The organism is Streptomyces sp. NPDC058239 (assembly GCF_042882185.1).
Lineage (GTDB): Bacteria > Actinomycetota > Actinomycetes > Streptomycetales > Streptomycetaceae > Streptomyces.
The window spans coordinates 44736-100397 of sequence record NZ_JBHVWS010000002.1 but is presented as its reverse complement, the minus strand read 5'-3'; the positions used below and the strand labels follow the sequence as shown (position 1 = coordinate 100397).

47 protein-coding genes and 2 pseudogenes are annotated in these 55662 nt (G+C 69.4%); 10 read left to right on the top strand and 39 right to left on the bottom strand.

Annotated features, from left to right (window positions below):
- Positions 1 to 313: 313 nt before the first annotated feature.
- Positions 314 to 502 (top strand): annotated as a pseudogene (locus ACFVYE_RS03020) (transposase); the annotation flags it as partial.
- Positions 503 to 584: 82 nt separating this feature from the next.
- On the opposite strand, the gene ACFVYE_RS03015 reads toward ACFVYE_RS03020, so the two are convergent.
- The 14 genes and pseudogenes from ACFVYE_RS03015 to ACFVYE_RS02950 form a co-directional block, all read right to left on the bottom strand.
- Positions 585 to 1337, bottom strand: coding sequence for a hypothetical protein (locus tag ACFVYE_RS03015; RefSeq protein WP_383963210.1), 753 nt, complete (start codon positions 1335 to 1337; stop codon positions 585 to 587).
- Positions 1334 to 6082, bottom strand: coding sequence for a putative T7SS-secreted protein (locus tag ACFVYE_RS03010; protein WP_383963207.1), 4749 nt, complete (start codon positions 6080 to 6082; stop codon positions 1334 to 1336). The genes ACFVYE_RS03015 and ACFVYE_RS03010 overlap by 4 nt, the downstream gene beginning before the upstream one ends.
- Positions 6082 to 6684 (bottom strand): hypothetical protein, encoded by a 603-nt coding sequence (locus tag ACFVYE_RS03005; RefSeq protein WP_389603788.1) that lies wholly within the window; start codon positions 6682 to 6684, stop codon positions 6082 to 6084. The genes ACFVYE_RS03010 and ACFVYE_RS03005 overlap by 1 nt, the downstream gene beginning before the upstream one ends.
- A complete protein-coding gene (locus ACFVYE_RS03000) occupies positions 6681 to 7241 on the bottom strand; it encodes an SseB family protein (protein ID WP_389603786.1) in 561 nt (186 codons plus the stop codon). The genes ACFVYE_RS03005 and ACFVYE_RS03000 overlap by 4 nt, the downstream gene beginning before the upstream one ends.
- 398 nt (positions 7242 to 7639) lie before the next feature.
- Positions 7640 to 8464, bottom strand: a complete 825-nt coding sequence (locus ACFVYE_RS02995) for a hypothetical protein (RefSeq protein ID WP_389603784.1) — start codon at positions 8462 to 8464, stop codon at positions 7640 to 7642.
- 262 nt (positions 8465 to 8726) lie between these two features.
- A complete protein-coding gene (locus ACFVYE_RS02990; protein ID WP_389603782.1) occupies positions 8727 to 9200 on the bottom strand; it encodes a DUF5994 family protein in 474 nt (157 codons plus the stop codon).
- 60 nt (positions 9201 to 9260) lie between these two features.
- A complete protein-coding gene (locus ACFVYE_RS02985) occupies positions 9261 to 9854 on the bottom strand; it encodes a DUF5994 family protein (protein WP_383963195.1) in 594 nt (197 codons plus the stop codon).
- A 234-nt stretch (positions 9855 to 10088) separates the two neighbouring features.
- A complete protein-coding gene (mnhG, locus tag ACFVYE_RS02980) occupies positions 10089 to 10442 on the bottom strand; it encodes a monovalent cation/H(+) antiporter subunit G (protein WP_383963191.1) in 354 nt (117 codons plus the stop codon).
- Positions 10439 to 10783 (bottom strand): monovalent cation/H+ antiporter complex subunit F, encoded by a 345-nt coding sequence (locus ACFVYE_RS02975; protein WP_383963189.1) that lies wholly within the window; start codon positions 10781 to 10783, stop codon positions 10439 to 10441. The genes mnhG and ACFVYE_RS02975 overlap by 4 nt, the downstream gene beginning before the upstream one ends.
- The gene (locus ACFVYE_RS02970; protein WP_383963186.1) at positions 10780 to 11403 is read right to left on the bottom strand and encodes a Na+/H+ antiporter subunit E; all 624 of its coding nucleotides are present in this window, start codon (positions 11401 to 11403) and stop codon (positions 10780 to 10782) included. The genes ACFVYE_RS02975 and ACFVYE_RS02970 overlap by 4 nt, the downstream gene beginning before the upstream one ends.
- Positions 11400 to 13055, bottom strand: a complete 1656-nt coding sequence (locus ACFVYE_RS02965) for a Na+/H+ antiporter subunit D (protein ID WP_389603779.1) — start codon at positions 13053 to 13055, stop codon at positions 11400 to 11402. Before ACFVYE_RS02965 ends, ACFVYE_RS02970 begins: the two co-directional genes overlap by 4 nt.
- The gene (locus tag ACFVYE_RS02960) at positions 13052 to 13657 is read right to left on the bottom strand and encodes a Na(+)/H(+) antiporter subunit C (RefSeq protein ID WP_389603777.1); all 606 of its coding nucleotides are present in this window, start codon (positions 13655 to 13657) and stop codon (positions 13052 to 13054) included. Before ACFVYE_RS02960 ends, ACFVYE_RS02965 begins: the two co-directional genes overlap by 4 nt.
- Positions 13654 to 16581, bottom strand: a complete 2928-nt coding sequence (locus ACFVYE_RS02955; protein WP_383963180.1) for a Na+/H+ antiporter subunit A — start codon at positions 16579 to 16581, stop codon at positions 13654 to 13656. Before ACFVYE_RS02955 ends, ACFVYE_RS02960 begins: the two co-directional genes overlap by 4 nt.
- Positions 16582 to 16923: 342 nt before the next feature.
- A pseudogene (locus ACFVYE_RS02950) lies at positions 16924 to 17304 on the bottom strand (LuxR C-terminal-related transcriptional regulator); the annotation flags it as partial.
- A gap of 212 nt (positions 17305 to 17516) precedes the next feature.
- Here ACFVYE_RS02950 and ACFVYE_RS02945 point away from each other — a divergent pair.
- From ACFVYE_RS02945 to ACFVYE_RS02925, 5 genes are read left to right on the top strand one after another with little or no spacing between them, the layout of a single operon-like run.
- A complete protein-coding gene (locus ACFVYE_RS02945) occupies positions 17517 to 20399 on the top strand; it encodes a nitrate- and nitrite sensing domain-containing protein (protein ID WP_389603775.1) in 2883 nt (960 codons plus the stop codon).
- Positions 20396 to 20833: a roadblock/LC7 domain-containing protein gene (locus ACFVYE_RS02940; RefSeq protein ID WP_383963174.1), complete on the top strand. Its 438-nt coding sequence runs from the start codon at positions 20396 to 20398 to the stop codon at positions 20831 to 20833. Before ACFVYE_RS02945 ends, ACFVYE_RS02940 begins: the two co-directional genes overlap by 4 nt.
- Positions 20830 to 21234, top strand: a complete 405-nt coding sequence (locus ACFVYE_RS02935; RefSeq protein WP_383963171.1) for a DUF742 domain-containing protein — start codon at positions 20830 to 20832, stop codon at positions 21232 to 21234. Before ACFVYE_RS02940 ends, ACFVYE_RS02935 begins: the two co-directional genes overlap by 4 nt.
- A gap of 6 nt (positions 21235 to 21240) precedes the next feature.
- Positions 21241 to 21810 carry an ATP/GTP-binding protein gene (locus ACFVYE_RS02930; RefSeq protein ID WP_383963168.1) on the top strand — a complete coding sequence of 190 codons (570 nt, stop codon included), beginning with the start codon at positions 21241 to 21243 and terminating at the stop codon, positions 21808 to 21810.
- Between the two features lie 43 nt (positions 21811 to 21853).
- Positions 21854 to 22987, top strand: coding sequence for an FAD-dependent monooxygenase (locus ACFVYE_RS02925; protein WP_383963165.1), 1134 nt, complete (start codon positions 21854 to 21856; stop codon positions 22985 to 22987).
- 58 nt (positions 22988 to 23045) lie between these two features.
- On the opposite strand, the gene ACFVYE_RS02920 is transcribed toward ACFVYE_RS02925, so the two are convergent.
- Both ACFVYE_RS02920 and ACFVYE_RS02915 read right to left on the bottom strand, forming a co-directional pair.
- A complete protein-coding gene (locus ACFVYE_RS02920) occupies positions 23046 to 23447 on the bottom strand; it encodes a RidA family protein (RefSeq protein ID WP_383963162.1) in 402 nt (133 codons plus the stop codon).
- A complete protein-coding gene (locus tag ACFVYE_RS02915; RefSeq protein ID WP_383963160.1) occupies positions 23444 to 24571 on the bottom strand; it encodes an acyl-CoA dehydrogenase family protein in 1128 nt (375 codons plus the stop codon). The genes ACFVYE_RS02920 and ACFVYE_RS02915 overlap by 4 nt, the downstream gene beginning before the upstream one ends.
- A gap of 104 nt (positions 24572 to 24675) precedes the next feature.
- Between ACFVYE_RS02915 and ACFVYE_RS02910 the strand changes: the two genes are divergently transcribed.
- From ACFVYE_RS02910 to ACFVYE_RS02900, 3 genes are read left to right on the top strand one after another with little or no spacing between them, the layout of a single operon-like run.
- A complete protein-coding gene (locus ACFVYE_RS02910; RefSeq protein ID WP_389603771.1) occupies positions 24676 to 26277 on the top strand; it encodes an AMP-binding protein in 1602 nt (533 codons plus the stop codon).
- A gap of 48 nt (positions 26278 to 26325) precedes the next feature.
- On the top strand, positions 26326 to 27147 hold the full coding sequence (locus ACFVYE_RS02905; protein WP_383963154.1) for a GNAT family N-acetyltransferase: 822 nt from the start codon (positions 26326 to 26328) through the stop codon (positions 27145 to 27147).
- Complete coding sequence (locus ACFVYE_RS02900) at positions 27144 to 27575, top strand: hypothetical protein (protein ID WP_389603769.1); 432 nt, start codon at positions 27144 to 27146, stop codon at positions 27573 to 27575. The genes ACFVYE_RS02905 and ACFVYE_RS02900 overlap by 4 nt, the downstream gene beginning before the upstream one ends.
- Here the strand turns inward: ACFVYE_RS02900 and ACFVYE_RS02895 are convergent.
- Together ACFVYE_RS02895 and ACFVYE_RS02890 are read right to left on the bottom strand one after the other, a co-directional pair.
- Positions 27562 to 29904: a bifunctional salicylyl-CoA 5-hydroxylase/oxidoreductase gene (locus tag ACFVYE_RS02895; RefSeq protein WP_383963149.1), complete on the bottom strand. Its 2343-nt coding sequence runs from the start codon at positions 29902 to 29904 to the stop codon at positions 27562 to 27564. The genes ACFVYE_RS02900 and ACFVYE_RS02895 overlap by 14 nt on opposite strands.
- Positions 29905 to 29908: 4 nt before the next feature.
- Entirely contained in the window at positions 29909 to 30736 is an 828-nt protein-coding gene (locus tag ACFVYE_RS02890; RefSeq protein WP_383963146.1) for an enoyl-CoA hydratase family protein, read from the bottom strand.
- Between the two features lie 227 nt (positions 30737 to 30963).
- Here ACFVYE_RS02890 and ACFVYE_RS02885 point away from each other — a divergent pair, with 227 nt between their 5' ends.
- The gene (locus ACFVYE_RS02885) at positions 30964 to 31395 is read left to right on the top strand and encodes an ATP-binding protein (RefSeq protein ID WP_383963143.1); all 432 of its coding nucleotides are present in this window, start codon (positions 30964 to 30966) and stop codon (positions 31393 to 31395) included.
- Positions 31396 to 31427: 32 nt separating this feature from the next.
- Here the strand turns inward: ACFVYE_RS02885 and ACFVYE_RS02880 are convergent, their stop codons facing one another.
- From ACFVYE_RS02880 to ACFVYE_RS02780, 21 genes are all read right to left on the bottom strand, one after another.
- On the bottom strand, positions 31428 to 32867 hold the full coding sequence (locus tag ACFVYE_RS02880; RefSeq protein ID WP_383963140.1) for an amino acid permease: 1440 nt from the start codon (positions 32865 to 32867) through the stop codon (positions 31428 to 31430).
- A 187-nt stretch (positions 32868 to 33054) separates the two neighbouring features.
- Positions 33055 to 34062 carry an ornithine carbamoyltransferase gene (argF, locus tag ACFVYE_RS02875; protein WP_389603766.1) on the bottom strand — a complete coding sequence of 336 codons (1008 nt, stop codon included), beginning with the start codon at positions 34060 to 34062 and terminating at the stop codon, positions 33055 to 33057.
- A 194-nt stretch (positions 34063 to 34256) separates the two neighbouring features.
- Positions 34257 to 35489 carry an arginine deiminase gene (locus tag ACFVYE_RS02870; RefSeq protein WP_383963134.1) on the bottom strand — a complete coding sequence of 411 codons (1233 nt, stop codon included), beginning with the start codon at positions 35487 to 35489 and terminating at the stop codon, positions 34257 to 34259.
- 92 nt (positions 35490 to 35581) lie between these two features.
- Positions 35582 to 38155: a polynucleotide kinase-phosphatase gene (locus tag ACFVYE_RS02865; protein ID WP_383963131.1), complete on the bottom strand. Its 2574-nt coding sequence runs from the start codon at positions 38153 to 38155 to the stop codon at positions 35582 to 35584.
- Positions 38152 to 39693, bottom strand: coding sequence for a 3' terminal RNA ribose 2'-O-methyltransferase Hen1 (locus ACFVYE_RS02860; protein ID WP_383963129.1), 1542 nt, complete (start codon positions 39691 to 39693; stop codon positions 38152 to 38154). Before ACFVYE_RS02860 ends, ACFVYE_RS02865 begins: the two co-directional genes overlap by 4 nt.
- 52 nt (positions 39694 to 39745) lie before the next feature.
- Positions 39746 to 40711: a homocysteine S-methyltransferase gene (mmuM, locus tag ACFVYE_RS02855; protein ID WP_383963126.1), complete on the bottom strand. Its 966-nt coding sequence runs from the start codon at positions 40709 to 40711 to the stop codon at positions 39746 to 39748.
- 88 nt (positions 40712 to 40799) lie between these two features.
- Positions 40800 to 41723 carry an LLM class F420-dependent oxidoreductase gene (locus ACFVYE_RS02850; RefSeq protein ID WP_383963124.1) on the bottom strand — a complete coding sequence of 308 codons (924 nt, stop codon included), beginning with the start codon at positions 41721 to 41723 and terminating at the stop codon, positions 40800 to 40802.
- Positions 41724 to 41860: 137 nt separating this feature from the next.
- Positions 41861 to 42397 carry a DUF6099 family protein gene (locus tag ACFVYE_RS02845; RefSeq protein WP_383963121.1) on the bottom strand — a complete coding sequence of 179 codons (537 nt, stop codon included), beginning with the start codon at positions 42395 to 42397 and terminating at the stop codon, positions 41861 to 41863.
- Positions 42398 to 42521: 124 nt separating this feature from the next.
- Positions 42522 to 42890 carry a nucleotide pyrophosphohydrolase gene (locus tag ACFVYE_RS02840; RefSeq protein ID WP_383963119.1) on the bottom strand — a complete coding sequence of 123 codons (369 nt, stop codon included), beginning with the start codon at positions 42888 to 42890 and terminating at the stop codon, positions 42522 to 42524.
- Positions 42887 to 44170, bottom strand: coding sequence for an ATP-binding protein (locus ACFVYE_RS02835; protein WP_383963116.1), 1284 nt, complete (start codon positions 44168 to 44170; stop codon positions 42887 to 42889). Before ACFVYE_RS02835 ends, ACFVYE_RS02840 begins: the two co-directional genes overlap by 4 nt.
- A gap of 164 nt (positions 44171 to 44334) precedes the next feature.
- Entirely contained in the window at positions 44335 to 44733 is a 399-nt protein-coding gene (locus ACFVYE_RS02830) for a cell division protein SepF (protein ID WP_383963114.1), read from the bottom strand.
- Between the two features lie 104 nt (positions 44734 to 44837).
- Positions 44838 to 46112 (bottom strand): cytochrome P450, encoded by a 1275-nt coding sequence (locus ACFVYE_RS02825; RefSeq protein ID WP_389603762.1) that lies wholly within the window; start codon positions 46110 to 46112, stop codon positions 44838 to 44840.
- Positions 46109 to 46723 carry an ATP/GTP-binding protein gene (locus tag ACFVYE_RS02820; protein WP_389603760.1) on the bottom strand — a complete coding sequence of 205 codons (615 nt, stop codon included), beginning with the start codon at positions 46721 to 46723 and terminating at the stop codon, positions 46109 to 46111. Before ACFVYE_RS02820 ends, ACFVYE_RS02825 begins: the two co-directional genes overlap by 4 nt.
- The gene (locus ACFVYE_RS02815; RefSeq protein WP_383963107.1) at positions 46701 to 47054 is read right to left on the bottom strand and encodes a DUF742 domain-containing protein; all 354 of its coding nucleotides are present in this window, start codon (positions 47052 to 47054) and stop codon (positions 46701 to 46703) included. Before ACFVYE_RS02815 ends, ACFVYE_RS02820 begins: the two co-directional genes overlap by 23 nt.
- Entirely contained in the window at positions 47051 to 47476 is a 426-nt protein-coding gene (locus tag ACFVYE_RS02810) for a roadblock/LC7 domain-containing protein (RefSeq protein ID WP_114247178.1), read from the bottom strand. Before ACFVYE_RS02810 ends, ACFVYE_RS02815 begins: the two co-directional genes overlap by 4 nt.
- Positions 47473 to 48849, bottom strand: coding sequence for an ATP-binding protein (locus ACFVYE_RS02805; RefSeq protein WP_389603757.1), 1377 nt, complete (start codon positions 48847 to 48849; stop codon positions 47473 to 47475). Before ACFVYE_RS02805 ends, ACFVYE_RS02810 begins: the two co-directional genes overlap by 4 nt.
- Before the next feature lie 83 nt (positions 48850 to 48932).
- Positions 48933 to 49934, bottom strand: coding sequence for an MBL fold metallo-hydrolase (locus tag ACFVYE_RS02800; RefSeq protein ID WP_383963102.1), 1002 nt, complete (start codon positions 49932 to 49934; stop codon positions 48933 to 48935).
- A gap of 335 nt (positions 49935 to 50269) precedes the next feature.
- Positions 50270 to 51442, bottom strand: a complete 1173-nt coding sequence (locus ACFVYE_RS02795) for a Gfo/Idh/MocA family protein (RefSeq protein WP_382906250.1) — start codon at positions 51440 to 51442, stop codon at positions 50270 to 50272.
- A 62-nt stretch (positions 51443 to 51504) separates the two neighbouring features.
- Positions 51505 to 53145: a hypothetical protein gene (locus ACFVYE_RS02790; RefSeq protein ID WP_389603755.1), complete on the bottom strand. Its 1641-nt coding sequence runs from the start codon at positions 53143 to 53145 to the stop codon at positions 51505 to 51507.
- 52 nt (positions 53146 to 53197) lie between these two features.
- Positions 53198 to 54157: a carbohydrate ABC transporter permease gene (locus tag ACFVYE_RS02785; RefSeq protein WP_383963096.1), complete on the bottom strand. Its 960-nt coding sequence runs from the start codon at positions 54155 to 54157 to the stop codon at positions 53198 to 53200.
- The gene (locus ACFVYE_RS02780) at positions 54154 to 55128 is read right to left on the bottom strand and encodes an ABC transporter permease (RefSeq protein WP_389604127.1); all 975 of its coding nucleotides are present in this window, start codon (positions 55126 to 55128) and stop codon (positions 54154 to 54156) included. Before ACFVYE_RS02780 ends, ACFVYE_RS02785 begins: the two co-directional genes overlap by 4 nt.
- Positions 55129 to 55662 lie beyond the last annotated feature (534 nt).

Sequence of the window (55662 nt, the reverse complement as noted above, 5' to 3'; positions counted from 1 at the left end):
TTGGGGGGGCTCGGCAACACCCCGGGGGGCGCCATTTTCTTTTTCGCCCGCTACATCTCCCGGGGGGGTTTTGGGCCCCTTGGGTCCCCGGGCCCACCACACCTCAACATGCCAGCTGACCTGCGGATACCTACCTTCCCGGCCCTCCACTGATCACTGTTGTTTTTCAGCACCTTGTGCAACGCACGTGCAAGATGATCTCGCATGACTGACGCCACATCGGCTATGCCTGAGTATCCGTCAGCCTTCACGGAGGGTTATCGCCGAAGTGGCCTCGCAACGTCCGATGTCGGTCGTGTCACGCCGACCGCGTCTGGTCGACCATCGGCACCCACCGCGCCCCGGGCTTACTCAGCGGCAACGACTGCGACCGTTCCTGCCGACCAACAACGGACGTTGTGGCCGGCGAAGGGATCACCGGCAGGTGATCGACGGGATTTTGCACCGGGTGCTTACCGGAGCGCAGCGGCGTGATCTGCCCGAACGGTTCGGGCCGTGGAAGATGTGTACGCGACCAACAGCCGGCGAAGTCCACGAAACGTGGCCTACAGCCCCAAGTTCGCCTCAGCATCTTCGGCTGTCCGTCACCAGTTTCGATGGTCCTCCACGAGGTTGGCGATGAGCGCGAGCAGCGCGTCGGCCCGGGAACGGTCCTCGTGCTGAGTGCGCAGGGCCTGGTCGGTGGCCCTGAGCCGGGCCAGGGCGGCCGGTTCACCGTCCATCACGTCGTCGATCACCGGCTCAGTGATCAGGTCCAGGCACTCGGTGAGCAGCCGCCGGGTAGCAGGGAACGGTGGATTGGGGTCGGGGGCTGCGAACGCCTGAGCCAGGTAACGCGCCGGATCCGTGAGACTCCAGCCGACGACGGTGCCGTGCTGGACGAGGAGGGCCACATCGGGGGCAATGCCGATGCGGGCCTCCAGTTGCTCGTTGAGGACGTCGCGGTCGCGCAGGCTGGTCAGCACGGTGTCCCCGGGAGTGCGGCACAGCACCTCGCACATCTCCAGCCGGAAGTCCCGGACCTCGTCCGCGCGGAGCCCACCCGGGCGTACTGCGGGCAGGATGGAAACGCGGTTGGCGTCCTCGGCAGAAGCGGACTCCCCCGGCATTTGAAACTCCGCACCGGCCAGTCTCCGGCTGTCCGGGTCGAACCGGAGTACGTCGGGCGTATCCCACAACCGTTCCTGGCTGCCGAAAGTGGCCACGAGGAACCGCTCACGTTCCTTCACGTCCGCGTAGTGTGCAATGTCTACGGAGTTGCCCGAGAAGCGAGGGATGATGGGCAGCGGATCGGCTGTCACCGCCGCGTGCCAGTCGTTGTCAATAGTCAATCTCATGGTTTGCGCTCCCTCAATAGTTCCGCGCGGGGCATGAATCCGCCCCCGCCCGGAATCCTTCCCTCCACGATGTCCCTGTCGGTGATCGGCGCACCGGGGTCCGTGGCCTCGCCGCCCAGCGCCCTCGCGCCGGACTCGCCCTTGATACCCGACGGCCCGTACGCCGTGATGGCCTGGCCGGCTTGGGAACCCGGCCCATGGGTGACGACGACGTCCTCGCCCTTCCGGAAGATGAGCTTTCCGGCGCTGCCCTCCGACTGGTACACCGCGTCCGGGTTCTTCAGGATCTCCAGGACCTTTTCGTCGCTGAAGTTGTGCGTCTCGTCTCCGTGGTACTTGCGGTGCTTGCGGAGCGTGCCGTCCTGTGCCCTTTCACTGACCCCGTCCACAACCTTCAGGGCCCTTTCCCTGACCTTCTTTTGCCTGGCCTGCTCGGCCTTTTCCTCCTCCGTGCACGACTTCAGGCCCAGCGGATCGCACCCCGTGTAAGGGTTGTCCACGTAGCCGACGGGATTCGGCGCAGGAGCCAGCCCCAGGGGGTCCGGGGAAGTGTAGCGGCCGGTTTCGGGGTCATAGTGGCGGAAGCAGTTGTAGTGGAGCCCGGTCTCAGGGTCGAAGTACTGTCCAGGGAAGCGCAGCGGAATATATGCGCTGCTGTCCCGGGCCCAGGCCGTGGTGCCCCACAGGGTGCTCCGGCCGCGCCAGGCGATGGCGCCCGACTCGTCGATCAGCTCGGTCGGAGTGCCGATAAGGTCGGTTGCGATGGCGAAGAACCGACGGTCGATCTCCTCCTGACGGCCGTCGGCCGTGAGGATGCGCTCGGTCTGCGCCAGCGGGACGACGTCCTGGTGGTCCCAGGTGAGAGCGACCGCGTTCGGCGCGTCCGGCCGGTGACTGGTCTGTTCACAGAGGGTGAGGCCGTCCCAGGTGAAACAGACCTCCTCGGTCACAGTGTCGCCGTCGGCAGCCAGGCGCTGCTTCGCAGTGCGGCGCCCCAGTGGGTCGTAGCGGTAGCGCCAACGGGTCCCGTCGGGCGTGGTGACGGAGGTGAGGCGGTTCTCCGTGTCCCACTCGTAACGCCAGGTGTCGGCTTTTCGGGACAAGCGGATCTTCTGCCGCAGGGTGACCCGGCCGAGGGCGTCGTGCTCGAAGCGGACACCGCCGGCGCGGGTGATGCTGGTGCCGCTGTAGGTACGCGGTCCGGTGGCCTCACTGCCCGGGTGCCGGTCCGGCCAGGACGCCGAGGTCTGGTTGCCCGCGTCGTCGTACGAGTACCGCTCCGTCCAGCCCGGGGCGTGGACAGCGGTGGCCCGGCCCATGCGGTCGAGATCGAAGGTGCGGGTGCCCGACAGCCGGTCCGCGACGGAGAGCAGATGCCCGTCGGCACGGTAGCCGTAGGAACGGCTGTTGACGGCCTGGATTCCTGCCGTGATGTGCTGCGCGGTAAGCCGTCCGACCTCGTCCCAGGCTGATGTCATGGTGACCGCCTCCCCAAAGGCGCGGACCAGCTCGCGGCCGACGGCATCGTGGGTGAAGTCGACCCACCGACCACCTGTGGTCAGCCGCGAGAGAAGGCCGTCGGAGTCGTAGGCGTAAGAAGTGACATGTCCGGTGGGCGTGGTCCGGCGGATACGCCGTCCAAGGTCGTCGTAGGCGTGGAGGAGGGGACGGCCGTTCACGAGTTCCACTTTGACCCGTCCGCGACGGTCGTACTGGTACTGCAGTTCGCCCTCCGGACCAACTGCCTCCAGAAGGCGGCCCGCTCTGTCGTACGCGTAGGTCGTCACTCGGCCGTCGACGTTCTTGCTGAGCACTTGGCCGAGCCGGTCTCGCTCGAAGGAGATGGTTCCGCCGAGGGCGTCGACCCGCTCGGTGAGCTGGCCCGCAGCGTCCACGCGGTAGGTCAGGGTGCGCCCGTCGAAGTCGGTCTCGGACACGATGTTGCCAACCGCGTCGTACTCGTAAACCCAGGTCAGACCCTGCGGGTTGGTGACCCGGGTGAGGCGCAGGTCGTTGTCGTGCTCGAACTCGTAGCGGCCGCCGTCGGCACGGGTACTGGCGAGTGGGAGGTCGAAGTGGGTGTATTCGTAGCTTGAGACGCCACCGGAAGCGTCAATGTGGGTCAGGCAGTTGCCCTCGCCGTCGTAGGTCCAGGACTGCGTCGTGCCGTCCGCATCAGTGCGGTGAGAGAGTTTACCTTCGACACTCCATTCAAAGCGGGTGGCGGCGCCAAGGGGATCGGTGAGCGTGGTGGGGCGGCCGAAGGCGTCGCGTGTGATGCGGGTAATGGCACCGAGCGGGTCGGTGATCTCGACAGGCAGGCCAGCGGCATTGCTGCGGATGCGAGTGGTGTTGCCGAGTGCGTCCGTCACGGAGACCAGGTGACCGGTCTCGTTGTAGGCGGTGCGGGTCATGGCGCCGGACGGGTCAGTGGCCGCAGTTCGGTTGCCGCGTTCGTCGTATGCGTACTCGACCACGGTCCGGTCCGGGTTGGTGACGCGGACCGGTAGCTGGAGATCGTTGTACTGCACGGATGATTCCAGGCCGTCGGGGCGGACCTCGGTGGTCAGTCGTCCTGTCTCGTCGCAGGTGAAGCGGGTGATGTGGCCGAGAGGGTCGGTACGGGACAGCAGCCGGTGGTAGCGGTCGTGCTCGAAGCGGATGGCGGCTCCCAGCGCGTCGAATTCAGTTACCACTTGGGAGCGGTCGTTGATCACGTATCGCTTGGTGTGGCCGAGGCTGTCTGTCATGGACGTCATGCGCAGGCCGGTGTCGGGGTCGGTGTCGTCCCAGGTGAAGTGGGCTTCGAGGTGTCCATCGGCGCCGGCCTGGTACACGCAGCGATCGTGCTCGTCGTAGACGTACTCGTACCGGCTGCCGTTGGTGTCCGTCCATGAGGTGATGCGGCCCAGTTCGTCGCAGCCGAAGCGCAAGGGTTTGCCTGATGAGTTGGTGACTTCGGTGAGGTGGCCGTCGGTGTAGCCGTAGCGGAGGATTTCCTGGTCGGTGCCGTCGGGGGCGGCGCCCGCAAGGTGAAGGGCGGTGATCCTGCCGTCGTTCGTGGTGAGTTTCAGGTGGTATCCGCCGTGGTGCACGATCGACGTCGGCGCGCCTGTCTGGTCGTACTCGAAGGTGATCCAGCGGCCGTTGCGGTCGTCGATCTGAACCAGGAGTGCCAGCTCGCCGTTGGGTTGGTCGACGAAGTGCCGGACGTGGCCGGTCTCCGGGTCGGTGATGGTGTAGCCGTCGATTACCCGGTCCAAGGGCCAGCGTCGGCCATGCGTGGGCATGACGGGAACGCCGGGCGCTGGATGCGGGTAGGCCAGCAGGCTGCCCTCGTTGCAGCTGAACACCACGCCTTCGACGTCGATCTCCAGGCGCTGATCGACTGTGCTCGACCAGCCGGATCCGAACCAGCGGCCGGATCGGTACGAGGAGTCGAAGACGCGCTCGAAGACCAGGGGCAGAGATCCCGGGAGCACGATGTCCGTCTGCGGGAGCAGCATGCGTCCGGTCGCGACGTCGATGGGGTCTCCGGCGCACTTGACCTTGCTGCACTGGTTGGAGTTGGAGTCGGGGTTCTGCTCGTGTCCGTTCCGGTTCCTGCCCTTTCGGCGTTCGAGGAGGTCCTTCATCCCGGCGCGCAGGCCGCCCTTGGTCAGGCCGCCGCCCTTGGTGCCGATCATTTCGGGTACGAGGCGGCCGATGAATTCGGAGGGGTCGCCCTTGGCGGAGTCCCAGGCGGTCTTGAGGGCCCGGTCGGGGTTGGCTCCGGTGGAGACGAGGCCGGCGAGTGTGGTGTGGACGCCCTTGTAGTAGTCGGCCGGGTGGGTCAGGTTGTACGGGTCCGTCGGGCTGACCGAGCGGATGAAGTTGACCAGTCCCGCGCCGCCCTTGACGATCCCGCCGCTGAAGTGGGCGAGCTCGATGCCCTGTCCCAGGGCTTGGTCGTAGACCTCCCGCTTGAGGCGGTCCAGGCCGGTGGGTTCCTTCGGCGCGTGTGCCATCGCCGCGGTGACCGTGCCCTTGGCCGTCTCGGCCGCCTCGTTGCGCGTCTGCCGCGCAAGTTGCAGTATCTCCTGCGCAAGTTGCCGCTTGGCCAGCCCCGGATCGGAGAACTTTCCCGGATGCGGCAGCGGATGATCGGTGTTGCGGACCGCGTTGTACGCCTCCGCCTTCTGCTGGAACTCGGCTGCGGCCGTCTCGTAGTCCTGCTTGGCCTCCTTGTACAGGGCGATGGCCTCCCGGGCCTTGCCCTGAGCACTGGTCACCGTCCGCGCGTACGTCTCCAGCGCCCTGGCCGCGTCCTCGAACGCGTCCGCCGCACGCAGCCAGTCGGTCGGCAGGGTCTCGAAATACCTCCGGAAGACGTCGGCGGCCTCCCCCTTCCAGTGGCCGGAGTCGAGCTTCTTCATCCCGCCGCCGACGAGATCGAACGCCTGTTGGAAGTCGCGGAGGTTCTTCACCGTGGCAGCGATCTTCTCCGGCCTGCCGTGGATCAGCTCGTCCGCTTCCTCGCTCTGCCCGAGCTGTTTCTCACCGACCTCCGCCCCCAGCGAGGACGCGGTCTCATCTCCCCAGTCCTCGACCCCGTCGGCCCAGCCGTGTGCCCCGACCTTGTCCAGGCCCGCACCCAGCATGTCAGTACCGGTGTCAATGGCCTCGCCGGCGAACTCCTTGCCCTTGTCGAGCAGATGACCGGCCCCGTCGACCAGCCCGTCCCCGAGCCTCCCCCAGTCCACCATCAGTCTCTCTGCCCCCGCTCCGACCGCTCGGCCTCAGCAACCGCCTCCCGCAACGCCGGATCCACCGTCCAGGCGTTCCCCGTGGGATCCGGCCCCCCGATCCCCATCTCGGCACCGGTGTCCCGCCACAGCTGGTCAACCTCCTCGTTCGCCCTCAGCGCCGACTCCGCACTGAAGTCCGGGTTGTCGTACATCGACTGGCTCCGGATCGTGTCCCAGCTCATCTCCTTGACCTCGTCCTCGGACAGGTGCGGATTCCCGTTCAGCGAGTTCACACCGATCTTGAACGAGTCCTTGACGTACTGCTCATGCTCCGCGAACGAACCCGCCGACAGCCCGACCCCCACAGCGAATTTGTTGCCCTTCTGCGTCAGAGCCCGCACACCCCACTCCCAGCGATCACAGAACGTCTCGAACTCCGCCGCCAGCCCGCCATGCCCCAACTCCAGCCCCGACAAGCCGAGATCCGAAAAACCACGGCCCGCGGACGCCTCACCGATCATCCCGAGATCCTTCAGCTCGGCATGCGCCAGATCGATCCCCTTCGCAATCGCGGCCAACGCCTCAGGCGGCACACGAAGATCAGACCCGTCCCCGCTCACCCCACACCCCCGAGATCCACCGCCACCGAATCCGGCACGATCCCCGCAACCGGCGGGAACAACACACCGTCCTCACCGCCCGCATCCAGCGCCACCCCCGCAGGCCCCGGCAACATCGGCACCATCACATCCAGCAACCGCGCACCCAACACCGTCCGGTACACCCACTCCCGCGCCGCATCCCCCCGAGCCCGCGCAAACCGGGCCAACGCCTCCTCGTCCGAGAACGCACAAATCCAGCGGACCCCACCCTGCTCCGCCGACCACAGATCCCCCGACTCATCCAACGGCACCAACACCGCCGTACGCCGGAACTCTCCCAGCAAAACAGCAAACTCACGCCGAGCCGCCGCCAACGGATCACCGTCCGGCTCCATCGCACGGGCCGGTGCCGGTGCCTCAATCAGCATGGAAGGCACCTTGTCATCAGGCCAGGCGTCCAAGACCGCGATCTTCGAACGCCGGGCAGGCGACTCTGCCATGTCATCCCTGTTATCGAACACGCGTCGAATGCTGTCACGGCACGCTTTCCAATAGCAACGAACAAAAATGGCCATCCAGCCATGGGCTGGACCCGGCCCAGCTCCACCCACGCGCGGGCGGGCCTGCAAACACCCGCGGAAACGCTCCGCTGAGCCCTGGGCCTTCGTTCGCTCCGAAGCCGGGCGGGAAAGTGACGCGCCGGGGTCCGACAACGTCCCCACCGTCCCGCCCGGCCCCGGCGGCCTGATTCCGAAAGATCCCAACAGTCCTGCTCCCGATCCGCGTGGGATCCTCGCCTCTCAGCGGCTCCACGGCGTCCTCGCTCCCCCTCGGCTTCCTGCGCAGGTCAGTCACTCGGGGCGATGAAGCGCGGCAGGTCACAGGGCTCGCTGGTCTCTTCCGGGACATCTGAGGGTGTGACCCGACGGTCCCCCGGTCCAGGCAGCCTGCCTGTTCACGGGGCCGTCGGCCGTTACGGACGGTTCTGGTGGCCGACGTCGCGGACGAGGTCCAGGCCGAGGACGCGGTCGAGATGGGCGAAGGTCTCGAACTTGGCACCGGCCGGCACATCGGACCGTCCCGCCACATCGGCCAGCAGATCCAGTACGGCGTCGACACCGAGATCGTCGACGAGCGCCGCATGCGACTGTCGCAGCAGGTCTGCGGGGATCGGCCTGGACGGCTCCTTCGCCCAGTCGGCCACCTGCTGACGCCACTGCCGCAGTGTGCGCCGGGCGTCGGCCAGCGCTCCACCGGTGACCGTGACAGGTGTGCCGTAGGAGCTGCCGAGCAACAGCAGGCGCACGGCCAGCGGATCGGCGACCTCCGGTACGAGTACGTCCGGAAGATCCGGGGAGAGAAGGTGGCCGGGGTCCGGGACACCATCGTCCAGCAGCGCCGTACCGACCTGCCCCACACCGACCCGGACCCCGCCCATGGCGTCGTCCGTGTCGGTGCCCTGGGCGACCACGTGTACGTCGGCAGGGCCGCCGAGTGCCCCTTCCGGATGGTGGCCTTCGACGACGAGGGGCGGATGGATGCCGAGCACCGTCATGACGCGCTCGAGCGCTCGGGCCTGATCGCGCGTCAGGTCCGGGGTGGTGAGGACCGTGACGACCTGCAGGCCGTTCAGCTCCGCGGTGCGCGCCAGTACGTCGCCGACCAGTGGCACACGCAGGTACACCGGTCCGGCTCCGGTGCCGATGGCCGGCAGATGGACGCAACTGCGCAGCAGGCGGCGGGGTGCGGCGGGGATCTCCACGAGGTGACCGGTGCGGGTGTCGGCGATACGCAGCATGTTCGGAGGCTAGTCGCGGGCACCACCCGCACGTGGGAGAAACCTGTCGGGGCGGCGGTGTTGCGAAGCACGGAGCAGGACATGGGGCGAAGATGACGGGCCCGCGCCGCTTCAGTCCACCAGTCCGCGCCGTTGACTCCTTATGACGGAAATATCCCTCGGGCGTATCATGGGATTCGGGTTGGTGCACGCTCATGTGCACGGCCCGGAAGGGCGGCCCCGGCGCGTATTGCCGGGGTCGTTGTTGTGTATTGCCTCCCGGCTACGTGGCGACGATGCCGGCGGCGTCGAGAATCTGCGCCGCCGATGTGCAGTTACCGTCCCGTACGGCCTTGGTCATCGCGGTGTGTGCGGCCGAGGCGGAGGCGTGCGGCGGGATCACCAGGAACGAGAAGTGGTCCTGATGGCCGCGGGTGACGATCATTGTGCTGTCGGCGACTGCGGACCAGTCGATACGAATCCTGCGGTCGCCGATGACCAGGTGTCCCGGGGCGTCGTCCCAGGCACTCGCGTCGAGGCCGACCCGCGCGATGGGGCCCAGCCTGAGCGTCAGCGCGTCGATCAGGCCGGGCAGCTGACTTTTGATGTCACGGGAGCGCGGCCACCAGGCGCCGTCGAAGAACCCGGCCCGGCTGGAGGTCGTCTCCATCCGCAGAACAGCGCTACCGGGCACCGGCTGATCATCGGTGTCCGCCAGGAGCAGGAGAAGCTCCGGGGTACGTTCGTCGGCGGTCATGAGTTGCCACCTGTCTGGAGATCACCTGCTGGAGCGGGCAACCCTTGGTGCCGAAGGTCTTCACGCCCCTGCGCCCGGGGCCGTTCCCTCGGGAACGGCTCGTCGGGCGGCCGGCATCCGGGGAGATGCGCCCTGGCCGCCCTCGGAGTCCCAGACCAGTTCCCGGGTCGAGTCCCAGTCGGCCTCGGCCGCGATCCGGAAGAACTCCGCCTCCCGCATCAGACCGCTCGCGGTGAGAACCCGCGAGGGATCGGTTGCTGCGGTCATCAGCCGGGCAGCTGTGGCCGGGCTGGTTTCCGGCGGGATCACCAGCAGGTCCCAGCGACCGGTCGTGTAGGAGAGCAGCAGGAGCTTATGGGGGTCCTGTTCGGCCTTGAACCAGCCGACATGGACCAGATGCCCGGCGACGCGCACCTTGCGCGGGACGACCGGCCAGAACGTGGGGTTCACGGTGACCCGGGTGATCCGGCCCCACAACGGATCCAGTGCGGCCGTCAGCGACGGCAGTTCCGCCGTCAGGTCGCGGGAGCGGGGCCACCATGCACCGTCGACCAGAGTCGGAGAGGTGCCGGCGGGCGCCAGCATGAGTCGGAGCGGCAACGAAGAAGGGGTCCGGTCTTCGACCGCGGACGTGTACTGAATGGTCGCGGTCATGACGCGAACCCTGCCCCGGGCCGGTCATGACCGGCCCGGTGTCGTGAATCGCCGAGAGCGGCACCAACCTGAAAGCGGGTGCACGAATTGTCCTCGGTAACTCCAGGGTACTCCGGACCGGACCGGACCGGACCGGGCCGGCAGGACGCCGGACCGCACCGATGTCACCCGTACCGACCGCGCCCGCTCTCGGCCGGAACGCGGCGCGCCACGACTGCTGGCAGCGGGAGAGTGTCAGCGCTCCTCGGTCAGCTGCTCGTCCAGTTCGTCGAAGAGCAGCTCGCTGTGATCGGTCTGACCGGTCCGGTACGCGGATCGCGCCACCAGGTGGGCAGCGACCGGTCCGGTCATCAGCTGGAAGAAGCCGATCAGCGCGAGGGTGGCGAGATCCATGCCGCTGCGCAGCCGCAGGGCCACCCCGGCGAGGACCAGGAGCATGCCGAGCGTCTGCGGTTTGGTGGCGGCATGACTGCGGGACAGCACGTCCGGCAGCCGCAGCATCCCGATCACACCGAGCAGACAGATGGCCGCACCGATGAAGACCAGCAACGCACCGGCCGTGTCGAGGATCTGGAGCCAGACACTCACCGTGCTTCCCCCTCGCGTCCGTCGCTGCCTTCGGTTCCGTCCGTGCCTCGCCGCAGCGCCGGCCGGTCGCGTGCGGCGATGAAGCGGGCGATGCCGACCGACCCCGTGAACCCGAGAAACGCCAGCACCAGCATGATCGGGAAGTAGAACGGGTCGCGTGCGAAGGCGGACTTGGCGCCGAGACCCGCGATGATGAGGGCCGCGCACACATCCAGCGAGATGGCCCGGTCCAGCATGGAGGGGCCTCGCCAGATCCGGGTGAGGAGCCCCGCTCCGGCGATGACGATCACGACGACGGCCGCGGTGAGCAGCACCCGGTCGACGGTCTCCGGCACGTTCATGCGCCGTCCCCCCTGTCGTGCCTGATCGGTGGCGGTGGTTCGGCGACGCGGGCGATCTCGTCGGGGGTGCCGAAGGCCCGTACCGTCAGCTCCTCGAGCCGCCATACGGAGTGCCGCGCCGCATCGAGTGCGGCGGGTCTGTCCGCGTCGAGGACATGCAGGAACACGGTGGCCGTGGCGCGGCGCACTTCGACAACCGATCCGCCGGGCACATTCGACACGGCGACGGCGGTGGCCGCGAGCATCAGGTCGGAGCGGCAGCGCAGTGGTACGGCGATGACGGCGGCCCGGTGCGGATGGTCGACGAAGATCTGCCGGGTGACCCGTACACCAGAGGTGTACATGTCGTAGAGCAGATAGCCGGCGAGCATCAGGATGCCCCATGGGTGCAGGCGGAGCCCGAGGTCGACCCGGGGCAGCGGGAAGGCCAGGCAGACGGCGACCGCGACGAGCACACCGGTCAGTACGTTGGCCCAGTTCAGGCTGGACCACAACAGCACCCAGATGAGGGTGAGCCAGGCGATCAGCGGGAGGTCGAGCACACGTCCCCGCCCGCCGAACTCACAGCTGAAGGGCGGCAGGTCCTTGTTCCGGAAGGACAGCTTGATCAGGCGTTTCACCGGCCGAGCACCGCCTCGACATAGGGGGCGCGTGCGAGGAGTTCGGCGGCCGCGCGGTCGGTGTAGGAGGTCAGCGGTCCGGCGAACACCGTGAAGGCGAGTCCGAGGGCGACGGCTGCGGCGGTGGCCGCGGTCATCGGCCGCGGCAGTTTCGTGGTGGTGGTGACGGCGTGTCCGTGCAGGGTGGCGGCGACCGCGCGCCCGGCGGGCTGATGGCGGGGGCGGACCGGTTCGTCGCCGCTGCCCGGGATGTGGTCGGGGCCCTCGTCGGCGTCGTTGTCGTCCTCGTCGGAGCCGGACTCGAGGACGGTGCCGTACGCGGCCTGTCCGGGGGGCGCGGCCCGCCAGAACGCCAGGTTCCAGACCTTGGCCATCACGTACAGCGTGAGGAGGCTGGTCACGGCCGACCCGATGACAAGGATCCACGCCCAGACGCTGCCGTCGGCGACACCGGCCCGCATCAGCCCGAGCTTGCCGATGAATCCGGACAGCGGCGGGATGCCGGCCAGGTTCATGGCAGGTACGAAGAAGAGGAGGGCGAGCAGCGGGGCGGCCTTGGCCAGTCCGCCGATCCGGGTGAGTTCGGTGGTGCCGCTCCGGCGTTCGATCAGCCCTGCCACCAGGAAGAGCGTGGTCTGGACGGTGATGTGGTGGGCGACGTAGACGATCGCGCCGCCGTACGCGTCCCGGGTGGCGAGGCCGATACCGAAGACCATGTAGCCGATGTGGCTGATGAGGGTGAAGGAGAGCAGCCGCTTCAGGTCGGTCTGGGCGACGGCTCCGAGGATGCCGACGACCATCGAGGCGAGTGCGGCGGCCATCAGCAGGTCGCCCAGCCGGTTGCCGGGGAAGAGCAGGGTCTCCGTACGCAGCATGCAGTAGACACCGACCTTGGTGAGCAGACCGGCGAAGACCGCGGTGACGGGTGCGGGCGCGGTCGGATACGAGTCGGGGAGCCAGGCGGCGAGCGGGAAGACGGCGGCCTTGATGGCGAAGACGGTGAGCAGCATCGCCTGGATCAGGGTCTGTACTCCGAGCGGGAGTTCGGCGAGCCGTCCGGCCAGCTGGGCAAAGTTGGCGGTGCCGGTCGCCGCGTATGTCATGGCGATGGCGGTGAGGAACAGCATCGACGAGAACAGCGAGATGATCACGTAGGTGGAGCCTGCGCGGACGCGGGGTCCGGTGCCGCCGAGGGTGAGCAGGACGAAGCTGGCGACCAGCATGATCTCGAAGCCGACATAGAGGTTCACGAGGTCACCGGCGAGGAAGGTGCAGGAGACCCCGGCGACCAGGATCAGATACGCGGGGTGGAAGACCGCAACGGGCGTTTCCTCGTCCCGGTCGGCCATGCCCTGGCCCAGGGAGTAGACCAGCACGCAGAGCGTGATGGCGGAGGAGACGGTCAGCATCAGCCCGGACAGCCGGTCGGCGACCAGGGTGATGCCGAGCGGTGGTGCGAAGTCGCCGAGGTGTACGGAGAGCGGGCCGCGGGTGTCGGCGACGATCATCAGGGTGAGGGAGAGTCCGAGTACGGCGCTGAGCACGGCGACGCTGATGAAGCGCTGGACCTGCTTGAGCCGGGTGCCGAAGGCGAGGCTGAGGCCGGTGGCGCAGAGCGGCAGCAGCACCGGCAGGGGGACGAGTGCGTTCATCCGGTGGCTCCCGGGTCGGCGGCGGCGGAGTGGTCCCGTTGCTGGGCGTAGTCCGCAGGGTCCGCACCCAGCACGTCGTGCCAGAGGTCCCCGGTGGCGTACCGGCCGCGGGCCTGCAGGGCGCGGTCGGCGCGCAGCCTGGCCCTCAGGCGGCGGCGCTCCTCGCGGTACCGGGCGCGTTCCTCGTCCGTGACGTCCGGGGCGGCCCGGTACCGCTCACGCAGTTCGTCCCGCTCCCCCAGTACCTCGGAGCGCAGCGCGATGCGCCGGTCCTCCAGGTCGTCGTGGACCTCGTCCGTGCCGGTCAGTTGGTGGCTGCGGTAGGCCATGGCGAGGAGGAACGCCGTGGTGGCGAGGGTGATGACGATCGCCGTGAGCGCGATGGCCTGCGGCAGGGGGTCGGTGACCTGCCCCAGCGGGACGCCGTAGAGGAGCGGTTCCCGGCCGGCCGATCCGCTCGCGGCGAGGACGAGCAGATTGATGCCGTTGCCCGCGATCACCGCGCCGAGCAGGATGCGGGTGAGGGGCCGGGTGAGCATGAGGATGCCGCCGACCGCGCACAGCACCACGGCGGTGGCCAGGAGCGAGAAACTGACCGTCATCCGGGCGTGCCTCCCGTCCCGGGTGCTGTTCCCGGGCGGGTGGTGGTGCTCGCCGCGGCTGCCTTTTCGACCGCTGCTCGCTCGATCTGCCGGTCGATCTTGGCGCCGAGCGCGCGCACGATGTCCAGCACCACGCCCAGGACCAGCAGATAGACGCCGAAGTCGAAGAGGACCGGGGTGCCCAGGTGGTATTCGCCGATCAGGGGCAGTCGGCCGTGGTGGGTCCAGGCGTGCAGGACCGTTCCGTCGGCGAGGCCGAGCAGGGCGACGCCGGTGGAGATGAACAGGCCGAGGCCGGTGAAGAGTCCGGGCTGCAGCGGCGCGGCTTCGGCGAGTTCGAAACGGCCGCCCGCCAGGTAGCGGGTGATCAGGGCGAGCCCGGCGACGAGCCCGCCGACGAAGCCGCCGCCCGGCATGTTCTCGGCGCAGAACAGCAGATAGACCGAGAGCACCAGGATCGGGTGGAACAGCAGCCGGGCCACGACCTCGAAGACGATCGAGCGGTGCTCGGGTGCGAGCGTCGAGCCTGCTGCCAGCCAGCTGCGCTCCGGTGCCCCTTCGTCGCCGTGCGGAAGTCCCGTCATCTCGGGGGCCGTCAGCGACCAGGCGGTACGCCCCTGCAACTCTTCCCGCAGTGACGATCCCTCGGTGCGGCGGTGCAGATAGATCAGGCTCGTCACCCCGATCGCCGCCGCGGCGAGCACGGCGGACTCCCCCATCGTGTCCCAGGCGCGCAGGTCGACCAGGATGGTGGCCACGACGTCCTTGAGGCCGTGGTGGGCGGTCTCCTCCACCATGGCCGCGCCCGCCGGGGCGGCCCTGCGTGCGGCCGCAGCGACCCAGACCACCACGCCGAGCGTCGCCGCTGCGGCCAGCGCCACCGGAATGCGTACGGCACGCCGCCAGGTACTGACCGACTCCTGGAAGTGCACCGGCATCCGCCGCAGCACCAGCACGAACACGATCATCGACACGGTCTCGACGCAGAACTGGGTGAGCGCCAGGTCCGGACCGCCCTGGACGACGAAGAGCAGCGCCGCGCCGTATCCGGTCAGCCCCGCCAGGACCACGGCCTTCATCCGGCGGCTGACGGTGAGACAGAGGAGTGCGGCCGCGCAGGTCAGCACGGCGATGGCGCCCTGCAGAGGGACGTCCCAGACCCTCGGGGCGGCCGCCCCGTGCCAGGGCCGGTCCACACCGAGGACGGTGAGCTGGCCGGCCAGCATCACGAGCAGGGTGGTGGCGAGGTAGACGGAGAGCGAGCCGCGCTGGACGAGGCCGGTGAGCTGGAGGGAGAGCCGTTCCAGGCCGAGCAGCAGGTGCCCGAAGACGCTGTCGGCGGTCGGCCAGGCGATCCGTCGGGAGAGCCTGGTAACGGTGGTGCGTACGGCGAAGAGCACCGCGCCGCCCACCAGGGCGACGGCCGAGAGCAGGAGGGCGGTCCCGAATCCGTGCCAGAGCGAGAGATGGTAAGGATGCGCGGACGGGGGGAAGGTGTCCGCGTACGCACTGAGCAGCCGGTCGGTCCATCCGACGCCAGGTCCCAGCACCAGCCCGCAGACCGCGAGCAGAGCGGGCGACGCGAGAAACGCCCACCCGACCCGGTGGACCGGAGTGTCCTCGACGCCGGGTTTCCGGGTGAAGGCGCCCCAGACGAACCGCACGGTGTACGCGACGGTCAGCGCCGAGCCCGCGACCGTGATGCCCAGCGCCCAGCGGTCGGCGGTGTCTCCGTGCAGCAGCGCCTCGAACGCGGCCTCCTTCGCGGCGAAGCCGAGCAGCGGGGGCAGGGCGGCCATGGACGCCGCGGCCACCACCGCGACCGTGCAGACGTGCGGCAGCGCCCGGCCCACACCGGAGAGCTTGCGCAGATCACGGGTGCCGGCCGCGTGGTCGACGATGCCGGTGACGAGGAACAGCGGGGCCTTGAACAGCGCGTGGCCCAGAATCATGACGGCGGCGGCCAGTGCCGCGTCCCGGTTGCCGACCCCGGCGAGCAGGGTGAGGAAGCCGAGCTGGCTGACGGTGCCATAGGCGAGGACGAGCTTGAGGTCGTTCAGGCGCAGCGCCCGCCAGCCGCCGAGCAGCATGGTCGCGGCGCCGAGGGTGATCACGACGGGGCGCCAGACCGGTACGTCGGCGAAGCCGGGCGCAAGCCGGGCAACCAGGTAGACACCGGCCTTCACCATCGCGGCGGCGTGCAGATAGGCGCTGACGGGGGTGGGCGCGGCCATGGCGTTCGGCAGCCAGAGGCTGAACGGCCAGATTGCCGACTTCGACAGGGCCCCGCACAGGATCAGCACCACGGCGACCGAGACGGCGAGGCTCGCCCCGGGCGGGTCGGCGAGGATGGCGGAGATCCGGTAGGTGCCCGCCGACTGACCGATGATCAGGAAGCCGACGAACATCGCGAGGCCGCCGAGCGTGGTCACGGTGAGCGCCTGGAGCGCGGAGCGGCGGCTGTGTTTCTGCTCGCTGTCGTACCCGATCAGCAGGTACGAGAAGACCGTGGTCAGTTCCCAGAACACATAGAGCGAGATCAGGTCGTCGGCGAGGACCAGGGCCAGCATGGCGCCCGCGAACGCGAGGAGGTTCCCGGCGAAGCCGGCCAGCTGCGGGGTCTCGTCGGTGAAGTACGAGGCGCAGTACAGCAGGACGAGCGTGCCGATTCCGGCCGCGAGCAGCACCATCAGTTCGGCGAGTGCGTCGAGCCGCAGATCGACGGTGACGTCGTATGCCGGCATCCACTGCCACGACCAGGTGACCGAGCCACCGGACGCCGCGGTGTCCCACTGCGTGGCAGCCCAAACGGTGGCGGCGGCCGGTGGCAGCGCGAGCACGACGAAGGCGCGCCTGCCCAGCGCTCGTACCAGCGGGCGTGCGAAGGCGGCCAGGACGAAGTGGCAGACGACGAGCGCGGTCATACGGCCCCGGGGGGCGTCCCGCGCCCGCCCCGGTCGGGCGTCCGAGGCCTGGGCGATACATCAAGGGCAAAGGGCACTAAATAGAGATATATCCCCGACCGCGCTTCACCCGTACGGCGCGCCGCGCCCCGCTCGGCGCGGTGGGTTCGTACCGAGCCGGGCTTGCGCACGGCGGGGGTCGGCACATTGAGGGCCTCGGCGAGTTGGGGCACCAGGCGGAAGCGGGCGGTGCGGCGATCTCCGCGACGTTCACGGCCGTGCGGTCCGCCCAGGCCCCGGCATCGATCACGGCGTCGGTGGCAGCGGCCCGGGCGGTGCGGGTCCAGGCGTCGCCCCGGTCGGTCAGGGCTTGTTCAGGTAGGTGAGGACCGCGAGGACACGACGGTTGTTGTTGCCGTCGTCGGTGATGCCGAGTTCGCCGAACAGGGAGGTGGTGTACTTGCTGATGGCGCTTTCACCGAGGAAGAGCTGCCGGCCGATGGCCTGATTGGACAATTCTTCGGCCATGAGGCCGAGCACGGAGTGCTCGCGTCCGGTGAGCCGTCCGAGTCGTCGGTTCGAGGACCCGCTGGACAGCAGTTCGGCGATGACGGCTGGGTCCATGGCGGTCCCGCCATCGGCGACGCGTTCCAGAGCATCGATGAACCGATCGGCGTCGAACACACTCTCTTTGCGCGACCACGCCCGCGGTGAGCGGCACGATCGCCGCGCGAGCCGGCCACGGACCCACAGATGCACCTCGTGCGCGGTAATCAGCCGCACGAAATGCGGAGCACCCCTCGCAATCACCCGGCCCGCCACTCGGCCCGGTCCGGACCGGGCGCCTCCGGATCTCGATGGCGGAGATGTACGTGATCAGTAATGCACTTGTGAGCCCACTTCCTTTTCATTTTCGCAGTGCGACTAATATCTATGTGTCGAAGTTCTCAACGGATTTGACCAGTCGTGAGGCTGGCATCATCGTCAAGGAGCACGCCCTGCGCACGCGCGCCTCACGGCGGACCGAATCGACCACCATGTCGCTGCGGACGGCCCTGCTCGTACTGGCCGTCGTCCCCGGCGTCGCCCTGGCCGCCCTCTGGGCCGTCACCAGTGGTCAGACCCTGCTGGACTTTCAACGACAGGCGGCCCAGGGGCAGTTGGCCCAGAAGGCGGGCCAACCGTCCAACATCGTGTACTACAACCTGCAGGAGGAGCGGCGACTCAGCGCCGAGACGCTCGCCCGGCACAAGGGCGCCACCGATGCGCTGGAGCGGCAGCGCAGGCAGACCGACGACGCGATCAAGAGCTTCCAGTCGCTCTCCGACGTGGCGACCGACAACGCCCCTGCCGAGGTCCGTGACGCCGTCGGCAAGGCCCGTGAGGCAATCAGCCAACTGCCCGCCCAGCGCGCCCTCGTCGACGAGGGCGACAGCGATCAGCAGAGGGTCGTGTACGGCTACTACACGGACCTGATCGCGGTGGACCTGGAACTCTTCACAGCGCTCAGCCATGTCGACAACGGCAGGATCACCACGCTCTCGCAGCCGCTGGTCGACCTGTTCTGGACCAAGGAGATGATCTCCCGTTCGGACGCGCTGCTGGCGCGCGGCTGGTCCAAGGGGAAGCTGAGCACCGAGGACCTGAGGCAGTTCCGGGAGGCCGTTTCCGGCCAGTCGCTCCAGTACTCCACCAAGGTCGTCCCCTATCTGCCGTCGGACGAGAAGGCCATGTGGGAGCAGATCACCCGCAGTTCGGCCTGGAAGACCAAGACGCAGGTGGAGAACGAGGTGCTGCGCCCGGCCGATGCCGACGCCGCCGGGTTCGTCGGTATCGACGCCGAGGAGAAGACCTGGCGCGGCGCGATGGACGAGCTCACTCCGCAGATCGAGAAGCTGCTCGAGCACCGCACCGCCCTCGTGGTCGAGGAGGGCAAGGGCAGTGTGATGTCACTGCTGTTCAAGATGGTGCTGACCACGGTGGTCGGTCTGCTGGCCGTGATCGCGGTCATCTGGACCACCTGGCGCCTCACCCGCAACCTCCGCCGCCGGATCGGCAGCCTGCAGGAGCGGGCCGAGGAGCTGGAGAAGGCCCTGCCCGATGTCGTCGAGCGGCTGGGCCGGGGCGAGCGCATCGATGTCGAGGCCGAGGCCCGTGCCATCGAGCACGACAGCGGGGGCGGCAAGGGCGATGAACTGAGCCGGCTCGGCGACGCGCTCAACCTGGCGCGCACCAGTGCCCTGGCGGCGGCCGTCAAACAGGCCGACCAGCACCGGGGCTTCGAGCGGCTGCTCCAGCGGATTGCGCGCCGTACCCAGCAGTTGATCGGCCAGCAGCTGAAGAAGCTGGACGAGCTGGAGCACAAGCACGAGGACCCCGAGGTGCTGGACGGCCTCTTCGACCTCGACCACCTCACCGCCCGACTGCGGCGGTACGAGGAGAACCTGGTCATTCTCGCGGGCGGTTCCCCGCACCGGCGCTGGCGCAAGCCGGTTCCACTGCTGGACGTGATGCGTTCCGCCCAGGGCGAGGTGCAGGACTACCGGCGCGTGGTGCTGGATCTCGACGGCAGCCCCTGGCTTTCGGAGCGGGCCGTCGGCCCGGTCTCGCATGTGCTGGCCGAGCTCATCGAGAACGCGCTCAGCTTCTCCCGGCCGCCGAGCCCGGTCGAGGTCAGGGCCGCCAGGGTGAGCCGCGGTCTGGCGATCGAGGTCGAGGACCGGGGCCTGGGGATGGAGGAGGACCAGCTGGCCGCGGCCAACGAACTGATGGTCCGGCCGCCCCGGATGGACGTGCTGGCCCACTCCGACGACATCCGGCTCGGTCTGTATGTGATCGCACGGCTCGCGGACCAGCACGGCCTGCGGGTGGAGTTCCGTTCCTCGGCGTACGGCGGTACCCGGGTCGTCGTGCTCGTCCCCGACGAACTCACCGTCCCCGCACCGCAGTCCGGCCCGGTCGGCGTGCCCTCCCCCGCGGCGGCTCCAGCGGCGGCCCCCGCGGCCGGTGACGCGCTGCCCACCCGCGTACAGGGTCAGGCACTGGCCGGCGTCACCGCGCTGAACACGGCAGGCGTGCCCTACACCACCCCGGAGCAGCCGTACGCGGCGCCGGAGCAGGAACAGCAGCCGTACGAGGCGTCCGAGGACACGTTCACGAGCGGCCAGGAACAGCCCTACGAGGCACCGGAGAACATGATTCCGGTGCAGGACCATCCCTACGGGGCGCCCACGAGCCCGTACGCCGCACCGGCTGCGCCGTACACCACGAACGCGGCCCTGTACGGCCCGTCCGAGCAGCCGTACATGACGGCCGCCGGTCAGTACCCCGTGGACCAGCCGCCGAACGCGGCGCCCGACGAGCCGTACCCGGCCCCGCAGCAGCCGTACACCGCTCCGTACCCCTCCGGCGTCGGCACGGACCGCCCGGGCCTCCCGGCTCCTGGGCCCCGGCACTCCGAACCGGACACCGCCCGCCCCGCACAGCTGCCGGTGTCCGTGCCCGACCATCCGGCGCCGCCGGACCCGGACGCCGTACGCGCGGAGGGCGGATCCGGCCGGCCCGCCCTGCCCGCGCCCGGTCTGGAGCCCCCGCTGCCGCGCCGGGTACGGCAGGCCAGCCTGGTGGACGAACTGCGGATCGACCCGGCCGCCCGTTCCGCCGCACCCAAGCCGTCGGACCGGTACGAGAACCCGCTGCTGCGACCGGCCCCGCGCCGTGCCGGAGCAGCGATCGGAGCCTTCCAGCGCCGGTCCCGCGCAGCCCGCGCGACCGACGAACCGCCGACGCAGCCCGCACCGCCCGCCACCCCCCTCCCCACGAGAGAAGAACGGTCATGACACGCACAACCGCCACCCACCAGGATCTCGACTGGCTGCTCGACGGCCTGGTGGACTCGGTGGCCGAGACCCGGAACGCCGTCCTGCTCTCCGACGACGGTCTGGTGGTGAGCCATTCACGCACCATCGAGCGTGCCGACGCCGAGCGGCTGGCCGCCATCTGCACAGGCCAGCAGAGCCTGGCCCGCGGTGTCGGTCAGCTCTTCGACGGCGGCGGCGTGCACCAGGTGATCGTCGAGCTGGCGGACCTCTGGCTCTTCATCATCTCGGCCGGCCGAGGCACCCACCTGGCCGTGATCGCCTCCCAGGAAGTGGATGCCGAGATCATGTCGCTCGCCATGCACAACCTCGTCCAGCAGGTCGGCCAGAAGCTCGGCACCCCGGCCCGCGGTGAGTTCGACGCCTTCGGTACCGGGGACGGGCAGCGCGCGTGACCCCGTACTGGGAGGAGGAGGCCGAGGAGGACGGGGCGGGCACGATGGTGCGCCCGTACACCATCACCCGGGGCCGGACCGCTCCCGAGCGGGACGACTTCACCCTCATCACCGTGCTCACGACCACGCAGGACCCTCGGGACGAGCACGGTGTGCCGAGCCTGCCGGGGAGGCTCCAGCCGGAGCACCGGCTGATCCTGGAACGCTGCCGCCGCCCGTCCGCGGTCGCCGAGGTCTCGTCCGGCCTCGGCCTTCCGGTGTCGGTGACCAAGATCCTGCTGGCCGACCTGGTCGCCCAGGGCCTGCTGCTGGCCCGTGCCCCGCTCTCGGTGGCGCGGGCGGCCGGCGGGGCCGACATGGGCATGCTGGCCGCCGTTCGTGACGGACTCCGGAGACTCTGAACCAAGATGACAAGCAGTCAGGCGGCTCCCGCCGCCGTCAAGATCCTCATCGCCGGAGGTTTCGGCGTCGGCAAGACCACCATGGTGGGCGCGGTCAGCGAGGTCGCCCCGCTGCGCACCGAGGAGTACCTGACCAAGGCCGGCATCGGCGTCGACGACCTGGCCGGGGTCGGTCAGAAGGAAACGACCACCGTGGCCCTGGACTTCGGCCGGATCACGGTCAGTCCCGAGCTTGTGGTCTATCTCTTCGGCACCCCCGGCCAGGAACGCTTCTGGTTCATGTGGAACGACCTGGTCAACGGGGCACTCGGCGGTGTCGTGATCGCCGACACCCGCAGGCTGGAGACGAGTTTCGCCTCGATCGACTTCTTCGAGAGCCGCGACATCCCGTTCGTGGTCGCGATCAACTGCTTCCACGGCCACAACACCCGTACGCCGGACGAGATCAGGACCGCGCTCGACCTCGATCCGCATGTTCCGCTGCTGATCGGCGACGTCCGTGAGCGGCCGTTCGGCCGGGACGTACTGCTGGCCCTGGTGGACCACCTGATGAGCCTGCCCGTCGCGGCCGGCTGACCGTTCGTCCCCCCTTACTTTTCTCGCTCTGGAGAGATCTGAGATGGCATCACCCCTGCGCGTCCTGATTCACGGCGGCGGCATCGGCGGGCTCACCCTCGCCACCGCGCTGGCCCGGCGCGGCCACACCGTCGAGGTCGCCGAGCTCCGCGACGAGCTGGACGCACTCGGCGTCGGCATCATCCAGCCGTCCAACGCCCTCCATGTGATGCGGGAGATCGGGGTTCTCGACGACTGCCTCAAGGCGGGTTTCGAGTGGGAGATCCTGACCATCGCCGACCCGGCGGGCAACACGCTCGCCGAGATACCGCAGCCGCGGATGGGCGACGCCCCCTCCAACAACGGCATCCCGCGCCCCGCCCTGGCCCAGGTGCTGAACGCCGCCGCCGTCGCCGCCGGGGCCACGATCCGCTTCGGCACCACCATCATCGAGCTGGCCGACGACGGTTCCGGCGTGGACGTCGCCCTCTCCGACGGCTCCACCGGCCGCTGGGACCTGGTGGTCGGCTTCGACGGCATCGGTTCGCCGCTGCGCACCCGGCTGTACGGGGACCGTTACGCCCCTCAGTACACCGGCTTCGCCAACTGGCGGGTGACCGTGCCCCGGCAGCCTCAGGTGCGGGGGGTGGTGATGGGCACCGCGGGCAAGGAGGCCAAGGCGCTGCTCACCCCGATCACCGATGAGCTGATGTACCTGGGTGCGGTGTTCGCGGAGTCCGAGGACTTCCGTCCGGACCCGGAGCGGGCCCATGAGCAGCTCACGGAGCGGCTGGCGATGTTCTCCGGACCGGTCGCCGAGGCGCTCGCCACCGTCACCGACCCGGCCGCGGTGGTGTACTCGCGGATCTCCCAGGTGACGGTCGAGGAGCCGTGGCACGTCGGCCGGGTGGTGCTGGCCGGTGACGCCGCGCACGCCTCCACACCGCACATCGCGCAGGGTGCGGCGATGGCCGTCGAGGACGCGCTGGTGCTCGCCGAGTCGCTGGACGCCGGGGCCGATGTGGCCGCGGCCCTCGAAGCGTGGGAGGCGCGCCGCCGTCCCCGGGCCATGTGGGTGCAGGCCATGTCGCGTGCGGTGCTCAAGCAGGAGACGGGCACCGGGACCACGCCCGAGGAGGACGAGCTGCTGAAGGTCGGCATTCCGGGCGCGGCGCATGTGCTGGTGAAGCCCTACTGATCCGGACGGATCAGCGCGTTGCCGGACGGGCTCGGCATGCCCGGCCCGTCCGGCGCTTTCACGGCAGTACCGCCACTCCGTCGATCTCGACGAGCGCCTGCTCGTCCCAGAGTCGCGCCACTCCGATGACCGCCATCGCCGGATAGTCGCGGCCCGCCAACTGCCGCCAGATCCGGCCGAGTTCCCCGGCATGGGCCCGGTAGTCGGCCACGTCGGTGGCGTACACGGTGACCCGGGCCAGGTCCGCCGGGGCGCCGCCCGCCGCGCGCAGGGCGGTCAGCAGATTGGTGAGCGCCGTCGCGAACTGCTCGGGGAGGGCGGCGCCGATGACCTTGCCGTCCTGGTCGAGGGCGGTCTGCCCGGCCAGGAAGACCAGTTGGCCGCCGGTGGCCGTGACTGCGTGCGAGAAGCCCGCGGGCGGCGAGAGTTCGGCGGGGTTGATCCGGTGGACCGGACTCATGCGGACGCCTCCCGGTTCGTGTACAGCTCCTTGGCGATGATCGTGCGCTGGACCTCGCTGGCGCCCTCGTAGATCCGTGGGGCGCGGACCTCCCGGTAGAGGTGTTCGAGGAGGTGGCCGCGGCGCAGGGCGCGGGCGCCGTGCAATTGGACGGCGGTGTCGACGACGTACTGCGCGGTCTCGGTGGCGTACAGCTTCGCCATGGCCGCGCGGCGCGGTACTCCGGCCTCCCCCGCGTCGTACGCGGCGGCGGCCGCGTACACCAGGAGCCGGGCGGCCTCGGTACGGGTGGCCATCTCGGCGACCTGGTGGGAGACGGCCTGAAGGTCCTTCAGCGCACCGCCGAACGCTATGCGTTCGGCGGTGTGCGCCACCGTGGCTTCGAGGGCGGCACGGGCCATGCCGACGGCGAAGGCGCCGACGCTGGGACGGAACAGGTTGAGGGTGTTCATGGCGACCCGGAAGCCGCGGTCCGGTTCGCCGAGCACATCGTCGGGGGTGACCGGGACGGCGTCGAAGACCAGAGCCCCGATGGGGTGCGGCGAAAGCATGTCGAGTGCGGTGCCGGTCAGTCCGGGTCGGTCGGCGGGGACCAGGAACGCGGTGACGCCACGCGATCCGGCGCCCTGGGTCGTGCGGGCGAAAACAGTGTAGAAGTCGGCCTCGGGTGCGTTGGAGATCCAGCACTTCTCGCCGGTCAGCCGCCAGCCGTCGGGGGCGTGTTCGGCGTTCAGGGCCAGGGCGGCCGCGTCGGAGCCCGCGCCCGGTTCGCTGAGCGCGAAGGCGGCGACGGCGCGGCCGGCGCGCACCTCGGGGAGCCAGCGTTCACGGTGGGCCGGGGTGCCTGCCTGGACCACGGGGTGGGTACCGAGGCCCTGGAGGGCCAGTGCGGTTTCGGCCTCCGTGCAGCCGCGTGCCAGGGACTCGCGGAGCAGGCAGAGGTCGAGGGCGCCGGAGTTCAGCAGCCGGTCGAGAAGGCCGGACTCACCGAGTGCGGCGATCAGGGGGCGGTTGACGTGGCCCGGTTCGCCTTTTTCGGCGAGGGGGCGCAGTTGCTGCTCGGCAAGGGCTCTTAGCTCTTCACACCAGGCGGTTTGTGCCGGATCGAGCGAGAATGCCGTCATACCGGCGCCTCTCTTGTCGCGTCTCGTCTTCTCTTCTTATCGCGGACCGTTGACTACCGTCACCCAAACGATACGCTCCAGAGGCGACAAGGGGGCGATCCGTCATGGACCCGAAGACCTCAGCGCACCTCGACACCTTCGCCAGGGAGCACCTGCCACCCTCGGACCAGTGGCCGGAACTGCTCTTCGACCTTCCCGAACTGCAGTATCCGGCCCGCCTCAACTGCGCGGCCGAACTGCTGGACCGTACGGTCGACCGCTTCGGCCCCGGGCGCACCGCCTTCCGTACCCCCGACGGCGGAGTCTGGAGCTACGGGGAACTGCGGGACCGGGTGGACCGGATCGCCCATGTCCTCACCTTTGACCTGGGGGTCGTACCCGGCAACCGTGTCCTGCTGCGCGGCCCCACCACACCCCATCTGGCCGCCTGCTGGCTCGCGGTGCTGAAGGCGGGCGCGATCGCCGTCACGGTGTTGGCCCAGCAGCGGTCCGCCGAGCTCGCCACCATCTGCTCGATCGCCCGGGTGAGCCACGCACTGTGCGACATCCGGGCGGTCGACGACCTGGTGAAGGCTCAGGTGCCGGGGCTGCGGATCACGGCGTACGGAGGTGACGCCCCGGACGATCTGCTGCACCTGGCCGAGGCCAGGACGGGGCCGTACCGTCCGGTGGACACGGCGGCGGACGATGTCGCACTGATCGCGTTCACCTCGGGCACCACCGGGCGCCCCAAGGGCTGTATGCACTTCCACCGGGATGTGCTCGCCATCGCCGACACGTTCTCGCGCCATGTCCTGCGCCCCACGTCCGACGATGTGTTCGCGGGCAGTCCGCCGCTCGGCTTCACCTTCGGACTCGGCGGTCTGGTGGTCTTCCCGCTGCGGACCGGTGCCAGTGCCCTGCTGCTCGAACAGTCCGGCCCGGCGCAGCTGCTGCCCGCGCTCGCCGCCCACCGTGTCTCGGTGCTGTTCACCGCGCCGACCGCCTACCGCGTGATGCTCGACCACATCGACGAGCACGATCTGAGCGCGCTGCGGCGCTGTGTCTCGGCCGGCGAGAACCTTCCGGTCGCCACCTGGCGGTCCTGGTACGAGCGGACGGGTGTGCGCATCATCAACGGAATCGGCGCCACCGAACTGCTGCACATCTTCATCTCCGCCGCGGACGACGCGATCCGCCCCGGCACCACCGGAGTTCCCGTGCCCGGCTGGCAGGCCCGGGTGCTGGACCGCGAGGGCAGGCAGGTGCCGGACGGGGAGCCCGGACTCCTCGCCGTCCGCGGTCCGGTCGGCTGCCGCTATCTCGCCGATGAGCGTCAGCGGGACTATGTGGCGCACGGCTGGAATCTCACCGGCGACACCTACGTGCGCGAGCCGGACGGCTACTTCCGTTACGTCGCCCGCGCCGACGACATGATCATTTCTTCCGGCTACAACATCGCGGGCCCCGAGGTGGAGGACGCCCTGCTGCACCACCCCGCGGTGGCCGAGGCCGCGGTGGTGGGCCGGACGGACGAGCTGCGCGGCCAGATCGTGGTGGCGTACGTGGTGCTGCGCGAGGGCGCAGAACTGGACGCCGACGAACTGCGCACGTACATGAAGAGCGAACTGGCCCCGCACAAGTGCCCGCGCGTCATCGAATTCCTGCCCGCCCTCCCCCGCACCGCCACCGGGAAGCTGCAGCGCTTCCGGCTGCGGGACGACTGACCCCGAAATACGGGTGCCTCGCTCCACGCACACCCGGCAGGATGAGACATGACCTGGACCTTCACCGATGACGTCAACGCCTTTCTCGACGCAGCCGCCGCCTCGCTGGCCGCCCGGCCCGCCGAGAACACCCTGGTTCTGACCGTTGCCGAGACCCTGCGCCGCAGCGGCCCCCACGCCTACGGGAACGCCGCCCCGCTGCTGGGCTGGTGGCGCGGGGCAAACGGCGAGGTCACGGGGACGCTGGTGCAGACCCCGCCGCATCCGCCGCTGCTGGGAGCCGTCGCCCCGGAGGCGGTGGCCCCGCTGGCCGCCGCGCTCCCCCTGACCGGGATCAACGCGGACCGCGCCACCGCCGAGGCGCTGGCCGCCAACTGGCCCGGCCACCGGGTCGACCAGGAGCAGCGGCTCTACCGGCTGGGGACGCTGATCCCGCCCTCCCCCGCCCCTTCGGGCCGGCCCAGGGCCGCCACCACCGCCGACCGGGAACTGCTGGTGCGCTGGCATCTCGCCTTCGCCGATCAGGTCGGCCAGCCCGGCACCCATGCCGAACGGATCCTGGACGAGCGGACGGCGTCCGGCAGGCTGACCCTCTGGGAGGTCGACGGCGGGCCGGTGTCGATGGCGGGCGTCTCACCGCAGATCGCGGGCACGGTGCGGGTCGCGGCGGTCTACACACCTCCCGAGCACCGCGGCCGTGGGTACGCGGCCGCGGTGACGGCGGAGATCAGCCGGGCGGCACGGGGGGCGGGCGCGCAGGAGGTGCTGCTCTTCACCGACCTCGCGAACCCGACCAGCAACGGCGTGTATCAGCGCATCGGTTTCCGGGCGGTCTCGGACCGGTTGCTGATCAGCGCGGCGGAGCGATGAGCGGACCGCCGGAGCCTGCGTGGCTGGTCGCGGCGAATGTGGTGCTGTGGCGGCGGTACGGGGACCTCGGGCAGGAGCTCCGTCCCGGCACGAAGGCGTACCGGGGCGGGGCGAAGGTGTATGTCATCGACACCTACCCGGGGACGGGCCACCAGCAGCTGACCACGGTGGGACATGCGCGGCACACCGGCCGCTGGATCACCATCGACACGGGGACCCGTCATCTCCACGCGTTCCGGGCGCAGCTGGTGTACATCCCGGCCGTGCTGCAGCGGTGTGCCGGTCCGGGCGCTGCCACGAGACAGGAGGCCGAGGAGCTGGCCGTCCTGCTGGAGCGGGTCGCCGGGGAAGGACGGCATGCCCATCACGGGGCCCCGCACCCCGATGCCTGCCTCTGCCACGCGTGCCTGCCCGTCACCCCAGAGTGAGCCGCGGCTTCGGTGCGTCCGTGCGGCCTGTCGGCGGGGTGCGGCTGCCCGCGCGGTACGGGAGCGGCCAGGGCGCGCCCGTACCGCTGTAGCCCTGGTCGGCCGCCGCGTGCAGCGTCCAGTGCGGGTCGTAGAGATGGGGACGGGCCAGGGCGCACAGGTCGGCCCGGCCCGCGAGCAGCAGTGAATTCACGTCGTCCCAGGAGGAGATCGCACCGACCGCGATGACGGGCACGCACAGCGTGTTGCGGATCCGGTCGGCGTACGGGGTCTGGTAGGAGCGGCCGTACTCGGGGCGCTCGTCGGGGACGACCTGACCGGTGGAGACGTCGATGGCGTCGGCTCCGTGGGCGACGAAGGCGCGGGCGATCTCGATGGCGTCCTCGGCCGTCGTGCCGCCCTCGGCCCAGTCCGTGGCGGAGATTCGGACGGTCATGGGCCGGTCGTCGGGCCAGTCGGCGCGCATCGCGTCGAAGACTTCGAGGGGGAAGCGGAGCCGGTTTCGCAGCGATCCGCCGTAGCGGTCGGTGCGGTGGTTGGTGAGCGGCGAGAGGAAGCCGGAGAGCAAGTAGCCGTGGGCGCAGTGGAGTTCGAGCAGGTCGAAGCCGCAGAGGTCGGCGCGCCGGGCCGCCGCTGCGAATTGTTCGCATACGGCGTCGAGGCCGGCCCGGTCCAGGGCGTGCGGGACCTGGTTGACGCCGTCGGCGTACGGGATCGGGGAGGCGGCGGTGAGCAGCCAGTTGCCGTGGTCGAGGGGCTGGTCGATGCCCTCCCACATCAGTTTGGTGGATCCCTTGCGCCCGGAGTGGCCGAGTTGGACGCCGATGGCCGTACCGGGTGCGCTCGCATGGACGAAGTCGGTGATCCGGGTCCAGGCGGCGGCCTGTTCGGGGGTGTAGAGGCCGGTGCAGCCGGGGGTGATGCGGCCCTCGGCGCTGACGCACACCATCTCCGTCATGACGAGCCCGGCGCCGCCGAGTGCGCGTGCGCCCAGGTGGACGAGGTGGAAGTCGCCGGGGATGCCGTCGACGGCCGAGTACATGTCCATGGGTGAGACGACGACACGGTTGCGGAGTTGGAGGCCGCGCAGCCGCAGCGGGGTGAACATCGGCGGGGTGCCCGGGGCGCAGCCGAATTCCTCCTCGACGGCGGCGGTGAAGGAGGCGTCGCGCAGCCGCAGATTGTCGTGGGTGACGCGGCGGCTGCGGGTAAGAAGGTTGAAGGCGAACTGGCGGGGCGGCTGGTCGACGTAGGTGCCGAGCTCCTCGAACCAGCGCAGGCTGGCCGCGGCGGCCCGCTGGGTCGATTCGACGACCGGCCGGCGCTCGGTCTCGTACGCGGCCAGTGCGCCTGGCAGGTCGGGCTGTTCCTCGATGCAGGCGGCGAGCGCGAGGGCGTCCTCGACAGCGAGTTTGGTGCCGGAACCGATGGAGAAATGCGCGGTGTGGGCGGCGTCGCCGATGAGGACCGTGTTGCCGTGCGACCAGCGGGCGTTGACGACGGTACGGAAGGTGAGCCAGGAGGAGTTGTTGGAGCGCAGCGGCCGGCCGCCGAGCGCCTCGGTGAAGATCTTGGCGCAGCGTACGGTCGAGTGCTCCATGTCGCAGGTGTCGAATCCGGCGGCGCGCCAGACCTCCTCGCGCATCTCGACGATGACGGTGGAGGCGTCGGCCGAGAAGGGGTAGCCGTGGAGCTGCATCACCCCGTACGCGGTCTCGGCGATCTCGAAGCGGAAGGCGTCGAGGGCGAAGTCGGCGGCGAGCCAGATGTAGCGGCAGCGGTGGGTGGTGAGGCGGGGGCCGAAGGTGTCGGCGTGCGCGGCGCGGGTGAGGCTGTGCACCCCGTCGGCGGCGATCACCAGGTCGTATGCGGCGGCCAGCTCGGCGGCCGGCGGTGCCTCGGTGCGGAAGCGGAGCCGTACGCCGAGCCGGTCGCAGCGTTCGTGCAGGATCTCCAGGAGTCTGCGCCGGCCCAGCGCCGCGAAGCCGTGGCCGCCGGAGGTCTGGGTCACGCCGCGGTGGACGATGTCGATGTCGTCCCACCGTACGAACTCGTCCTGGAGTGCCCGGTAGACGACGGGGTCGGCGTGCTCGATGCCGCCGAGCGTCTCGTCGGAGAGGACGACGCCGAAGCCGAACGTGTCGTCGGGGGCGTTGCGCTCCCAGACGGTGATGTCGCGTTCCGGGTCGAGCCGCTTGAGCAGGGCCGCGGCGTAGAGTCCGCCGGGGCCGCCGCCGATGACCGCGATCCGCTTCACGCCGGTCCGATGCGCGCCTGCCGCCGTCGAGGCGGACGGCCCGGTTCCGGTCGCGCTCGTGTCGGGCGGCATCGTGCTACCGGCCTTGCCACTTCGGTGGCCGCTTCTCGGTGAAGGCGGCGTGGAATTCGGCGTAGTCGTCACCGTGCATCAGCAGGGCCTGGGTCGCGGCGTCCATCTCGACCGCGGCGGCGAGCGGCATGTCGAGTTCGGCGGTGAGCAGCGCCTTGGTCTGGGCGAGGGCGAGTGCCGGTCCGTCGGCGAGGCGGCGGGCGAGCGCTGCCGCGCGCACATCCGCCTGGCCCTCTTCCGCCAGCTCGCTGATCAGTCCGATCCGTTCCGCTTCGGGTGCGCGGACCGGTTCGCCGAGCATCAGCAGCCGGGTGGCATGACCGAGGCCGACGACGCGCGGCAGCAGATAGGCGGCGCCCATGTCACCGCCGGAGAGACCGACCTTGGTGAAGAGGAAGGCGAAGCGGGCGGACGGATCGGCGATCCGGAAGTCGGCGGCCAGCGCAAGAACCGCGCCGGCACCTGCGGCCACGCCGTGTACGGCGGCGATGACGGGGAAGGGGGTTTCACGTAGGGCTCGCACCACCTGTCCGGTCATGCGGTTGAAATCGAGGAGCTGGGCGGTGTCCATGGCGAGTGTCGCGCCGATGATGTCGTCGACATCTCCGCCTGAGCAGAAACCGCGGCCCTCCCCCGCGAGCACCAGAGCGCGCACGGTGCGTTCACGGGACAGTTCGGCAAGCAGGTCGCGCAGGTCGGCGTAGGCACCGAAGGTGAGCGCGTTGAGTTTCTCGGGGCGAGCGAGGGTGACGGTGGCAACTCCGTCGTCCGTCGTCAGCCGCAGATGGCGCCAGTCGTCCGTACGGGGGGCGGAGCTGGGAAACGGGCTCATCGAGGGGGCTCCCCTTCAGCCGTCGGGCTGCTACCTGCAACCGAACTTATCACTCGTACGTGACTCCCGTCACGAGCACGCAATAGGCGGAGCGTGAGAACTCAGTGCCGAATGTCTCCTTCGTACCGGTCGTTGGCCCCTTGCCTGTGTCGTTGCACTTCGTAAGGTTGAAACCGAGAAGTCTTGGCCTCCAGAAAGTTCGTGAACTCCGGAACGGAAACCGCGCTGTGCCCTCCGATGCCCATCTCCCCGCCTCCTGGCGGATTGCCCTGCCGCATTCGACGGTGGCCGTACCGGTCGCTCGCGCCCTGATCCGTACGGCACTGGCGGACATCGAAGCACCGGCCGATTCCGATACCGCCGAGCTCCTCACCGCCGAACTGGTCGCCAACGCCGTGGAGCACACCCGCAGCGACGAACCCATCGAGCTGGTGGTGGAGCTCCTGCCGACCGGCTGCCAGGTGGAGGTGCACGACCGCGACCCGGCCCCGCCGGGCGATCTCTCCCATCCGGAGCCCGGCAGTGCGCCGGACCCCTGGCAGGAACACGGCCGGGGTCTGCTGCTGATCCGCACCCTCAGCTCGTCCTGCGGTCACCGCACGACGGAGCACGGCAAGGCGGTGTGGTTCACCCTGCCGTCCCGTACGCCTCGGAGCTGACCGGACATCTCAGAGCCGACCGGCCGCCCTCATCAACCCGCTTCGGCAGCGGCCAGCCGGGAACGGCTGCGGCCGTAGAAGGCGTACACCGCCGCACCGACGATCAGGAAGACGGCGAACTGCACCCAGGTCGCCCAGCCCGTCCCGTACATCAGATAGAGGCAGAAGACGACGCCCAGGAGCGGGCTCACCGGGTAGAGCGGCACCCGGAAGGAGCCCGTCACCTCAGGGTTTCGGCGCCGCAGCACGATCACCGCGATGTTCACCGCGACCATGGTGCCCAGCGTGCCGATGGTCGTCAGATTCACCACCACGTCGAGCGACGAGAAGGCCGCCGGGATCGCGAAAACGACCGCCACGATCCAGGTGTTCGCGACCGGCGTCGCCGTCCGCGGCGAGACTCGCTCGAAGACCCGCGGGACCAGACCGTCGCGGGACATCGACATCAGAATGCGGGTCTGCCCGTACATCACCGCGAGCACGACGGATGCGATCGCGACGACCGCTCCGAAAGCGATGATTCCACCGCCGACGGTCGAGTCGGTGACCTGGTCGACGACGATCGAGAGCGCGGCCGGCTTGTCTGCGACGGCCTCCGGGCCGAGGGCGCCGATGGCCGCGAGCGCGACGGCGCAGTAGAGCAGGGTGACCAGGCCGATGCAGACCATGATCGCGATCGGGATGTTCCGCCGCGGGTTCTTGACCTCTTCGCCCGCGGTGGTGATGGCGTCGAAGCCGATGTACGAGAAGAAGGCCAGCGACGCACCGGCGGTGACCCCGCCCGCCCCGTGGGCGACGAACGGCGTGAGATTCCCGTGCTCGAAGGCCGTGAAGGCGATGACGCAGAACATGATCAGAACGGCGATCTTGAGGACCGCCATCGCGGTGGTGGCCCCCGCGCTCTCCCGGACGCCGCGCACCAGCAGGGTGGCGGCCATCATGACCACCAGGACCGCGGGCAGATTGATCACTCCGCCGTCGCCGGGCCCCGCCGAGAGGGCCGCAGGCAACTGCCAGCCGAACAAGCTGTTCAGCAGCTCATTGACGTACTGGCTCCAGCCGACGGCGACCGCGGAGACCGAGACTCCGTACTCCAGCAGCAGACACCAGCCGACGAGGAACGCGATGCGTTCGCCGAGGGTCGCGTAGGCGAAGGAGTACGAGCTGCCGGACACCGGGATCGCACTGCCCAGCTCGGCGAAGGAGAACGCGGTGAAGATGCAGGTGATCGCGGCGAGCACGAACGACAGCACGACCGCGGGGCCCGCCTCGGCGACGCTGTCGGAGAGGCCGACGAAGATGCCGGTGCCGACGACGGCGCCGACACCGAAGCACACCAGCTGGAAGAGCCCCATGGTGCGTTTGAGGCCGTGCCCCTCCAGGTCGGCGCCGGACTCGGCGATCAGCTGGTGGGGGCTCTTGATGCGTGGCCCGGAGGGGCGCAGGGAGCTCGGTGGGCGCAGCGGACTCACGGGGATGGTCTCTTCTCTGGCGGAGCATGTGGGGGGATGTGCACCCGGAGCCCTGTGGGGGAGCTCCGGGCTCTGGTGACACACACGAAAATGGGGTTCGAGCGTGCGAGCTCGAACCCCACCAAGAGACAACATGTTAGTCGCCTTCGCGCATGTTCACCCAATCAGGCGCATGATCATGCAGCAGTCAGCTTGTGGCCGCCAGGGTTGCCACCAGAACGGCCTTGATCGTGTGCATCCGGTTCTCGGCCTCGTCGAAGACGACCGAGTGCGTGGACTCGAAGACCTCGTCGCTGACCTCCAGCTCCGTCAGCCCGTGGACGGCCTCGATCTCCCGCCCGACCTTGGTGCCGAGGTCGTGGAAGGCCGGGAGGCAGTGCAGGAACTTCACGTCGGCGTTGCCGGTGGCGCGCAGGACGTCCATGGTCACGGCATACGGCGCGAGGGCCTCGATGCGCTCGGCCCAGACCTCCTTGGGCTCGCCCATGGAGACCCAGACATCGGTGGCGACGAAGTCCGCGCCCCTGACGCCCTCGGCGATGTCCTCGGTGAGAGTGACCGTCGCACCGCCGGCCTCGGCCAGCCTGCGGGCCTCGGCGACGATCTCCTCGGCCGGCCAGTACGACTTCGGCGCGACGATCCGCACGTCCATTCCCAGCAGGGCGCCGGTGATCAAGTAGGAGTTGCCCATGTTGAAGCGGGCGTCGCCGAGGTAGGCGAAGCCGATCCGCTCCAGCGGCTTCTCACTGTGCTCGGCCATGGTGAGGACGTCGGCGAGCATCTGGGTCGGGTGCCAGTCGTCGGTGAGTCCGTTGAAGACCGGAACGCCGCCGTACGCAGCCAGTTCCTCGACGGCCGCCTGGCTGTCACCGCGGTACTCGATGCCGTCGAACATCCGGCCGAGGACGCGGGCCGTGTCCTTCACCGACTCCTTGTGCCCCAGCTGCGAGCCGGAGGGGTCGAGATACGTCGTGGACGCACCCTGATCGGCGGCCGCCACCTCGAAGGCGCAGCGGGTACGGGTCGAGGTCTTCTCGAAGATGAGCGCGATGTTCTTGCCGCGCAGCCGCTGCACTTCGGTCCCCGACTTCTTGGCGGCCTTGAGCTCGGCCGCGAGGTCGATCAGGCCGCGGAACTCCTCGGCCGTGAAGTCCAGCTCCTTGAGGAAGTGGCGGCCTGCGAGGTCTATGGCCATGAGACTGCTCCTGGGTCGGGTGAGGTTCGTGCATACAGTGACCCTGGAAGTCTATACGAAGCATTGCATCGCTATACGGAGACTCTTGCCCTGTACGACGTCTCTTCGCGCGGAGTCCTTTCGTGCGGAGACTCTTTGTGCAGGGTCTCTTTCCCTGCGCCGTGTCGCACACCGCTGCGCCAGGCCGTGCACCGCTACACCGGATCACGCACCACGGGGCAGCTCATGCAGCGGGGGCCGCCCCTGCCCCGCCCGAGTTCGCTGCCGCGGATCTCTATGACCTCGATGCCCTCCTTGCGCAGATAGGTGTTGGTGGTGGCGTTGCGCTCGTACGCGACGACGACGCCCGGCTCGACGGCCAGCACATTGCAGCCGTCGTCCCACTGCTCGCGCTGGGCGGCGTGCACATCCTGGGTGGCTGTGAGGACCCGGATCGAGTCCAGGCCCAGGGCGTGTGCGATCGCGTCGTGCATGTGCTCGGGCGGATGGTCGGTGACCTTCAGGTCCCTCGGCCCTTCACCGGGCTCGATGGTGTACGAGCGGAGCATGCCCAGGCCCGCGTACTTGGTGAAGGTGTCGCCGTCGATCATCGTCATGACCGTGTCGAGGTGCATGAACGCCCGGCGCTTGGGCATGTCGAGCGCCACGATCGTGTGTGCCGAGCCGGCGTCGAACAGTCCACGGGCCAGCATCTCCACCGCCTGTGGGGTGGTGCGCTCGCTCATCCCGATGAGTACGGCGCCGTTGCCGATGACCAGTACGTCGCCGCCTTCGATGGTGGAGGGGTAGTCGTCCTGCCCCTCCGACCAGTGGTGGAAGACGCCTGCGTCGGGGCCGGTGAAGAGGGGGTGGTGGCGGTAGATCGCCTCGAAGTGGACGGTCTCGCGCTGCCGGGCCGGCCAGCGCATCGCGTTGATCGATACCCCGTCGTATATCCAGGCCGAGGTGTCCCGGGTGAAGAGGTGGTTCGGCAGCGGGCCGAGCAGGAAGTCATCCAGGTCCATGACATGGAAGCGGACGGAGGTCGGCTCGCTGTGCCGCTCCAGGAACTCCCGCTTGGTCATCCCACCGACCAGCGCCTCGGCCAGCTCTGCGCTGGGCAACTCCTCGAAGGCGGCCCGCAGATGCTCGGTGGCGAGCGGGCCGTACTCCTTCTCCTCGAAGACCCGGTCCAGGACGAGCCGTCTGGCCACCGGGATCTCCAGCGACTCACGGAGCAGATCGCCGAAGAGGTGCACCTCCACGCCGCGGTCGCGCAGCACGTCCGCGAAGCCGTCGTGCTCCTGGCGGGCGCGGCGCACCCAGAGCACGTCGTCGAACAGGAGCGCGTCCTTGTTGCTGGGGGTGAGCCGCTTCAGTTCAAGATCGGGTCGGTGCAGGATGACGCGGCGCAGCCGCCCGGCCTCGGAGTCGACATGGAATCCCATGCATCCATCCTCACCGTGCGGAGCGCCGTTCACCCGGCGAATCGCCAGCGGTTTTCCGTTGATCTCATCGGAAAATCCGCTGACGCCACTGCCTACAGCCGCGGGTCGACCGGCTCCGACTCCAGGGCCAGCACCGCGAACACCGCCTCGTGGACCCGCCACAGCGGCTCCCCGTCGGCCAGCCGGTCCAGCGCTTCGAGCCCCAGCGCGTACTCCCGGAGCGCCAGCGACCGCTTGTGGCCGAGGAACCGGCCGCGCAGCCGCTCCAGGTTCTCCGGGCGGGTGTACTCGGGGCCGTAGATGATCCGGAGGTACTCCCGGCCGCGCACCTTGATGCCCGGCTGGACCAGCCGGCCCTTGCCGTCCCGTACGAACGCGGCGAGCGGCTTGACGACCATGCCTTCGCCGCCGCGGCCGGTCATCTCCAGCCACCAGTCGATGCCGGAGCGCACCGATGCCTCGTCACCGGTGTCGACGACGAGCCTGCGGGTGACCTGCAGCAGCCCGGTCGGATCGTGCTCGACCAGCCGGTCGAGCCAGGCCAGCTGCTCGTCGTGCGGTACGGAGGCCAGCGAGCGGCCCTGCACGGCGAGGATCTGGAACGGCGCGAGCCGCACCCCGTCCAGGCCCTGGGTGCTCCAGCAGTAGCGGCGGTAGGCCTCGGTGAACGCGGTCGCGTCCTCGGCCCGTCCCTGCTGGCGGTCCGCGAGCGCGCCCACGTCCACCCCACGGGCCACCGCTGCCGCGAGGGCCGCGTTGGCCTCCGGGAAAACCGCCCCGGATGCGGCACCGACCGCGGCATACTGCGAGCGCAGCAGCCCGGCCGCCTTGAGAGACCACGGCATCAGCTCGGCGTCGAGCAGCACCCAGTCGGTGTCCCACTCCTCCCAGAGTCCGGCGGCGGTGACGGCGGTGCGCAGCCTGCCGAGGATCACCTCGGTGAGTGCGACGTCGTCGAGGAACGGCCTTCCGGTGCGGGTGTAGAGAGCCCCGGTCGGACCTCCTTCACCGCCGGAAGCGTGGGTGGTTCCCCCTGCGCCGAACCTCTCACGGGCGGCGTTCGCGTCCCGGCAGACCAGCGCCACCGCACGCGAGCCCATGTGCTTCTCCTCGCACACGACCTCGGTGACACCATCCGCCCGGTACTGGGCGAAGGCCTCGGCCGGGTGCTCCAGATAACCGTCCTCGTGCGAGGTGGCGGTGGGCGCCATGGTCGGCGGGAGGTAGCCGAGCAGCCGCGGGTCGACGGCGAACCGGCTCATGACTTCGAGCGCCGCCGCGGCGTTCTCCTCGCGGACCGAGATGCGGCCCATGTGCCGGGTCTCCACGATCCGGCGGCCGTGCACATCGGCGAGATCCAGCGGCCTGCCCTCCCTGCCCCCGGGCGCCTCGGTGGTCAGCGGCTTGGCCGGCTGGTACCAGACCTTCTCGGCCGGCACGTCGACGAGCTCGCGCTCCGGCCAGCGCAGCGCGGTCATCTTCCCGCCGAAGACCGCACCGGTGTCCAGGCAGATGGTGTTGTTGACCCAGGAGGTGTTGGGCACCGGGGTGTGGCCGTAGACCACGGCGGCACGGCCGCGGTACTCCTCCGCCCACGGGTAGCGCACGGGCAGGCCGAACTCGTCGGTCTCACCGGTGGTGTCCCCGTACAGTGCGTGCGAGCGGACCCGTCCGGAGGTGCGCCCGTGGTACTTCTCGGGCAGTCCGGCGTGACAGACGACGAGCTTGCCCTCGTCGAGCACGTAATGGCTGACGAGCCCGTCGATGAACTCCCGCACCTGTTCGCGGAAGGCGGGGTCCTTCTCGTCCTCCCGGTCCAACTGCTCGATGGTCTCGGCGAGTCCATGGGTGTGCTGGACCTTGCGGCCCTTGAGGTAGCGGCCGAGCTTGTTCTCGTGGTTGCCCGGCACGCACAGGGCGTTGCCCGCCGACACCATGGACATGACGCGGCGCAGTACCCCGGGGCTGTCGGGGCCGCGGTCCACGAGGTCGCCGACGAAGACCGCCGTACGCCCTTCGGGGTGCGAGCCGCCGACGTAGCCGAGCTTGCCGAGCAGGGCCTCCAGCTCGGAACTGCAGCCGTGGATGTCGCCGATGATGTCGAAGGGTCCGGTGAGGTGGCGGAGGTCGTTGTAGCGGCGCTCCAGCACCACTTCGGCGTGCTCCGCCTCCTCTTCGGTGTGCAGAATGTGCACCTTGCGGAAGCCCTCGCGCTCCAGGCCGCGCAGCGAGCGGCGCAGTTCACGGCGGTGGCGCTGGATGACATGGCGCGGCATGTCGGCGCGGTCGGGGCGGGCCGCGTTGCGCGCGATGCAGACCTCTTCCGGCAGGTCGAGAACGATCGCGATGGGCAGCACGTCGTGGCTCCTGGCCAGCTGGACCAACTGCTTGCGGCTCTCGGACTGGACGCTGGTGGCGTCCACGACGGTCAGCCGCCCGGCGGCGAGCCGCTTGCCCACGATGTAGTGCAGGATGTCGAAGGCGTCACGGCTGGCGCTCTGGTCGTTCTCGTCGTCGGCGACCAGCCCGCGGCAGAAGTCCGAGGAGACGATCTCCGTGGGCTTGAAGTGCTTGCGGGCGAAGGTGGACTTGCCGGAACCGCTGGCTCCGATGAGCACCACGAGGGAGAGGTCGGTCACCGGCAACGTGCGCGAAGTACTGGTCATGCGACTTTCGCCTCCTTCTCGGTCTCGTTGGCGGTCTCGTGCCAGGACTCGTTCTTGCTCTCGTTCTTGCTCTCGTTCCTGGTCGTGGGTTCATCGGCCGCGGCCATCGTGAACACGGCCATCTGTGTGGGCGGCCCCACCTCGGGGTCGTCGGGCCCCACGGGGACGAAATCGACCCCGTATCCATGCCGCTGTGCCACCTCCTGGGCCCAGTCGCGGAACTCGGCCCTGGTCCACTCGAACCGGTGGTCGCCGTGGCGCACATGTCCGGCCGGAAGGGTCTCCCAGCGGACGTTGTACTCGACGTTCGGCGTCGTCACGAGCACGGTCCGCGGTCGGGCCGAACCGAACACGGCGTACTCCAGCGCGGGCAGCCTCGGCAGGTCGAGGTGCTCGATGACCTCGCTGAGCACAGCCGCGTCATACCCTTTGAGCCGCTTGTCGGTGTAGGTGAGCGAGCCCTGCTGAAGCGTGACCCGTCCCGCCTGCCGCTCCCCCATCCGGTCCAGCTTCAGCCGTCGTGAGGCAATGGTGAGGGCGCGCATCGAGACATCGACGCCGACGATCTCCGTGAAGCCCACGTCCTTGAGCAGTGCCTGCACCAACTGGCCCTGACCGCAGCCCAGGTCGAGGATCCGGCTCGCCCCGGCGGTGCGCAGCGCGTCGAGGATCGCGGTGCGCCGCTGCTCGGCGAGCGGCACCGGCTTCTCCTCGGTGTCGGTCGTCTCGTCCACCGCATTGTCGATGCTCTCGACGTCCAGGTCGTCCGACTCGGCAAGCCGCACCAGTTCGAGCCGCTGCATCGCCTGCCGGGTCAGCCCCCAGCGCCGGGACAGATAGCGGCTGGTGATCAGCTTCTGCTCGGGGTGGCCGGCCAGCCAGCCCTCACCGGCCCGCAACAGCTTGTCCACCTCGTCCGGTGCGACCCAGTAGTGCTTGGCGTCGTCGAGCACCGGCAGCAGGACGTACAGCTGCCGCAACGCGTCCGCCAGCCGCAACTCGCCTTCCAGCACCAGCCGTACGTACCGCGAGTCCCCCCACTCCGGGAACTGCTCGTCCAGAGGTACGGCCACGGCGTCCACGCTCTTCCAGCCGAGCGGCCCGAAGAGCTTGCGCACCAGTTCCGCGCCGCCGCGCGCCGGCAGTGCGGGCACCTCGATCCTCAGCGGAAGCGGCGCCTGTGCACGTTCGGGCAGCGCGCGGCACACACCGTTCAGCGCGGTCTTGAAGACAGTGCTCATCGCGACGGAGAGCAGCGAGGACGCCGCATACGGACGGTCGTTGACGTACTGCGCGAGCGCCGCATCGGGGGCGCCGCCCCGGCCCTTGCCCTTGCCGCGCCTCACCAGAGCCACGGGATCCACCTCCAGCAGGAGCGCCGCTGTGCAGCGCTCGGCGGATGCCTCGGGATAGAAGACATGCGCGGTGCCATGGGAAGTGGAGAACGTCTGCGCCTTCTCGGGATGCTTGTGCAGCAGAAAGCCGAGATCGGTCGCGGGACGTTCCGGGTTGCCGGTCGTGCTGATTGTCAGGAACACACGTCCGAGTATGGTCCGCTTCACTCGCCCCCCACCAGGTATTTTCATGTGTCTACGGCACTGTTGACCCTCCTTTCCCTTCACCTGCCGTCGCTGCGCCGAGCAGCCCGGCCAGCTCCGCGATGGTCTGCGGGCCGACCCGGCAGCAGCCGCCCACCAGCCGGGCACCGGCGTCCTGCCAGGCCCGTACCCTCCCCGGATCGAAGGTGGGGGCGCCGGCCCACTCCCGGCCGCCGGCATCCCACCGCTCACCGCTGTTCGGATAGACCACGACCGGTTTCCCGGTCACCTCCGCCGCCGCCCGCACCGCCCGGTCCGCGTCCGCCGGATCACAGCAGTTCACCCCGACTGCCAGCACAGAGTCATGCCCCGAGGCGAGGGCGAAGGCCGTCTCCAGCGACTGCCCCGCTCTGGTCCGGTCCCCCGCCACGCTGTACGAGAGCCAGACGGGCAGCCCGCATCCCTCGACCGCCCGCAGCAACGCCTCGGCCTCGTCGATGTCCGGCACCGTCTCCAGCGCCAGCACATCGGGCCCTGCGGCGGCCAGCGCCTCCACCCTCGGCCGGTGAAACCGCTCCAGCTCCCGGACGGAGAGGCCGTAGCGGCCCCGGTACTCGCTGCCGTCCGCCAGCATCGCCCCGTACGGGCCGACCGAGGCGGCGACCCAGATCTCCCGCTCCACCGCACCCGCGGCCCGCCGCGCCAGTCGCACACTGCGGGCGAACAGCTCCGCCGCCTGGGCCCGTCCGATCCCCCGCCCCTCGAATCCCTCGAAGGTCGCCTGGTAACTGGCCGTGATGAGAACCTGTGCACCCGCCCGCACATAGGCAGTGTGCGCGGCCTCGATCTGCCCCGGCCCGTCGGCCAGCAGCCGGGCCGACCACAGAGCGTCGGACATGTTGCAGCCCTGCGCCTCCAACTGGTTGGAGAGACCGCCGTCGAGCAGGACCGTCCCCTCCAAGAGGGCACTGTCGAGCGTGCGGGCGGGCGGACCGTCGACTGACCGGACGGGTTGCACGGGTGACTCCCTCATGAGCCGGGCCCGGACCTGGCTCGGGTGAGCGGCGACCGATCCCTGACCCGTGTGAGCCGGGATGGTTCCCGGTTCAGGTGAGCTGGGACTGGACCTGGGAGGAGATCAGCTCCAGGTGCTCCAGGTCGTCCAGATCCAGGACCTGGAGGTAGATCCGGGACGACCCGATCGCACCGTACCTGCCGATCTTGTCGACCACCTCGGCGGGTGAGCCCGCGAGTCCGTTCGCCTTCAGCTCCGCCACCTCGCGGCCGATGACGGAGGCACGCCGCGCCACCTCGGCGTCGTTCTTGCCGACGCAGACCACCAGGGCGTTGGAGTACACCAGGTCGTCCGGTCCGCGGCCGGCCGCCTTCGCCGCCTCCCTGACCCGGCCGAACTGCTTCTCACTGTCCTCCAGCGACGCGAAGGGAATATTGAATTCGTCCGCGTACTGGGCGGCCAGCCTCGGTGTGCGCGTCGCACCGTGACCGCCGATCAGAACCGGCACCTTGGCCTGCGCCGGCTTGGGCAGCGCGGGCGAATCGGTCAGCTGGTAGTACGTGCCGTCGAAGCTGAACGTCTTGCCGATCTCGGTCGCCCAGAGCCCGGTGACGATCTCCAGCTGCTCCTCCAGCCTCCCGAACTTCTCCTTGGGGAACGGAATGCCGTAGGCCTTGTGCTCCTCCTCGAACCAGCCTGCGCCGAGGCCGAGCTCGACGCGTCCGCCGGACATCCGGTCGACCTGCGCGACCTGAATGGCGAGCACACCGGGGAGCCGGAAGGTCCCCGCGGTCATCAGAGTGCCGAGCCGGATCCGCTTGGTCTCGCGCGCCAGCCCGGCCAGGGTGATCCACGCGTCGGTCGGGCCGGGCAGCCCGTCCCCCGGGCCCATGCGGAGGTAGTGGTCGGAGCGGTAGAAGGCGTCGAAGCCGAGGTCTTCGGCCGCCTTGGCGACGGTGAGCAGGGTGTCGTAGTCGGCCCCTTGCTGGGGCTCGGTGAAGATTCGAAGATCCATGCATCCATCCTGCACCTCCGGATGCCGGCCATTCCCCTCCTTCCCCCCTCCCACGTGCCGCTACTGCCGAAGCCGATTACGGTCACGGCCCTCCCGTACACCGTCCCGTCCCTCATCACTCTCTGAATCCTGCGTGGTCACAGCTGGCCCGCCGCCGAGCCCGCCGGTCCGCGGATCGCACCGTAAGGGCCGTCCCGCTCCCGGCCTCGCTCCAGATCCTGCTGCCGCTCCCGGTCCTGCTCGTCGAGACGCCGGAGCATTCCGTGCACCCGGTCCATGGACTCGTCGGCCGCGTCGATCGCCTCCATGCACTGCCAGTAGAGCCCCTGCTCGTCGGTCTCGCAGGCCACCCCGACCAGGGCCATCCCCACCTCTCCGAGTAGTGTGCCCAGCCCCGTCAGCGTCGCCCGCGGTTCGGCGAGCTCGGAGAGCTGCGCGGCCCGCGCCACTCCGGCCCGCGCCGCCGGGTGGTCCAGCGCCCCGCCGCTCCTTCCGCCGATCTCGCTGAGCCCGCGCGCCTCTCCCCGTAGCTCCTTGGGCCCGTCCGCCGCCAGCCTGCTGCCGATCGCCTGAGCGAGCGCCTGGGCCTGCCATGCCTCGGCAATGATGTCCGGCGTGCAGCGGCTCTGTGCCAGAGCACGCCGGCTGACTCCCACAAGCCGCTCCGCTTCCATGCGTTACCCCCGTCCGTACGAAAAGCCGCTCAACCCATCCATTACCCACAGTGAGGGCGTCGGTACCGAAAAGCTAGGGGAATTCGGAAATCTGTGGACACGAAGTCGACTGTGAATAAGTTGATCACTCCGAAGAGTGACGATCTGGGGACTCAGGGGTGTCCGGGCTCTCCGGTGCCGGGAATCGGGTCTCATTCCGGTCGATCTTCTCCGCCAGCGCCGTCAGTGCGTCGATCCCCAACACCTCGCAGAACTGCAGCAGATAAGCAAGAACATCCGCGACCTCGTCCGCCACCCGGTGCGCCGTCTCGGGTGCCTCCATCACCCGCGCCGACTGCTCCGGCGTCAACCACTGGAAGATTTCGACCAGTTCGGACGCCTCGACGCTCAGCGCCGTCGCCAGGTTCTTCGGGGTGTGGTACTGCTCCCAGTCCCGTGCAGCCGCGAACGCGGCGAGCCGTTGCTGCAGGGCACGTACATCAAGTTCTGTCACGGCTTCAGGTCTACCACCGTCACCCCGGCCGTCTCCCGGGCTCGCACCGCACCCCACTCCGTGACCGTCCCCACCAGCCTGAGGTGCCCGGCCGCCCCGATCGACACCGCCAGATCCAGCAGTCCGCGCAACTGCCGTCCGTCCAGGTCCCGGTCGAATCCGTCGGCCAGCACGGTGAGGGTCTGCATGGCCGACGGCACCTCTCCCGCGGCGTCCACCGCCAGCGCCCCGGAGCCGGTGACCAGCACCAGAGCGAGCGCGAGATACCTCAGCTCACCGTCGCCGAGCCGGCCGACCGGCGTCGCATGCCTCCCGCCGCGCCCGACGGTCGCGCGCAACAACCCGTCCGCGAGCCGCTCGACACCGAGTGCGGTCACCGGCCCCGCGCATCCTGCACGAGTCGCCGCGACCAGCCGGGCGTGGCGTTGGGTGCACTGCGTGCGCGTGCGCTCCAGCACCGCCGCGAGGTTGTCGCAGCCGCGGCGCAGCCGGCCGTCGCCCGCCGGTACGGGCGCACGCATCCGCGGCGGCTGCGGCTCACAGGCGAAGACCGACCGCAGGGCCACGACCATCTGTTCGGCGGCGGCAAGGACCTGTAACTGCCCCTCGGTCCTGCCCGCCACCCGCAGCGGCAGCAGGGCCGTTCCGAGGCGGTCGTCCGGCAGCGGCGCACGCGTCACCTGGACCACGCCCGCGGTGTGCCAGGCCGCCTGGACCGTCGAGCGCCCCGGGTCACGCAATGCGGTGGTGAGCAGGGTCTCGCCACCGCCGGTGAGCCGTTCCCCGACGATACGGAGGGTGGGCTCCGCCTGGACCGCCACGTCGAGCCGTACCGGTCCTGCCGGACCGTCCGTCGTGCAGCCGATCCGAAATCCGCGGCGGCCCTGCGCATCGGCCACGGCGCCTTCCGGCACGTACCCCGCCGGATCCGGGAAGACCTCGTCGAGCGGGTCTCCGCCGCCCAGCCGCGCCAGCGCCTCGTACGCCCGCAAGGCACTCGACTTGCCGCTGCCGCCGGGTCCGGCGAAGAGCGTGACCGGGCCGATGGGAAAATTGGCACCCCGATGCGAGGCGAAGGCGGACAACCGCAGTTCGGTGACGACAGGTCCGGCGGAGCGGACAGAACCGCCGGAACGCCACACGGCTTCCGGGCGGGCCGACGTATCCGTGGCGGTGAAGCCATCACCGAACGCGGACATGCCGTCAGCTGCGGGAGCTTCACCGAACACGGATGTACGGGCGGACGGTGGCGGGGTGGTCCCCGGGCGGAGTGCACTCATGGGCGGACCGTACGCAGACCGTTGAGCGGCGAACCGTTCCGCCTGAACGACCTTCCTACGATCGGGCTACGCCTGCCGCGGCAACCCCGCCCCGGACGGCATTCCCACGACCGAAGGACATCCACCGCCGCGCCCACCCTGCCGACACCCGCCCGGCAGCCTTCCTAAGACCCGGGTACGCCTGCCGCCGTAACCCCCTCGACCTCCATACCGAGCGGCGACAGCAGGAAGACATTCCGGTCGACCCGGTGCATTCCGCTGCCCAGACCGAAGACCACCCCACTGGTGAAGTCCAGGATGCGCTTGGCCACATCCGTCTCCGCGCTGGTCAGATCGAGCAGCACCGGGATCTGTGCGACCAGGTACTCCGCCACCTCCCGCGCGTCCGCGAAGACCTGGACCCGCAGCACGACGAGGCGCCGCTGTTCGGCTGCCGCTCTCTCGTCGGGGACCGTACGGTGATCGACCCTGGACGGCCACTCGTCGCGGCCGCGCAGAGGTACGACCTGGGCAAGCCCCTCCCACTGCTCGTCCGTGACGTCGTACCTGTCGTACCTGCTCACCGGACCACCCCGTCTGTGCTTCGGTCGGCGTCGCGCCCGCTGCGCTCGCTGTTCATCGGGCAATTCTCTCGCCCCTCACCCGTTCGGCGTACCACCGACACGGTTCACGGGCTGATCGACACCGCTGACGGCCCGTCCGATGCACCCTCGGCCGCGTCGTGCCGGTCCGTTTCCGTAGTCATGTCGACGGGCGTGAAACGTACCGGAAGCCGCGCCAGAGCACGGTGGAACGGTCCCGGCCGCCACCTCAGTCCGCTGACCGGAACGTCCAGTTCTGCGTCGCACAGCTGACTGGTGAGCTGCTCGATCGCGGTCATGGCGATGAGCAGTGCCGGCTGCTTCGCCGGGCACCGGTGCGGACCTGCCGACCAGGCCAGATGGGCACTGGCTCCGGAGCGGACCCCGGGGTCCGAAAGGTCGGGCACGGACTGGGTGTTGGCGGCCGCGTAGGAGACGAGGAGCAGTTGTCCGGCGCGCAGTCGGACGCCGTGGAACTCCGTGTCGTGGCGCGGGTAGTGGGCCGCGAAATTGGCCAGCGGCGGGTCCTGCCAGAGGACCTCGTCGATCGCCTCGTGTGCCGTCATCGCGCCGCCGTGCAGCGAGCCGGCGTAGCGCGCGTCGGTGAGCATGTGCAGCAGCGCGTTGCCGATCAGATTGGTCGTCGGATCGTGGCCCGCGCTCATGATCAGAGTGATCTGACGCACAGTCTCGTCGTCGTCCAGATTAGCCGGATGGGCGAGGAGGTACGAAGTGAGGTCGCGGCGGGGCCGGGCGCGCCGGTCGGCGACCAGATCGGTGACGATCTCGACGAGGTCGGCGTACGCGGCGGCGGCGCCCTCGGCGGAGTTGAACATGCCGGCGATGCCGTTGACGATGCGTTCGCTGTCGCCCGGCGGTACGCCGAACCAGGTGACGAAGACGTGCACCGGAAGTCGTCGGGCGTACTGGGCGATCAGGTCGCCGCTGCCGGTGGTGGCGAATTCGCCGATGAGCATCTGGGCGACCCGGGCGACCTCGGCCCGCAGGACGTGCGGCTCGATCAGGGCGAGGCTGTCGTTGATGGCGTCGCGGTAACGGGCGTGTACGTCGCCGTCGCTGAAGAGCGCGGTGGGCCGGTAGCCGAGCATGGGCAGGACCGGCGAGTCGTCGGGGACCGTGGCCTGCCAGGCGCGCGGGTCCTTGGTGAAGGTGTGGGTGTCGCGCAGCAGGTCGACGGCGGCCTGGTAGTCCGTGACCAGCAGGGCGTCGATGCCGGGCGCGAGCCGGACGGGGGCCAGGGGGCCGTGTTCACGCAGGCGCCGGTAGTGGCTCTGCGGGTCGGTGGCGAAGTCCGGGCCGTACAGCGCGAGGGGCTGCGGCGGCTGTACGGGCGGTGTCATGAAGGGTCCTCGGGCCGGGGCATTCGGGTCAGCACATGCTCGGCGAGCGTGATCAGTGCGTCGATGCTGCCGCGGCGTTCGCGGGCGTCGCACTGGACCAGCGGGGTCTCGGGGGCGAGGTCGAGGTGTTTGCGCAGGACCTCGTCGGTGTGGACGGGGGCGTCGGGGAAACGGTTGACGGCGATGGCGTACGGCAGTCCCTCCTCCTCGACCATGTCCATGACCGCGAAGGAGTCGGCGAGCCTGCGGGTGTCGACCAGGACGAGTGCGCCGAGCGCACCGCGTGCGATGTCCTCCCAGAGTGGGAGGAACCGCTGCTGGCCCGGCGTGCCGAACATGTAGAGCACCAGGTCGTCGAGGACGGTGAGCCGGCCGAAGTCGATGGCGACGGTGGTCGTGGTCTTGTCCGGCAGGCCTGCGGTGTCGTCGAGCCGGGTGCTGGACTGGGTCATCACCTCTTCGGTGTGGAGTGTGGCGATCTCCGACAGCGTACGGATCAGGGTGGTTTTGCCCACGCCGAAGGGCCCCGTGACGACGAGCTTCATCAGGGTCCGGGCGGCAGGCGGCAGATAGCCGATGCCGGTCCGGTCAGTGGAGGGAGCGGAGTCCAACGAGCAGCCTCTCGACGAGCGACCGGTCGATCTCCCCGGCGCTGGGGATGGGCGGTCGGGTGTGCAGATGTCCGGCGGCCGCGAGGTCCGTGGCCAGGAAGACGGTGGCGCTGACCGGCAGATCCAGGTGGGCCGCGGATTCGACGACGGTGAGCGCGCCCGGTTCGAGCAGCTCGCACAGCCTGCGCTGTTCCGATCCGGTGTCCGGGGGCAGGTCCGTGTCGGTGCGTACGAGCACGGCGAGCCGGTCGAGCGCGGGACCGGCGGGCCGGGTCCGGCCGCCGGTGACCAGATAGGCGGGGATCAGACGGCGTCCGGGGCCGGCGGTCATGGCCGGGCGGCGGTGTCCGGTTGGCGGGCGGGCGCGTTCATCGCCCGGGTGAGGGCGGTGACCTGCACCTGCATCTGGTAGGCGATGTCCCCGAGTTTGGCTCCGGGTTCCGCGAACAGGGCGAGTGTGGTGTTGTTCCCGGCCGGTACGACGATGGCGAAGCCCTGGTCGGACTCGACAACCGTCTGGGCCAGGCGCGGCGCCTCGACGTCGGTGAAGGCCGTGGTGAACGCGCGGGCCGCGGCGTGCAGCGTGGCGGTCATGGCGGCGACCCGCTCGCCGGACGCCCGGTCCAGGCCGGGTGAGGCCCCCTCGACGAGGCCGTCGCCGGTGGCGACCACGGCGTGCTGGACTCCGGGCAGCTCCAGCAGGGGCGTCAGCACCCATGCGAGGTCACCGGTGGTGGGGGTGGGGGCGCTCACTTCTCGTCGTCTCCTTGGTCGTCCTGGTCGTCGTGGTCGTCCGGGTGGTGATCGTCCGCTGCCGGTGCGGACGACCGCCCGGCGACGCTCCTGCCGTTGAGGGTGCCCTGTTGGAGTGCCGCCCAGGAAGCCTCGGCCTGCTCGGGTGTACGGGACACCTGTTCCCGGTCCCGGGTGAGGGCGGCGGATGCGGACCGGGCCGGAGCCGGTCGTGGTGAACGTCGGCGCCGGCTGGGCAGCTCGGCAGGGTGCCCGTCGCCGGCTTGCGGCGCCGGTGCGGGTTCCGGCTCGGCGGGCGCGGAGACCGAAGAAGTGGCGTGCGCCTGCATCGGCTTCGGGGCGAGGGCGGAGAGGCTGCGGTCGTCCTCCATCACGGTGAGCAGATGGGCGGGGACGCGCAGGATCGTACGCATTCCGCCGAACGGCGATGCCTCGATGTGGCAGTTGAAGCCGTACTGCACGACGAGCCGGCCGACGACGGCGAAACCGGTCTGCGGTGGGTCGCCCAGCTCGGTCAGGAGCACTTCGGACGGACCCGCCAGCAGGGCGCGGGCCCGGTCGAGCGCATCGTCGTCCATGCCGATGCCCGCGTCGTCCACGACCAGGAACGCACCACGGCCGCCGCTCTGCTGGACGGTCACCTGTACATCGGTGTCGGGGTGCGAGTAGGCCGTGGCATTGGCCAGCAATTCGGCGAGCGCGATCACGAGGGGTTCGGCGGCGCGGGCGACGAGCGCGAGTCGTTCGTCACGCAGATGGTTGGCGACCTTGATCCGCTCATAGCCGGCGACCCGGGACTGGGCGCCGAGCACGATCTCGACGAGCGGCGAGTTCTGGCGGGCGAGCCCCGGCCAGGCGTCGCAGAGCACGGCGGTGGACTGGGTGCGCCGCAAGGCCAGTTCGTTACGGAAGTCCAGCTGCAGGATCCGTGGGTCGTCGTACTCGTGCTGGAGCTCGTGCAGCAGTTGCTGGGACTGGTTGAGCAGGGACTGGATCTTGGCCGAGGTGCCGCGCATCGCCGCCCGGGCGGCCGCGTCCACGCGCCCGCGCTCCTCGACGACCGCCGTGCGAGCGGCCTGTACGGCCTCGGTGAGCAGCCGGGCGGAGTCGCCGTCGACCTCGGCCGCCTCCCGCAGTCCGGGGACCTGGGCGGTGGGGTGGGAGAGGGCGAGCGCCGCGGCCGGTATCCGCTTGCGGGCCAGCTGCCGGATCTCGTCGGTGAGGGCGGCGGTCCGGGCATCGGCGGCCTTCGACTGCCGTTCGGCCAGCTCGGCGCGGGCCAGGGCCAGGTGCTCCGAGCGCGCCGCGTTCTGTGCGCGGACAGCCGCCGCCACGGCGGCAGCGACGGCGATCACCGCCACGATCCATCCCATGCCGTCACCGCATTTCTGTCATCGGATCGGTCTTCCGGCCGAAGCGGCGGCGGAAGCTCCGCTCATTTCTCCGCCGGGCCTGCTTACTTCTGCGCCGGGCCCGCCGACTCACGGGCCTGCTCCACTTCTTGAGCGACCACGGCGACATCGGTCATCACCTGAAGCACTCCGGGCAGTTCGGAGCCGTCGAGCTGCCGGTACTCGCTTCCGATGGTCACCACCAGCCGCTCGGGGAGGCCGAGCTCCGGGTAGCGCCCCTCGGCGATGACCCGGCGGGCTGCCTCAAGGGCGGGAATCCCGGCTGTGTGAAAGGCGTGGGCGCGCTCGCGCACATACTCCAGATACACGATGTGATCGCGCACCCCGGCGGGGTCGAGGACCGGTCCGTGCCCCGGGACGACGATCTCGGCGCCGGTGGCCAGCACCCGCTCGCAGGCCGCGATCACATTGCTCAGCGGACCCGCCCAGTGCACCGGGTGATCGCCCGGCCGAGCGGGGGTGGAGGAGAAGATGATGTCCCCGCTGAACACGGCACGCTGCGCGGGCAGATGGACCATCAGATCGCCGGTGGTGTGCGCGGACGGCAGGGCGGAGAGCTGGACCGGGTACTCCCCCAGGGTCAGTTCGAGCTCCCCGGTGAAGTAAGTCGTCGGTTGCACCGGCTCGGTCTGCGACCAGTCGAAGGGGCCGAAGTGACGTCCGAGGTAGGCCCCGAGCGCGGTGGCCGGATCGCCGGTGGCGACGAGCGCGTGCTGCTGCTTGGGCGTGGGCTCGTAATGGATGTGTTCGCGAGCCTCTCGGGTCGCGATGATCTCCGCGTCCGGGAGTACGCCCGCTCCCCAGAAGTGGTCGCCGTTCGCGTGGGTGACGATCACCCGGTCGATGGAGACACCGTCGGGCAGCCGCTTCGTGGACTCGGCCAGGAACTGGCCGGCCAGCACGGCGTCGTACGGGGTGTCGATCCAGAGCGCGCCACGGGGCGTGACGAGGAGACCGCAGTTCGCCAGCCCCCAGCCCCGTTTCGGCGGGAGCCATGCGTACAGGCCCTGCCCCAGGTCAACGACGTCTCCACCCGTGATCGACATGGACGCGATTATGCCGACCACGATCCAGCCATGCGTTCGAACTCGGCCACCACGAGATCCCATTGGCGCAAAATAGCCGCTCACGCTCTTTGGCGCCGGAGGCTCGGTGACCCTACGAGACCGGCACCCCGCACCCTCTTACGACATCTTCCGGATAATTGCTCACAATTCACCCGACGGTGTCACGCATCGCGGCGGCTACCCATCGAGCCGTCGCCAAACCGGAAAGAGCCGACTACCCACCGAGCATGGCTGAAAACACCTGTACCAAAACCTTCGGTGACGGCGCCGGAAGCGCTGCCACCGAAGGTCGTCGGAACACCTCGTGCCGGTTCCTAGCGAACCTGACCACGTTCGAAGTACGCGATCAGCTCCGGGTCGAGGGCCGGTACGTCGTACGGTGCACCGCCCTCGCGCAGGGAACGGGTCGCGAGCACACCGGCGGCAACGCTCATCCGGGCGGCGACCGGCGAGGTGTCGGTGACGCCCCCGTCACGCACGAACCGGCAGAACTCCTCCATGATCCGGGTGTCCCCGCCGCCGTGCGAACCGCCGGCGTCGGGCACCCGGTAGGTGATGTCGGCGTCGCCGCGGTATCCACTGGGGCCGGTGTTCCAGACCTTGACCTCGTCACCGGGGCTGTCACCGAAGTTCTCCAGACGGCCCTCGGTGCCGATGACGGTGTAGTTCCGCCAGTAGTCCGGGGTGAAGTGGCACTGCTGGTAGGCGGCCACGACGCCGTTGTCGAGCTGCATGTTCATCACCGAGACGTCCTCGACGTCCACGATGTGGTGCAGGTCCTTGCGGGCCGTCGGCGGCCAGTCGAACTCGCGCAGCCAGTTCGCCGGGCGCGGGGTGTCCGGCTCGCGGCGCGGCAGGTCGCCGTAGACGAGGAGGTCGCCTAGCGCGTTGACACGGCGGGTGTAGCCGCCGGCCAGCCAGTGCAGGACGTCGATGTCGTGGGCGGCCTTCTGGAGCAGCAGGCCGGTGGTACGGGTCCGGTCGGCGTGCCAGTCCTTGAAGTAGTAGTCACCGCCGTAGCCGACGAAGTGCCGCACCCACACGGCCTTGGGCTCGCCGATGTCGCCGCGGGCGATGATGTCGCGCATCAGACGCACGACACCCATGTGGCGCATGTTGTGTCCGACGTACAGCCGGGTCCCGGTCTCGTGAGCGACACGCAGGACGTTGTCGCAGCTCTCGACGGTGATGCCGAGCGGCTTCTCCACGAAGACGGCCTTGCCGGCCCGGAGCGCATCGATGGCGATGGTCTCGTGGGTGTCGTCCGGCGTGGCGATGATGATCGCGTCGAGGTCGTCCCGGCCGAGGAGCAGCTTGTAGTCCTCGACCGCGACATCGGTGCCGAAGCGCTCGGCCTCACGCTGCCGCACCTCGGGATCGAGGTCGCAGACTGCGGTGATCGCCGAACCCTGTCCGGGGTGGTGGGCGGACATCGCGATGGAACGGCGCAGGCCGAGCCCGATGACGCCGAGTCGCAGGTCTGACACGGTGGTCCCTTCTGTCTGTACTGGTGGTGCGGGCGTGTCCGTGCTGGTGGTGCGGACGGAGGCTACTTACCGGCGAGCGATGCCTCGTACTCGGCGCGCATCTTGTCGCCGCCGCCGGAGCGCCACTTGCGCAGCTCCTCCTTGTAGGCGGAGATCGGCTTGCGGCCCGCGACGATGTCCTTCTGGACGTCGCTCATGGCCGTGGTGAGAGATGCATATTTGCGGGTGTATGTGTCGGAGAAATGACCGCTGGCCGGGTTCGTCTGGCTGATCTTGAGAAGTTCCTGCTGCCAGCCGTAGATCTTGCCGGCCAGTTCTGCCTTGCCCGGCAGGTAGATGTACTCGGGCCCGGCGGCCAGGAAGGCCAGCGGCATGGCGGTGGTGACTGCCTCGGCGTTCCCCTTGGCCGTGAGCTCGACATCACCGTTCGACGCGCGGGTGAAGTGCTTGCCCTCGATGCCGTTGTCGAGGAAGAGCCGCTCCTCGGTGCCGAATGGAGCCGCCAGGTAGTCCAGCACGCCCAGCAGCATCTTGACCCGCTTGTCGTCGGCCTTCTTGCTGATGGCGGTGTAGCCGACGGAGCCGTAGCCCATGGTGTACCGCGGGTTCGCGCCGGGCTTGGCGGCGAACGGCACGACGACGCCGAACGGGAAGTCGTAGTTCTTGACGTCCACCAGGAAGCTGGGGAAGGACTGCACATAGGCGCCCAGCGAGCCCTGCGCCATCTTCTCCATGGTGGTGGAGAGGTTGGGGTCGGGCCAGAAGAGACCGGCCTTGGCCACCTTGACGCCGAACGCCAGGGCCTCCTGGTACTCATCGGTCTCGTACATATGGGTGAGCTTGCCACCCTCCAGCCGCCAGCTGCTGGGGGCGCCGAACCACTGGCCGAACATGCCGACGTGGTTCACGTACGCCGGCTCCAGGACGTACTTGTTGCGCTTGGCGTCAAGGAGCTCCTTGCCCTTGGCGAGGAAGTCCTCGGCGCTGGTGAACTCGGCGCCGCCGACCGGCTTCCAGAAGTCCTGGTTGACGACGTAGACCTGGCCCATGGAGCCGTAGGCGACGGTGACGCCGCGGATCTTGCCATTGATCACGGCGGTCTTCCACGCGGTGGTCGGCAGGTTCGCCAGGTTGGGGTACTGCTTGACCGCGTCGCCGGACAGGTGCGGCGTGAGGTCGTGGAACTTGGCGTCCAGCAGCTCGGGCACCCGCTGGATGCCCTGGTTCGGGGGGAACCAGACCAGGTCGGGGATGTCACCGCTGGCCATCATGGCGTTGAACTTGGTGAGGTAGGCGTCGACGCCCTGGTCGACGACGATCGTCATGTCGAACTGCGCCCCGAGACGCTTGTTCAGCTCCTGCCAGTAGGCGTTCTTGGCCTGCGGCGGTGCGGGGGTGGTGAACGTCTCGGTGAGGGCCGTGATGCGGCTGCCGTCGCCGGGCACCTTGGCCACGGACTTGGTCAGCTTCTTCGGGTAGCGCAGATATGTGGCGTCCAGTCCGGCCGCATTGCCCGCGAGGTCCGCGGGGGCGGTCTGCGCGGCGACGTACGTCGGGAGCTTCAGCTTGGCGGACGCCTTGGCTCCGCCCTTGCTGATGGTGGCGCCGCTGCCGCACGCGGTCAGGGACGTCATTCCGGCCACGGTCAGGCCGGCGATTCCGGCCGCGCCCATGAAACCGCGCCTGGACAAGTTGGTGGACATGGATGCTCCTTGAAGTTTGTGAAGTGCGTGGGGCGGTGTCCGGGCGGGCGGATCAGCCCTTGATCGCCCCGGTGAGGACGCCCTTGACGAAGAACTTCTGCAGGAAGGGATAGACACAGAAGATGGGCACGATGGCGATGATCAGCACGGCCATCTGCAAGGAGGTCGCGGGCGGCACCGCGTGAACGCCCATGGCCTGCGCGTTGATGCTCTGGCCGTTGAGGACGTAGCTGCGCAGGATCACCTGAATGGGGAACTTGCTGGAGTCGTTGAGGTAGAGCACCGCGTTGAAGAAGCTGTTCCAGTAGCCGACCGCGTAGAAGAGGCCGACCACGGCGAGGACCGCCTTGGAGAGCGGGAGGACGATGCGGAAGAGGACGGTCACCTCACCCGCGCCGTCGATCCGCGCGGCGTCGTACAGCTCCTCGGGAATGCTCTGGAAGAACGAACGCACGACCACGATGTTGAACGCGTTGAGCAGTACGGGAAGGATCAGCGCGGCGTAGGTGTCGAGCATCTTGAACTGCTGGACGGCCAGGTACGTGGGGATGATGCCCGGGGCGAAGAGGAAGGTGCCCAGTACCAGCAGCAGGATCGGCTTGCCGAGAACGGTGCCCGGCCGCGAGGTGCCGTACGCGATCATCACCGTGCACGCCAGGCTCAACGCGGTGCCGATCAGCGTGATGAAGATGGAGACCACGGCCGCCTGGGTGACGACTCCGCCGGAGAGGATGACCCGGTATGCCTCCAGCGTCGGGTGCTTGGGCAGCAGGACGTAGCCGCCGTTGGCGTTGAGCTCCTCGCGTCCGGCGAGGCTGGTGCCGATGGCGAGGACGAACGGGTAGAGCACGATCACTGTCAGGACGACCAGGGCGGCTGCCTTCGCACCCTGCCCGTACCAGTGCGGGCGCTCCATCCACGGTGGGCGGCCGGTCGAGGCGCGGCGGCGCTCGCCGCCACGGGGGCCGAACCGGGCGGTTCGCAACCGTGACGCAAGGGTCTGCTGACTCATCGGTACACTCCCTGCTCACCGAAGCGGTGGGCCAGCTTGTTTGCGGCGAGGATGAGGGCGAAACCGATGACGCCCTTCATGAGACCCGCGGCCGTGCTCATCCCCCAGTCGCCATCGATGACGCCGTGGAAGTAGACGTAGGTGTCCATGACTTCGGAGGCGTCCGGGCCGACGGCGTCACGCTGCAGAATGATCTGCTCGAAGCCGACCGAGAGGATGTCGCCGAGCCGGAGGATCAGCAGCATGAGGATCACCGGCCGGATGCCCGGCAGGGTGATGTGCCAGATCCTGCGGAGCCAGCCGGCTCCGTCCATGGCTGCGGACTCGTACTGGGCCATGTCGATCGAGGCGATGGACGCCAGGAAGATGATCGTCCCCCAGCCGCAGTCCTTCCAGATGGCCTGGGCGGTGATCAGCAGCTTGAAGGTGCCGGGGTCCGTCATCACGTTGCCGATGCTGACCCCGTGCTCCATCAGGAGCGTGGTGACCGAACCCGCACCGCCGAGCACCTGCTTGAACATCGCGACCACGACAACCCAGGACAGGAAGTGCGGGAGGTACACGACGGTCTGGATGAACCGCTTGATCTTCTCGCTGATGAGCGAGTTGAGCAGCAGCGCCAGGGCGATCGGTGCGGGGAAATAGAGCAGCAGCTGGATCGCGGTGATCTGCAGGGTGTTGGAGACCGCGCTCCAGAAGTCCGGTTCGGCGAGCAGCGCGGTGAAGTTCGCGAGGCCGACGAACGGGCTCTGCTTGAAGCCCAGGAACGGCTGGTAGTCCTGGAAGGCGATGACGTTGCCTGCGAGCGGCAGGTAGAAGAAGAGCGCGAAGTACAGAACACCCGGCAGGCAGAACAGCAGAAGTGCCCTGTCCCGCTTGAGGCGGTGGCGGAGCGGCTGCTTTGTTCGTACGTCTTTGCGCTTCTTCCCGGCGGAGCGATCCGCGTCGTCGGGATCACGGGGCTGCGGCACAGGCGACCGCACGGCCGAGACCGGCGCATCTGCCATCGTCACAGGCACCTCCAGGGCTGATGGAGCAAGGGAGTGTCCCGCATCCACGGAGGCGGCCCGCACCACCGTGGATGCGGCCGGCGCTCCTTCGCGGCGACAGGCACATAGTTCACGACTGTGCGCCCCGATGGCAAGACTTGTTCATTTCGCAGAGGTAACGAACATCTATTGACACAGAAAAAGTTTCTACGTGGACCCCATGAGCACCCCTCGGTGTTGCCGGAGACCCGAAAAGGGCACAGAAGTGGCACGGAAGCAGCACGAAGAGACCGTCAGGGAGTCGCGTCTGCAAGCCCCGCAGCGGTGGCGCATGCCCGATCATGCATGATCTTGCGTTCAAGATCGCTTCTGACGACATCCTCAAGCACGCCGCGCATACGCCCTTCTGCGTGGCCGCACCCTGTTCCGGCCACGCAGAAACGGAAACGGCGGGTGGCCCCCCCCCGGGTGGGGACCCCCCCTTAGGGAGAAAGGGTGAGACCGCCGGGAACGTGA

Excerpts from the sequence above, each read along its gene's own strand:
- ACFVYE_RS02965 (WP_389603779.1), bottom strand. The coding sequence starts at position 13,055 with ATGAACGCACTCGTCCCCCTGCCGGTGCTGCTGCCGCTCTGCGCCACC.
- ACFVYE_RS02865 (WP_383963131.1), bottom strand. The coding sequence starts at position 38,155 with ATGACCAGTACTTCGCGCACGTTGCCGGTGACCGACCTCTCCCTCGTG.
- ACFVYE_RS02800 (WP_383963102.1), bottom strand. The coding sequence starts at position 49,934 with ATGTCGATCACGGGTGGAGACGTCGTTGACCTGGGGCAGGGCCTGTAC.
- ACFVYE_RS02900 (WP_389603769.1), top strand. The coding sequence starts at position 27,144 with ATGAGCGGACCGCCGGAGCCTGCGTGGCTGGTCGCGGCGAATGTGGTG.
- ACFVYE_RS02920 (WP_383963162.1), bottom strand. The coding sequence starts at position 23,447 with ATGAGTCCGGTCCACCGGATCAACCCCGCCGAACTCTCGCCGCCCGCG.
- ACFVYE_RS02975 (WP_383963189.1), bottom strand. The coding sequence starts at position 10,783 with ATGAACGTGCCGGAGACCGTCGACCGGGTGCTGCTCACCGCGGCCGTC.
- ACFVYE_RS02870 (WP_383963134.1), bottom strand. The coding sequence starts at position 35,489 with ATGGGATTCCATGTCGACTCCGAGGCCGGGCGGCTGCGCCGCGTCATC.
- ACFVYE_RS02805 (WP_389603757.1), bottom strand. The coding sequence starts at position 48,849 with ATGGGATGGATCGTGGCGGTGATCGCCGTCGCTGCCGCCGTGGCGGCG.
- ACFVYE_RS02785 (WP_383963096.1), bottom strand. The coding sequence starts at position 54,157 with ATGAGTCAGCAGACCCTTGCGTCACGGTTGCGAACCGCCCGGTTCGGC.
- ACFVYE_RS02845 (WP_383963121.1), bottom strand. The coding sequence starts at position 42,397 with ATGGAAGCGGAGCGGCTTGTGGGAGTCAGCCGGCGTGCTCTGGCACAG.
- ACFVYE_RS02955 (WP_383963180.1), bottom strand. The coding sequence starts at position 16,581 with ATGACCGCGCTCGTCGTCTGCCACTTCGTCCTGGCCGCCTTCGCACGC.
- argF (WP_389603766.1), bottom strand. The coding sequence starts at position 34,062 with ATGGCCATAGACCTCGCAGGCCGCCACTTCCTCAAGGAGCTGGACTTC.
- ACFVYE_RS02995 (WP_389603784.1), bottom strand. The coding sequence starts at position 8,464 with ATGCTGCGTATCGCCGACACCCGCACCGGTCACCTCGTGGAGATCCCC.
- ACFVYE_RS02990 (WP_389603782.1), bottom strand. The coding sequence starts at position 9,200 with ATGACCGCCGACGAACGTACCCCGGAGCTTCTCCTGCTCCTGGCGGAC.
- ACFVYE_RS02815 (WP_383963107.1), bottom strand. The coding sequence starts at position 47,054 with ATGACCGCCGGCCCCGGACGCCGTCTGATCCCCGCCTATCTGGTCACC.
- ACFVYE_RS02925 (WP_383963165.1), top strand. The coding sequence starts at position 21,854 with ATGGCATCACCCCTGCGCGTCCTGATTCACGGCGGCGGCATCGGCGGG.
- ACFVYE_RS02890 (WP_383963146.1), bottom strand. The coding sequence starts at position 30,736 with ATGAGCCCGTTTCCCAGCTCCGCCCCCCGTACGGACGACTGGCGCCAT.
- ACFVYE_RS02905 (WP_383963154.1), top strand. The coding sequence starts at position 26,326 with ATGACCTGGACCTTCACCGATGACGTCAACGCCTTTCTCGACGCAGCC.
- ACFVYE_RS02895 (WP_383963149.1), bottom strand. The coding sequence starts at position 29,904 with ATGCCGCCCGACACGAGCGCGACCGGAACCGGGCCGTCCGCCTCGACG.
- ACFVYE_RS03000 (WP_389603786.1), bottom strand. The coding sequence starts at position 7,241 with ATGGCCATTTTTGTTCGTTGCTATTGGAAAGCGTGCCGTGACAGCATT.
- ACFVYE_RS03015 (WP_383963210.1), bottom strand. The coding sequence starts at position 1,337 with ATGAGATTGACTATTGACAACGACTGGCACGCGGCGGTGACAGCCGAT.
- ACFVYE_RS03010 (WP_383963207.1), bottom strand. The coding sequence starts at position 6,082 with ATGGTGGACTGGGGGAGGCTCGGGGACGGGCTGGTCGACGGGGCCGGT.
- ACFVYE_RS02790 (WP_389603755.1), bottom strand. The coding sequence starts at position 53,145 with ATGTCCACCAACTTGTCCAGGCGCGGTTTCATGGGCGCGGCCGGAATC.
- ACFVYE_RS02910 (WP_389603771.1), top strand. The coding sequence starts at position 24,676 with ATGGACCCGAAGACCTCAGCGCACCTCGACACCTTCGCCAGGGAGCAC.
- ACFVYE_RS02930 (WP_383963168.1), top strand. The coding sequence starts at position 21,241 with ATGACAAGCAGTCAGGCGGCTCCCGCCGCCGTCAAGATCCTCATCGCC.
- ACFVYE_RS02960 (WP_389603777.1), bottom strand. The coding sequence starts at position 13,657 with ATGACGGTCAGTTTCTCGCTCCTGGCCACCGCCGTGGTGCTGTGCGCG.
- ACFVYE_RS02835 (WP_383963116.1), bottom strand. The coding sequence starts at position 44,170 with ATGAGTGCACTCCGCCCGGGGACCACCCCGCCACCGTCCGCCCGTACA.
- ACFVYE_RS02985 (WP_383963195.1), bottom strand. The coding sequence starts at position 9,854 with ATGACCGCGACCATTCAGTACACGTCCGCGGTCGAAGACCGGACCCCT.
- ACFVYE_RS02850 (WP_383963124.1), bottom strand. The coding sequence starts at position 41,723 with ATGGATCTTCGAATCTTCACCGAGCCCCAGCAAGGGGCCGACTACGAC.
- ACFVYE_RS02825 (WP_389603762.1), bottom strand. The coding sequence starts at position 46,112 with ATGACACCGCCCGTACAGCCGCCGCAGCCCCTCGCGCTGTACGGCCCG.
- ACFVYE_RS02915 (WP_383963160.1), bottom strand. The coding sequence starts at position 24,571 with ATGACGGCATTCTCGCTCGATCCGGCACAAACCGCCTGGTGTGAAGAG.
- ACFVYE_RS02940 (WP_383963174.1), top strand. The coding sequence starts at position 20,396 with ATGACACGCACAACCGCCACCCACCAGGATCTCGACTGGCTGCTCGAC.